General features: G+C 55.4%; 41 protein-coding genes and 1 riboswitch (2 of these 42 running past the window's edge). Of the genes, 16 read left to right on the top strand and 25 right to left on the bottom strand.

Translation table 11 applies throughout. The features are described 5' to 3' along the window. A protein-coding gene (locus tag BUQ90_RS17560; protein WP_074204365.1) for a YadA-like family protein crosses the window boundary here: on the top strand, positions 1–1,900 show its 3' portion. The gene continues 1,778 nt to the left of window position 1, outside the view; only the last 1,900 of its 3,678 coding nucleotides appear in the window; the start codon falls outside the window, past its left edge; the stop codon is at positions 1,898–1,900. Between the two features lie 331 nt (positions 1,901–2,231). Here the strand turns inward: BUQ90_RS17560 and BUQ90_RS07295 are convergent, their stop codons facing one another. Beyond that, the gene (locus tag BUQ90_RS07295; protein ID WP_084192543.1) at positions 2,232–4,994 is read right to left on the bottom strand and encodes a helix-turn-helix transcriptional regulator; all 2,763 of its coding nucleotides are present in this window, start codon (positions 4,992–4,994) and stop codon (positions 2,232–2,234) included. 144 nt (positions 4,995–5,138) lie between these two features. Here BUQ90_RS07295 and BUQ90_RS07290 point away from each other — a divergent pair, with 144 nt between their 5' ends. The 3 genes from BUQ90_RS07290 to BUQ90_RS07280 are packed head-to-tail and all read left to right on the top strand — an operon-like array spanning position 5,139 to position 11,414. Next, complete coding sequence (locus BUQ90_RS07290; RefSeq protein WP_143182752.1) at positions 5,139–6,566, top strand: M23 family metallopeptidase; 1,428 nt, start codon at positions 5,139–5,141, stop codon at positions 6,564–6,566. Positions 6,567–6,578: 12 nt separating this feature from the next. Further along, positions 6,579–9,485 carry a hypothetical protein gene (locus BUQ90_RS07285; RefSeq protein ID WP_074204363.1) on the top strand — a complete coding sequence of 969 codons (2,907 nt, stop codon included), beginning with the start codon at positions 6,579–6,581 and terminating at the stop codon, positions 9,483–9,485. A 9-nt stretch (positions 9,486–9,494) separates the two neighbouring features. Then, complete coding sequence (locus BUQ90_RS07280) at positions 9,495–11,414, top strand: phospholipase D family protein (protein WP_074204362.1); 1,920 nt, start codon at positions 9,495–9,497, stop codon at positions 11,412–11,414. Between the two features lie 218 nt (positions 11,415–11,632). On the opposite strand, the gene BUQ90_RS07275 is transcribed toward BUQ90_RS07280, so the two are convergent. The 5 genes from BUQ90_RS07275 to BUQ90_RS07255 are packed head-to-tail and all read right to left on the bottom strand — an operon-like array spanning position 11,633 to position 18,323. Next, positions 11,633–12,700: a M14 family metallopeptidase gene (locus BUQ90_RS07275; RefSeq protein WP_074204361.1), complete on the bottom strand. Its 1,068-nt coding sequence runs from the start codon at positions 12,698–12,700 to the stop codon at positions 11,633–11,635. A 21-nt stretch (positions 12,701–12,721) separates the two neighbouring features. Further along, entirely contained in the window at positions 12,722–13,972 is a 1,251-nt protein-coding gene (locus BUQ90_RS07270; protein WP_074204360.1) for a DUF3526 domain-containing protein, read from the bottom strand. Beyond that, complete coding sequence (locus BUQ90_RS07265) at positions 13,972–15,408, bottom strand: DUF3526 domain-containing protein (RefSeq protein ID WP_074204359.1); 1,437 nt, start codon at positions 15,406–15,408, stop codon at positions 13,972–13,974. The genes BUQ90_RS07270 and BUQ90_RS07265 overlap by 1 nt, the downstream gene beginning before the upstream one ends. After that, the gene (locus BUQ90_RS07260; RefSeq protein WP_204244750.1) at positions 15,405–16,124 is read right to left on the bottom strand and encodes an ABC transporter ATP-binding protein; all 720 of its coding nucleotides are present in this window, start codon (positions 16,122–16,124) and stop codon (positions 15,405–15,407) included. The genes BUQ90_RS07265 and BUQ90_RS07260 overlap by 4 nt, the downstream gene beginning before the upstream one ends. Positions 16,125–16,142: 18 nt before the next feature. After that, entirely contained in the window at positions 16,143–18,323 is a 2,181-nt protein-coding gene (locus tag BUQ90_RS07255) for a TonB-dependent siderophore receptor (RefSeq protein ID WP_074204357.1), read from the bottom strand. Positions 18,324–19,311: 988 nt separating this feature from the next. Between BUQ90_RS07255 and BUQ90_RS07245 the strand changes: the two genes are divergently transcribed. From BUQ90_RS07245 to BUQ90_RS07235, 3 genes are all read left to right on the top strand, one after another. Beyond that, a complete protein-coding gene (locus BUQ90_RS07245; protein ID WP_074204355.1) occupies positions 19,312–19,506 on the top strand; it encodes a hypothetical protein in 195 nt (64 codons plus the stop codon). 294 nt (positions 19,507–19,800) lie between these two features. Next, on the top strand, positions 19,801–20,229 hold the full coding sequence (locus BUQ90_RS17975) for a M24 family metallopeptidase (RefSeq protein WP_074204354.1): 429 nt from the start codon (positions 19,801–19,803) through the stop codon (positions 20,227–20,229). Between the two features lie 181 nt (positions 20,230–20,410). Beyond that, positions 20,411–20,959, top strand: coding sequence for a cyclic nucleotide-binding domain-containing protein (locus BUQ90_RS07235; protein WP_074204353.1), 549 nt, complete (start codon positions 20,411–20,413; stop codon positions 20,957–20,959). Here the strand turns inward: BUQ90_RS07235 and BUQ90_RS07230 are convergent. The 5 genes from BUQ90_RS07230 to BUQ90_RS07210 form a co-directional block, all read right to left on the bottom strand. Beyond that, complete coding sequence (locus BUQ90_RS07230; protein ID WP_074204352.1) at positions 20,846–21,850, bottom strand: metallophosphoesterase; 1,005 nt, start codon at positions 21,848–21,850, stop codon at positions 20,846–20,848. The two genes, BUQ90_RS07235 and BUQ90_RS07230, sit on opposite strands and share 114 nt — an antisense overlap. Positions 21,851–22,007: 157 nt before the next feature. Continuing rightward, complete coding sequence (locus tag BUQ90_RS07225; RefSeq protein WP_159437049.1) at positions 22,008–22,904, bottom strand: LysR family transcriptional regulator; 897 nt, start codon at positions 22,902–22,904, stop codon at positions 22,008–22,010. A 184-nt stretch (positions 22,905–23,088) separates the two neighbouring features. Then, positions 23,089–26,220: a TonB-dependent receptor gene (locus BUQ90_RS07220; protein ID WP_074204350.1), complete on the bottom strand. Its 3,132-nt coding sequence runs from the start codon at positions 26,218–26,220 to the stop codon at positions 23,089–23,091. A 321-nt stretch (positions 26,221–26,541) separates the two neighbouring features. Further along, positions 26,542–28,308, bottom strand: coding sequence for an amidase (locus BUQ90_RS07215; RefSeq protein ID WP_143182749.1), 1,767 nt, complete (start codon positions 28,306–28,308; stop codon positions 26,542–26,544). Positions 28,309–28,355: 47 nt separating this feature from the next. Then, a complete protein-coding gene (locus BUQ90_RS07210; protein ID WP_143182748.1) occupies positions 28,356–29,579 on the bottom strand; it encodes a DUF3616 domain-containing protein in 1,224 nt (407 codons plus the stop codon). Position 29,580: 1 nt separating this feature from the next. Then, positions 29,581–29,689: riboswitch (SAM-I-IV-variant riboswitch) on the top strand. A gap of 45 nt (positions 29,690–29,734) precedes the next feature. Here BUQ90_RS07210 and tdh point away from each other — a divergent pair. Both tdh and BUQ90_RS07195 read left to right on the top strand, forming a co-directional pair. Beyond that, positions 29,735–30,763 (top strand): L-threonine 3-dehydrogenase, encoded by a 1,029-nt coding sequence (gene tdh, locus BUQ90_RS07200; protein ID WP_074204347.1) that lies wholly within the window; start codon positions 29,735–29,737, stop codon positions 30,761–30,763. A 2-nt stretch (positions 30,764–30,765) separates the two neighbouring features. Continuing rightward, positions 30,766–31,953, top strand: a complete 1,188-nt coding sequence (locus BUQ90_RS07195) for a glycine C-acetyltransferase (protein WP_074204346.1) — start codon at positions 30,766–30,768, stop codon at positions 31,951–31,953. A 121-nt stretch (positions 31,954–32,074) separates the two neighbouring features. Here the strand turns inward: BUQ90_RS07195 and BUQ90_RS07190 are convergent, their stop codons facing one another. The 7 genes from BUQ90_RS07190 to BUQ90_RS07150 all read right to left on the bottom strand — a co-directional run bounded on the left by BUQ90_RS07190 (position 32,075) and on the right by BUQ90_RS07150 (position 41,141). Next, positions 32,075–34,288 (bottom strand): xanthine dehydrogenase family protein molybdopterin-binding subunit, encoded by a 2,214-nt coding sequence (locus BUQ90_RS07190; protein WP_074204345.1) that lies wholly within the window; start codon positions 34,286–34,288, stop codon positions 32,075–32,077. A 1-nt stretch (position 34,289) separates the two neighbouring features. Next, on the bottom strand, positions 34,290–34,775 hold the full coding sequence (locus BUQ90_RS07185) for a (2Fe-2S)-binding protein (protein WP_074204344.1): 486 nt from the start codon (positions 34,773–34,775) through the stop codon (positions 34,290–34,292). A 167-nt stretch (positions 34,776–34,942) separates the two neighbouring features. Continuing rightward, the gene (locus tag BUQ90_RS07180) at positions 34,943–36,409 is read right to left on the bottom strand and encodes a WS/DGAT/MGAT family O-acyltransferase (protein WP_074204343.1); all 1,467 of its coding nucleotides are present in this window, start codon (positions 36,407–36,409) and stop codon (positions 34,943–34,945) included. A gap of 55 nt (positions 36,410–36,464) precedes the next feature. Then, complete coding sequence (locus BUQ90_RS07175; RefSeq protein ID WP_074204342.1) at positions 36,465–37,247, bottom strand: esterase/lipase family protein; 783 nt, start codon at positions 37,245–37,247, stop codon at positions 36,465–36,467. After that, the gene (locus tag BUQ90_RS17780; RefSeq protein ID WP_204244748.1) at positions 37,244–39,619 is read right to left on the bottom strand and encodes an acyl-CoA dehydrogenase family protein; all 2,376 of its coding nucleotides are present in this window, start codon (positions 39,617–39,619) and stop codon (positions 37,244–37,246) included. Before BUQ90_RS17780 ends, BUQ90_RS07175 begins: the two co-directional genes overlap by 4 nt. Further along, positions 39,619–40,356 (bottom strand): enoyl-CoA hydratase/isomerase family protein, encoded by a 738-nt coding sequence (locus BUQ90_RS07155; RefSeq protein ID WP_074204341.1) that lies wholly within the window; start codon positions 40,354–40,356, stop codon positions 39,619–39,621. Before BUQ90_RS07155 ends, BUQ90_RS17780 begins: the two co-directional genes overlap by 1 nt. Before the next feature lie 11 nt (positions 40,357–40,367). Beyond that, on the bottom strand, positions 40,368–41,141 hold the full coding sequence (locus BUQ90_RS07150; RefSeq protein WP_074204340.1) for an SDR family NAD(P)-dependent oxidoreductase: 774 nt from the start codon (positions 41,139–41,141) through the stop codon (positions 40,368–40,370). A gap of 272 nt (positions 41,142–41,413) precedes the next feature. On the opposite strand from BUQ90_RS07150, the gene BUQ90_RS07145 reads away from it, so the two are divergent. Genes BUQ90_RS07145 through BUQ90_RS07135 form a run of 3 tightly spaced genes read left to right on the top strand, consistent with a single transcriptional unit; the run spans position 41,414 to position 45,366 of the window. Then, positions 41,414–42,562: a serine hydrolase domain-containing protein gene (locus BUQ90_RS07145; RefSeq protein WP_074204339.1), complete on the top strand. Its 1,149-nt coding sequence runs from the start codon at positions 41,414–41,416 to the stop codon at positions 42,560–42,562. Beyond that, positions 42,559–44,013 carry an AMP-binding protein gene (locus tag BUQ90_RS07140; protein ID WP_074204338.1) on the top strand — a complete coding sequence of 485 codons (1,455 nt, stop codon included), beginning with the start codon at positions 42,559–42,561 and terminating at the stop codon, positions 44,011–44,013. Before BUQ90_RS07145 ends, BUQ90_RS07140 begins: the two co-directional genes overlap by 4 nt. 9 nt (positions 44,014–44,022) lie before the next feature. Next, a complete protein-coding gene (locus tag BUQ90_RS07135) occupies positions 44,023–45,366 on the top strand; it encodes a TetR/AcrR family transcriptional regulator (protein WP_074204337.1) in 1,344 nt (447 codons plus the stop codon). A gap of 28 nt (positions 45,367–45,394) precedes the next feature. Here the strand turns inward: BUQ90_RS07135 and BUQ90_RS07130 are convergent, their stop codons facing one another. Genes BUQ90_RS07130 through BUQ90_RS07120 form a run of 3 tightly spaced genes read right to left on the bottom strand, consistent with a single transcriptional unit; the run spans position 45,395 to position 48,635 of the window. Beyond that, positions 45,395–46,573 (bottom strand): CaiB/BaiF CoA transferase family protein, encoded by a 1,179-nt coding sequence (locus BUQ90_RS07130; protein ID WP_074204336.1) that lies wholly within the window; start codon positions 46,571–46,573, stop codon positions 45,395–45,397. Further along, the gene (locus BUQ90_RS07125) at positions 46,570–47,841 is read right to left on the bottom strand and encodes an FAS1-like dehydratase domain-containing protein (protein WP_074204335.1); all 1,272 of its coding nucleotides are present in this window, start codon (positions 47,839–47,841) and stop codon (positions 46,570–46,572) included. Before BUQ90_RS07125 ends, BUQ90_RS07130 begins: the two co-directional genes overlap by 4 nt. 53 nt (positions 47,842–47,894) lie before the next feature. Next, positions 47,895–48,635 carry an SDR family oxidoreductase gene (locus tag BUQ90_RS07120; protein WP_074204334.1) on the bottom strand — a complete coding sequence of 247 codons (741 nt, stop codon included), beginning with the start codon at positions 48,633–48,635 and terminating at the stop codon, positions 47,895–47,897. Positions 48,636–48,694: 59 nt separating this feature from the next. Between BUQ90_RS07120 and BUQ90_RS07115 the strand changes: the two genes are divergently transcribed. Further along, entirely contained in the window at positions 48,695–49,513 is an 819-nt protein-coding gene (locus tag BUQ90_RS07115; protein ID WP_074204333.1) for an SMP-30/gluconolactonase/LRE family protein, read from the top strand. 14 nt (positions 49,514–49,527) lie between these two features. Here BUQ90_RS07115 and BUQ90_RS07110 read toward each other — a convergent pair whose 3' ends face one another. Continuing rightward, a complete protein-coding gene (locus tag BUQ90_RS07110; protein ID WP_074204332.1) occupies positions 49,528–50,295 on the bottom strand; it encodes a glucose 1-dehydrogenase in 768 nt (255 codons plus the stop codon). Positions 50,296–50,596: 301 nt separating this feature from the next. Here BUQ90_RS07110 and BUQ90_RS07105 point away from each other — a divergent pair, with 301 nt between their 5' ends. Further along, the gene (locus BUQ90_RS07105) at positions 50,597–52,957 is read left to right on the top strand and encodes a TonB-dependent receptor (RefSeq protein ID WP_074204331.1); all 2,361 of its coding nucleotides are present in this window, start codon (positions 50,597–50,599) and stop codon (positions 52,955–52,957) included. Between the two features lie 127 nt (positions 52,958–53,084). After that, a complete protein-coding gene (locus BUQ90_RS07100) occupies positions 53,085–54,671 on the top strand; it encodes an AMP-binding protein (RefSeq protein WP_074204330.1) in 1,587 nt (528 codons plus the stop codon). A 6-nt stretch (positions 54,672–54,677) separates the two neighbouring features. Here BUQ90_RS07100 and BUQ90_RS07095 read toward each other — a convergent pair whose 3' ends face one another. The 3 genes from BUQ90_RS07095 to BUQ90_RS07085 form a co-directional block, all read right to left on the bottom strand. Further along, positions 54,678–55,511 carry an SDR family NAD(P)-dependent oxidoreductase gene (locus tag BUQ90_RS07095; protein WP_074204329.1) on the bottom strand — a complete coding sequence of 278 codons (834 nt, stop codon included), beginning with the start codon at positions 55,509–55,511 and terminating at the stop codon, positions 54,678–54,680. 11 nt (positions 55,512–55,522) lie between these two features. Then, complete coding sequence (locus BUQ90_RS07090) at positions 55,523–56,356, bottom strand: hypothetical protein (protein ID WP_074204328.1); 834 nt, start codon at positions 56,354–56,356, stop codon at positions 55,523–55,525. Positions 56,357–56,472: 116 nt separating this feature from the next. Continuing rightward, entirely contained in the window at positions 56,473–57,087 is a 615-nt protein-coding gene (locus BUQ90_RS07085; RefSeq protein WP_074204327.1) for a TetR/AcrR family transcriptional regulator, read from the bottom strand. 163 nt (positions 57,088–57,250) lie between these two features. Between BUQ90_RS07085 and BUQ90_RS07080 the strand changes: the two genes are divergently transcribed. Next, positions 57,251–57,671 carry the 5' portion of an MFS transporter gene (locus tag BUQ90_RS07080; RefSeq protein WP_074204326.1) on the top strand. 947 nt of this gene lie beyond the right edge of the window, so only the first 421 of its 1,368 coding nucleotides appear in the window; its start codon is at positions 57,251–57,253; its stop codon lies off the right edge, out of view.

Below are 57,671 nucleotides of genomic sequence, written 5' to 3'. Positions count from 1 at the left end.
CGATCCTGCCGACACACTCGAATGCGGTGACGGGGCTTTGGCCTCGGCGGTCGGCAGCACAGCCATTGGTGACGATAGCCAAGCAAGCGGTGCAGAGGCGACTGCGGTCGGCAAAAGTGCACTGGCTTCGGGTGAAAGCGCCAGCGCCTTTGGCTCGGGCGCAGTGGCCATCGGGGACGACAGTAACGCTATGGGTGTCCAAAGTACGGCCAGTGGTTTCCGGGCGACAGCCAATGGCTTTCGCAGCACTGCCACTGGTGAGCGGAGTACAGCTATCGGTGCCCGTAGCCAGGCATCGGGCGACTTCAGCACGACTACAGGAAGCGATAGTGAGGCCAGCGGAGACGGCAGTACCGCGACCGGTTTTGACAGTGAAGCCAGTGGACTTTTTAGCACAGCAATGGGTTCTCAAAGCACAGCGTCGGGCAGACAGACTATTGCTGTCGGTACCTCCAGTAACGCTGAAGCCAATGGAGCGATTGCGATTGGCGGCGACGGGGGCGACCCGGATTCTGATGGCGCTCTGGCGTCAGGTGAAAACGCCATTGCGTTAGGCAGTGATGCACAGGCAACAGCAACAAATTCGGTAGCGCTTGGCGCAGCTTCTGTGGCCGACCGTGACAACACGGTTTCGGTTGGGAGTACCGGCGCTGAACGGCAAATCACTAACGTTGCGGCGGGAACCGAAAATACCGATGCCGCCAATGTCGGACAGGTTAATGCTGTGGCGAATGCGGCGACCAATGCGCAGGCCACGGCCGATCAGGCGCGCACCGAAGCCGCGGCAGCGCAGACCCGTGCGGATGAAGCGTTTGCCAGTGCGGCCACCGCCCAGACGACTGCCGACACCGCTCGTTCAGAAGCCAGGGCTGCACAGCTAGCGGCAGATCAGGCCGGTGCAGGTGTGGTCGAGGCGCAGGCCAAGGCGGACGAGGCTTTTGAAACGGCCGTCGAAGCACAGGCAGACGCGAACACCGCGCGGAACGAAGCGATGCAGGCGCAGACCGATGCCAATCGCGCGCTGGCGCAGGCCGAAGCCAACAGCCAAGAACTGGCCTATTTTGACACCAACAGCAGCGGCCCCGGCGCCAGCGCCACTGGCACGGACGCGCTTGCGATCGGCACGGGCAGCGAGGCGATGGGAGACGAATCCGTCGCAGTCGGTTCTGGCGCACGGGCGATAAATGGCAAGGCCGTTTCCATCGGTGCGGGCAATGTCGCGTCGGGCAATGGCGCTGTGGCCATCGGTGATCCGAATTTTGCAACTGGTACGGGTGCAGTAGCGCTGGGGGCAGACAACAGCGCCACAGGAACCGGCGCGGTGGCCATTGGCAATCTCAATGTGGCCAACGGTAATGGAGCCATCGCCCTCGGTAACGACGCTTCGGCGGTCGGCAATGGCGCTGTTGCCATCGGTCCCGGCGCTGTTGCCGACCGCAACAACCTGATCGCGCTGGGCGGAGGCAATGCAACGGTACGCATTTCCGGCATCACCTCTTCGGCCAGTCGCGCCGCACAGGACGGTGCGCTCAACATCGTGACCACCGATGCGATGGGCAATCTGGCTGCGATGGAAATTGATGTTACCGGACTGACCACTCTCGGCGAGCGCACCGGTATTCTGGAAAACCGCACTACGCTGCTGGAAAACAGCGTGACCCGCATGAGCAAACAGACGAATGGCGGCATCGCCGCTGCCATGGCCATGTCGGGCAGCATCATTGTGCCGGACACCACTTGGTCCATGTCGTTCAACCTCGCCACCTACAATGGCGAACAGGGCTTCTCCAGCGCCCTTGTGGGTCGCCTGAGCGAGCGGGTCTATATCAGCACCAGCATAGCAGGTTCCACTGCACGCGGCACAACCGGTGGTCGCGTCGGGGTGGCATTCGGATTTTAAGCTTCGATTGAACGCAACTTGACGGGATCGATCATGACACGAAAAAGCGCATGTACGGCACGTTCGACCGTAGTAGATCAATCCGAAACTGCAGAGCGCCTGTCGACGAATGCGATGCACTCTTCGGGAAAAAATGGTGACAGGAACCAAACCACAATATTGCCAGCCATTATCGCTGCGTTATATTTGGCCTTGTCGGCTATCATGTTCTTCTGCAGTCGGAACAGCTGAGTGCGCGATTGTATGAAGGGGGTAATGATCTTTGAGATATAGCAAACCCGGCGTCCGCTTTTGCGCCCAAAGCGGACATTGGGACTGCAGGTTCTTGTGTTCAGGCATTGCGGTCCAAACGATTGGTCTGCCCCTGCTCCCTGCCAAGAAGCCAGGGTTCATTCTGTGACCGCACGATGGCTTCCATTCTGTTGCCAACGTTCATTTTCGCCAAAACGGCTGAAACATGGTGTTCAATTGTTCTCTTGGAACGAGACAGTTTCTCGGCAATTTCAATGTTGGTGGCTCCAGCGGCAATCAGAGCAAATACTTCCTGCTCTTTCTTCGTGAATCCAAGGACATGTTCTCGCGCGGAACCATAGGGCCCTCGTTGTCCTCTGGGCATTTTTCCTGCAACATTGAACTTGCGTGCCAGTGCTCTCGCCTTTTCTATGGTTCGCCCTGCTTCCATCGGGAGCAAAATTTTCAATGCGGCCGCCAGGCTCTTTTCGCCGTCTCCGCCGTTTACCTGCATCAGCGTCAGCGCGGCCGAGTAAGGCGCATTTAGTGCTGCCCATGCATCAGCGGCGCCGGATATGTCATCTGCGAGCTCAAGAGCAAAAGGGTCTGGCAGGTTCAGGAAAAACTCCCGCGGAACATCATGTCCAAAACGAAGCGCCCAGACCGCAAACTCTCCCCTGTTCCACTTGTGAAAACTTTGCGGGGCAATCTTTCCCAGGGCGTCCAGCTGGATGATCGCTTCATCCTTGCGTTCAGTCAGCCAGGCGTTTTCGACAAGCGCCAGTCGCGCCGGAATGACGTATTGAACTTCATCAGTACTGATCGCATTTTCCAGCACTTCTGAAAGCAGGGCATCGGCGGACTGACATCCGAACCGCATCCGGACCCTGGCAAGAACCGTGAGAGCAGGGAGGCGCATCAGCAGCGTCAGGCGCTTCAGACCAAGGACGCCCTTGGCCACGGCTTCGGCATTGTGCAGACGTCCCTGCTCAAGTCTGAGCCGGGCGAGAATGCCAACAAGATAATGTATCCACGCATCCAGATCATGCTCGGAGTCAAAGGCGATGCCCCTGGAGATATATTCCTCCGCGAGCGTGAATTTTCGAAAATCCACTGCATGTTCGGACAGATTGGTGTAAACGCGGGCAGCATGTTCGTGAAACTGATGGTCATGCGCCAGTGACAGACTTTCCAGCAGGGCATCAACACCATCTGGCTGATCCTGAAACACCATGGCAAAACCCACATTGTTGAGAGCGTGTATTCGAGCTTCGATATTGTCGAATTCCTCTGCCAGCGTCAGAGCACGGCGGCCCCAGCTGATGGCTTGTTCCATCCGGCTGTTCAGCATGTGGAGCTGCGATCTGAGGCTGTAGGCCATAGCCCGTTCGGCAGAAGGAGCTGCGGTTTCCAGAACCCGTACGGCTTCATCCGCAAAATGACTGGCCCGGGCAGATTCGCCCCGATACCAGTGCAGGCGTGATAACCAGCGCAAATTTTCGCCAACCTTTTCAGGTCGATCCAGAGCGCGCCACAGGGATATTGCATGTCGCCGCGCTTCGAGCACCTCGTTATCGATTCTGAGTGCCAACCCTGCTTCATAAGCCCAGTTCTGATATAGCTGGGCTGCCAGCGGGGGGTCAGCCTCATCGACAAATTTCAGGGCTGTTGCATAATGTGCTGCGGCTTCCCGATGGGATCCCACCGAGGCTGCCTGTCTTGCCGCTTTCGGCGCATATTCAAGAACAACCGATCCTGCCAGTGCTCCGGCAGCATGATGGACAATCCAGTCGAGTGCAGGTTCCGGCGTCAGTTGCAGCAGCGTTTCAAGCGTTTTGGCGTGAATGAGCTTCTGTTGACTGGCAGACAATCTCGACAGTGTTGCAAGCCGTGCCAGTTCATGACGAAACCGGATTTTTTGCTCCTTGTCCTGCGACAGTAGCTTTTTCCTGACGCACGCAGCCACAATGTCCCCGGAAGCATCATCAAACATCTTGTGCAGAAATCTTGTGCCGACTGCACCCGGAACAATACTGAGTGTTTCCAGAAAAACTCGTTCGGACGAAGGTAACCGATTGAGGCGTGCGTTTACGGCTTCTCTCACGGATGCCGGTATATCCTGCCTTGTATTGCCTTCATTCGCGAGAAGTTCGGTAACAAAAAAAGGGTTGCCGCCCGTGACTTCGAAAATGTGACTCAGATCTGCACCGTGGCCTTCGCCAAGTGCCTCCACGCCTTTTTGCGACAAAGGAGACAGCATGATGCGATTGACCCGGCTTTGCGGCAGTTCCCCCAGAACCTGATTCAGGGGATGTTCGGCATCCACTTCGTCGTCCCGGTAGGAAATCAGCAGGACCGCTCGCAACTGGGCGATGCGGCGCCCCAGAAATTTGAGGAAATCAAGCGTGGCATGATCAGCCCAGTGAACATCTTCAACGACGACCAGAACAGCTTTCTTTCGGTGCGCTATTTCGTCAATTATCGACTCGAATATTTTGTGCGGTGCCGCGCTGCTGTCCAGCAGGGCCGAAAGTCCCGATTCAAAAGCAGGACGCATGTCATGGAGAGGGCCAAGCGGTCTGGGCGTGAACAGTGCATCACAGCCACCCCAGAATATGTCACATCTTTCGCTTGCCAGGTCACGCAAGGCTTCCAGTACGGATGTCTTTCCCAAACCGGCGCTGCCGGAAATAATGACGATCCCGCCTTGCCCGTTTTCCGCTGCGTCAATAGCCGCAACAAGGTTGCCAAGTACAATATCCCGCTCGACCAGCACTACGCTGATCCGGCCGCGAAATTGCCATGTACGATCTTGGACACTGTCATAATCACCCGGATTATCTGGCAGCCCCCTTGTCGTCATTCTCACATTTTGGCTGCGGTCTGCAAACGAAAACTGGGGGACGTGATCCAAAAATTGGGTGTGTGCACGGACGATTGCCTGGTCGTGCAGTGATATTCTCGAGTCGAAAATTCCGAGGGAAACATCATGGCCTTGAACAGACAGATGAGACGATATTCAGTCGGGAATGCGGTCGCTCGCACAGCTTCAAAATTGCTGATCCTGCTGGCTGGTATATCGTTTGCCGGTTCGGCTGGTGCGCAGCAGCGATATGATTTCCCATTCAAATTCCCCGAACTCAAGGTTCGGGTATCAATAGCAATCGCCGGATCCAGTGACCGGGTCTACTACTGGTATCATGACGGTACGCTGAGTATCGGCACGAGCACAAACCCCGCAGCATATGAATCCTCCAGACCGTCAGGACAACCCAAAGGCAAGTTTCTTGCCGCTGCGGCGATCGCAGGAAGCAACGACCATGTCTATTACTGGTATGAAGACGGCACTGTCAGCCAGGGTACATCCACCAATCCGACAAGATATGGCGGCTACCAGCCCTATAGCTTGCCCTCTTCCAAAAAGCTGGCCGGGGTAGCCATCGCAAAGTCCGATGACAAAACCTATTACTGGTACACGGACGGAACGAGGAGCGTGGGATCGACCACGGATCCACTGAGGCACAGCAACGGCTATTTGTCACCTGCGACGGGTATTCGGGCACGGACATTGCTGGGTGTGGGCATCGCGGGCAATGATCATGTCTACTACTGGTATGACGATGGAACTGTAAGTTCCGGAACAACCGGCGACCTGTCGAGATATGTGTTCTACAGGAAGTACAGATGGGAAGACAGACTCGGCACTCTCGCAATTTTGTGGGGACGGGCCAGCCATGGTGGCGGGGTGCAACAATACGGGTTTGATTTCGGCACCAACCGTTTCCAGTCGGAATATCGGGTTGCCGAAATCTTCAACGGACGGACTTTCCTGCGACCCGGTGAAGCGATCGATGGCGGTCGGGAAAACCGCGACTGGATGATTTACGGCCAGAAAATTTACGCGATGGCCGATGGCGAAGTTATCGCGTGCTGGAGAAACGCTCCCGAGAACCCGGTAGGCAGTCTTCATCAAAACGTGACGCAAAACCGGATATATGGTGGCGGCAACGGATTCTGGATCAGGCATGATGACGGTTCCAGAGCTGAATATGCCCACATGATACCGGGAACGGTTCCGAGCAGCCTCTGTCCGCACAATGATGCCCTGTTGCCCGAGGCCGTCGGGCCGCGCGTCGAAACCAGCTGGCCCTATATCAGGGTTCCAAACGCACAAAGACAACGGGTGCGCACCGGGGACTATCTGGGACGCGCTGGCAATTCCGGCACCAGTTCAAATCCTCATTTGCACATTCACCTCGAAAGCGGCGGCACCAACCCCACAAGCGTCGCTGCAAAAAGACCAAAACCCATAACATTCAAGAGTTTGAAATATCTGGACCTGAATGACGCTGATCCAAGTTGGAACAACATTGCGACGCTCATCACTTTGCCAGCTGGACCGATATTGATCCGCCCTTATCCGGGCTCCAACTGAGGATTATTTGCCATGCATTCCGAAGAACTTTTCCGCTTTGTGGCCGTCCGGGCTCCCCGCGCCCGGCGACAACCAATTGACAGCCTGACGCTTGTCGAAATCTCTCCGTTCGTCCGCACATTGCTCGACAATTTGCGAAACGACCAGCCGCGCTCCCTGGCGCTGGCCACCGTTGACGGGTTCCTCGAACGCGAGCCGGTACGTCAACGCAGCGAAAATGACCCGATTATCGCAAGTCTGATCGAATTTCACGACACGGTGCTTCGCGAACGACCCGGCGACAGCGAAATGGCGCGTGAACTTGCCGGTCGAATTTTCGGTGCAGGTCGGTCCGCGTTGACCGGCCAGTCTGAATTTGGGGAAGCCGTCACTTTTGCCCGCGACGCTATCCTCGCCCTGAAGGCAAATTCTGAAGGCCGGCCTGGCTTGCTGGCCCGCTATACCAAGGCCATGCAGGCGGCAGCGCTTATCCAGGCGCTGGATGCTGATCGTGACAATATGGACTTTGCGGAGATGCGTGCCGTGCTTCTGGCCCCCATCCTGTTGCCGGGAGAATTCGAGGCGTTGCAGGAACGCGAAGCGGAATTCGAAGTCGAAGCCGAACCCTCAACGCCTCAAAGGGGGACAGAAACCAGCGAGCTGGCGACTCTCGAACGCGCAGTGGCCGAGCTGTCGGCTGCAACCGGGGGACTGGAGCGAGGGGAAACGGATGATGACCGATCTGTCAGCATCAACCTGTCCCGTGCAGCGAGCAGCAGACTGTCCTTGCCGGTACGTACTCTGCTTGATGACGAAGATATCGATGTGGAGAGAGACAATTTTGTCTCCGTGCTCGATTCTGTTGTCAGTCGGCGCAATGCCCTGGCGACCACTCTGGCGGCAGAAGTTGACGAGGCCGATGATGACGAAGCCTTCCCGGTCGTTCTGGCAAATGCGGTTCTGCCCGCAACCGGGGGAGCACCTGCGCTGCCTATGGATCCAACATTTGCTGATCCCTCGACAATGCCGCCGACGACTATAGGTCCCTTGAAGCCGACGGGCGTCGGATCCCTGCTCAAGGTACGCCAGCAGATCAAGCGCTATGAGGCCGTTGGCATCAGCCATGTGCAAAATGTCATGCGATCCGAGTCGCGCAACCGCTCGACAAGCCGCCTGCGCCGGACCGAAGAGACTTTCCTGATCGAGGAAGAAACCACATCAGAAGAAGAACGCAGCCTTCAGACAACGGATCGCTTCGACATGAAATCCGAGATGGAAAACACTCTTTCCAGTTCTCGCGAGTTTTCTGTCGGGGCCAAGGTCTCGGCAGGCTATGGCCCATTCGTCCAGGTCGAGGCCTCGACCGAATTTGGCACCAGTTCGTCCTCGGAGCAGGTAGAGCGATCCGCTTCGTCCTTCGCGCGGGAGTTGACCGAGCAGACGGCCAGCCGGGTCAAGCAAAGGCGCCGCACGCAGCGCAGCACGACGACGCTGGAGCAATTTCAGGAAGACAACAGCTACGGCTTCGACAATACTGACGGAGATTCCCACGCTATCGGGGTCTACCAGTGGCTTGATCAGGTCTATGACATGCAGGTCTACGACTATGGTGTCCGGATGATGTTTGACTTCACCTTGCTGGAACCGGCAGCGATGTATCTGAAGGCGGTGGAATCGCAGGTGGCCAAACCGCGAGGACTGAAAGCGCCAAAGCGATTTACGCTGAAGCCGGATGAGATTACCGAAAGCAACTACACCAAATATGTTGCTCGTTATCGTGCTGAAGGGGTGCAGCCTCCACCGCCGCTGCTGCGCACGCTGGCGCATTCTTTTTCGCACACGTCGCCAGACGGCACGCCAACCCAGCATTCGGCGGATGCGATGCTGGTCGTACCCGAAAACTATCGGGCCTTTCAGGCAAAGGCGGCAATCATGATCAATGAATTGTCCGGAGCTGCGCTTCCGCCGAATTTCGGTGACGGAGAAGGCAGTTTTCAGCCGCCCGACGAAAACCGTGTCGATATCCTGATAGCCAAAAACCGGTTGTTCAAGGTCCAGAGCGAAGACGACACGATTGAAGATCAGGTTGATGCTTTCAGCCATGCCGAAGGTGATCTGCCCATGTCGCTGAATGCCGTGAACATCGTGTCCTTCGCGGCCACGGTAACGATTGACTGCATCCGCACCAACCGCGCTCTGGAGAAATGGCAGCTTGCTACCCACGAGGCCCTGACCCGTGCCTACCAGGCGCGCCGCGCGGAATATGAAGAGCAGCTGGCCATCCTGGCTGCCACCCAGGGCGTGCAGCCCGATAGCCGCAATCCCACGTTCAACCGGATCATCGAGAGCAACGAGATTCGCCGTATTTCGCTCATGATGCTGACCGGACAGCGTTTCAAGTCAACTTCCGTTCCCCTGTCGCCGCAGGCGGCCGAATTTGACTTCGGACGGATGCTGCGATCTGGCCGCTACGCGCAATTCTGGGAAACCGCGATCGACTGGGACAATATCGATTATCAGTTTCTCCCTTATTACTGGGCACGGCAATCTACATGGGGCCGGCTGTTGACTGAAAATGCGGATCCGGTCCATGCCGAGTTTATCCGGGCCGGGGCCGCGCGGATTCGCATTTCGGTGACGCCGGGCTTCGAGGCGGCAATACTGCATTTTCTGGAAACCGGAGACATATGGTCAGGGGGTGAGTTGCCCGAGGTGACGACCGCCAGCTACCTCGCATTTCTGGATGAAATCGCTGAACGGCGGGGAGACGAAGAAACGCCGGCGACGGATCAGCCCCTGGGTGGCGGTCCGCCAACCGAAGTGCCATGGGGCGAACCCTGGGAAGTCCGGCTGCCCACTACGCTCATACGCCTGCGACCAGATGACACACTGCCCGAATGGGAGCAGTTGGAAAACGGTACCTGGCAGCCTGCAAACTGAGGAACGACCGTGGCCAGTCCGCTTCCAGGATTTCAACCTGCGGCAGCGCGCGGTGGTCCGCTGACGGAACGCCCGCCTCCGCGATCAGGCAATGACGTCACGCCATTGATCGACGGGACAGCAAAGCTCAAGGCACTCGAACAGGCTCTGCTGGATGCACAATCGACGATCGAGATCGGCTACTGGCAGTTCGACCCGGCAATGGATTCGATAACCAAATTCGCACTCGACCCGATCCTGCATCCAGACATCCCTGGCTCGAATATCGTCACCGAACGACCACTGGCGATGCTGATTGTCGATGCTCTGGCTCGCGGTGTTGAAGTCAGGGTAATAATGAGCGACTTCGAACCGCTGTTCGATCTGGAAGCGCATTTCGATGCATGGGACTCATATTTGCAGTTGCTCAAAACCGTTGCAAAATTCGTGACGCGCAGCCCGGCCATCGACCCTGTTTTGTTCCAGATGATTTGTGCCCGACACCCGGCAACGCTTAACCCGGGAGCGCTTGCTCCCCTGACCAAGACAAAAGCCGCGGCGGATGCCCTGGAAAAAGATCTGGCCGAATTCCAGTTGAACGCCGTGATCGACAAACTGAACGATTTGCTCACAAGCATGAACCAGCGCGATGTACTGGAAAAATTTGCTATCATGCCGGGGCTCTGGGACAAGATCGAATTTGATGCGGGCGCAAGGACTTTCAAGGCCATTGCCTCACCACCATTTCCGTTGTCAGTCGCCTCTCACCATATCAAGCTGTGTGTGGTGGATGGTCAGCGCGCCCTGATGGGCGGAATGAACCTGAACGGCCATCTTCTGGTGAGTAATCCCACGCACAAGCTTACACCGCCCGATTTCCAGCAAACACATGATTTGCATGTCGAGGTCGCTGGACCAATTGCACATGACTACAGGCGATTTTTCGCTGGACTCTGGAATGCAAGCATCGATGATTTCAATGCTTTTCTGGATGGTCAAAACCTGATCTCACCCGGATCCCCAATGTCCCGCAGCACAATCAAACCCATGACGGTTCCGACTTCCTATTCGGGCCCGCGTTCCGGTTCGCTGACCGGGCAGGCTGTCCGCACCGTCACCGGCCCAATCCCGGTACCTCAGGCAAGCAGCTCCCGCCCTCCTTTGCCAAATGATCTGGCTCTCGATACCCGGGATGCCTATCGCGATCTGATCGACAATGCCAAACAGTATATTTACATCGAAAACCAGTATTTCCGCTGGGCGCCGTTGGCAGGGCGAATCAAACGTGCCATGCACCGCAACAAGGCGCTGGAGGTGATCGTCGTCCTGCCACACCGGACAGAAGAAGTCGGCGATCCGGTGACGCTGCATGGCAATGCCATTCAATTTGATGAGCTGACCAAGCTGGCAAATGCGTTTCCGACGCGCTTCGGCCTGTTCACGTTCACGTCGCCCACACCGCCGCGCCCTCGCGCGGATACCTATCAGCGGTCCGTTCCTGTCTATATCCACTCAAAGGCGATTCTTGTTGATGATGAAGTGGCGCTAGTCAGTTCTGCCAATCTCAACGGGCGCAGCATGATGGTCGATACGGAAATCGGCCTGATCTGGGCCGGGCGGTCCTCAGTCACGAAGTTTCGCAAGACTCTCTGGAAACATGCGCTGGGCACTGGCACTGATCAGGGCAAGGCAGGTGAGTTTCTGGCACGCTGGCGCTGGCGCGCGCTTCGAAATGCGTTCTTGAGCCCGGACAAACGCACCGGTCTGGTCGTGGAGATGAAAGTATCCGATCTGGCCAGGGGCCTGCGCATCGATAGTCCGCTAAATCCATTGCCGAGCACTAAGGTGCTGGCACCGGCACTTTACGTGTATTCAGCAACGCTTGGTACAGATCATGCCGGCAGACCCCCATTGAAGCCAATCGCGGTTAGTCGTCCGAACATCAGCTAGAGTCGCTCTTTCGCTCCTGCATCGGACGTGTGAACGGAGGCTTTCGTTTGACCCTGCAGTGCTGCCACCGAAGTCTTTTTTCCACTTCAGCCATCCGCACAAAACAGGGGGCTTCTTGCCCCCAACATAATGTCCGCTTTCGGGATGAAGCGGACATGACTGCTTTGGGGGCAAAAAATGGACGTTAAAACCACGTCAAAAACAACGAAAACAGCCGATCAAAACCTGTCTGTTGGTATTCCGATAGTTACAACTCCCCAACCTTCCCGGACCGGTGGCCCCTGGATACCGTAGAGTGCATAGCCATCAATTGGTGAGTAAATCCGCTCAACTTCCTTGCCCGCATAGTCGCGGATTGTTCCGATCAGGTCGCCTTTGAAAAGGTACCGGCGTTCAGGATCGACGGGATAGAACAGGCCAGAATGCGAAGCGCGGGCGGCGGTTGTTCCTTCGAACAGGCGCAGCACGGGCGGTACATTATGTTGCGGTTTGTCCCAGATGCCGAGGATGCCCATGGCATTTTCAACGCCGGTTACGATCCCCGCAATGAACTTCTCATCGCGCCTGCCATTCTGGCCGAATTCCACCAGCACCGTCGGGATGCCGCTGGCCACGCCCTGTCGGTTCAGCGATCGGCCTGTGTCCACCTGCTGCTGCGTGTTCATCGAATAGCGGACAAGGTTGGGAAAGCCGAATCCTTCGCCCACCTTCCGTGCAAGCTCAAAATCGGTCGCGAGCGGTCCACCATAAACGCCAACAAAAGGTTCGAGAAATTCTGCGCCATCGCCGCAGTGAAGGTCGAGCAGAAAATCGGCCCGCGCAACCACTTCGCGCGACAGAATATCCGCTATCCGCTCGGTTGACGTACCGGTCGGGCTACCCGGGAAGCTGCGATTGAGGTTTTTCCCGTCAACCGGATTGAGATGGGGCGATTTGCCTTCATAAGATGGAATATTGGCAATGCGCACAAGAATGAGAGTTCCGGTAAGGTCTGCTGGATCAATCCGATCCGCCAAGCGGTCCGCCGCGATGATGGGGGGGAACTCAAAGCCGTGCACACCAGAGACTGCGGCCAGTACAGGACCTGCCGCATGACCGTGCAGAACGGTGACGGGTATAAACGTTCCAGGTTCATCGCCAAGTGCGGGAACGGTCAGGCGAAAGTCGGCGCGCGTACCGGGCGCTATCGTCTGATCGCCAATGGCGAATGGCTGCGATTCTGCAGCAAGTGCCGGAACCGCAATCAGGGTGAACAGGGCCAGGAGAAATGAGCGAAACAAATGCATGAATATCCTATTGGTCTGCTGTTATGATGGTGGTTTATAGACGGGCAGGCTGCTTAACAAATTCGCATCATACGGTTTTTCAGGAAACATCAGCGGATAGTGAAATGCGCGTAGCTGTGCGTGGAATTCACGAACGGCATCTTCATAAGCAACCATTGATGCGGCATCGGTATTGGCAAGCTTTTCAAAAGCGCGCTCGACAAATGATGTCGGAGACAACAATGAAACGAGGCCAGCCTGTCTGTCGCGTGACAATCGTCCTTCGCGATATTGCTTTACGAGGGGTGCGGCTTTCTGGTCACCCACGTGCTGGAATGCATAATACCATTTCCAGGCCCATGGGCCGTCAATTACCGCATAGTCCGCCAATTCCGGATGTTCCTCAACAAAGGGGATCATCGTGTCTTCCTTGGGGAGGTCCCAGGCATCATTGACCGTTTCGCGCTGCAGCAGCAATATCTCGCCGCCATCGGGAACCGGATTACTCGCCTCAATGGCTGCCTTGGACAGCGCGGGCACAACGATTGCGAGAGCCAGCCAGATGCCGATTAACGTTGTTAGCAAGATGGAAGGCGCCGCGTCGATGCGGCTCACCAGTTCGACAATGAGCCACCAGATCAGCAGTGAACCGATAACAATGGCTGTCGCTTGCAACAGGGTACCCGCTGAAGAACTCTCGATCAGCGCCGCAATCCAGAGCGGAGTAAGCAGCAAAAGCGCCAGCAGGCCAACGCGAACCAACGCTCTGGGCAACCACAATTGCGTTGGCGACCCAACGGTCGCTACCAGCAGATCATGCCGCCGCGCGGTCCGTTCGGAGGCACGTAAATCATAGAGCAGCAGGATCAGGAGTAACGGAGCGACAGATGCTGCGAGGAAGGCAAAGTCGAACCGGCCAACCAGACCAAAATCCGCGTTCCGGGTGTCGGATTCGTGAATTTGACCTTCGAGCGCGAGCATACGTACCCGGTGCTTCCAGGGGCTGCTGTCCCTCTGCCCCATGGCCGCGAATGCAAAGTCAGATGGCGGTGCATAGGTAAGATGAAACGCATAATAGGCGGCGCTTCCCCATTCTTCCTGACCTTGCAATGCGTTGGCTCGATCAGCCGCATCTTCCTTGATCAACGTAGCAATGGTCTCTCGTTGTTCCCGGACTTCAGTCACTCCGAAAGATACAGCCACAACCGAAAGAGCAAAGGCCAGCGTCAGCCAGAATATTGCGCCTCGGTCTTTAGCGAGGAAACTGGTTTCGCGAACAATATTCCTCAACATCACAGACGTACCCTTCGTGCCGAAATGAACACAAATGCGACAGCGAGCAATAACCAGAAGGTCAGAGTGCCCATCGACATCATCGCCCGGCTGGTTCGCTCACCAGCGCTGTCAGGTACAAAGCGAAATTCGTCGAGCACCTGCCAGGCTTCTGCATTCACTCGCGCCCGGCGTGAGGCCTCCGGACCAGCGTTGCGGTTCATATCAATCGCATAGTCGAGTTCTTCAGCATGAACTTCGTTGAGCGATTGAACAAAGTCAAAACGCAGTGTTTCACTCTCGCGCAAGAAACGGTGGTGCGTTGCCAGATCGGTTCCTGACAAGGTCCGCGAGGCGGAACTGATTGCAATTGTTGGGGAGGCAAGCCCGAAGAAGTCGAATATCCGCGATTGTGCCGCCTCAAGATTCATACGTTTCTCTGCATAGCCGTTTAGCAACTCGGTCAGTTCTGCTTCCGAATAGGAAGCCACAACGCCGCGCCAGTTTATTGGCAATTCCTCGATTGTTTCCACTTCATACTGTTCCAGAACTTCCGCTTGCAGGCGCTGAAAGGCCGGATCGGCCGCATTGTGGCCATCACCCAATTTGCGTTGCTCAGCCAGCATGACGAGATCACTCTCGATCTTTCCGGGCGCATCGACCATGGCGCTGCTGGCGTTGATAGCGAAGCGCGGCACGACCAGGGCTGCGAATAGCCAGGCAAAGATCAACACACCCAGCGATACCGCTCGCTGTTTCAGGATGATGGAAGCGGCCAGCACAATCGCACCCCAAACGCACAGGTAAACGAAATAGCCGCCCACCAGCGAAAATGCCGCGAGGCCGCTTTCTCCCAAGCTTGTTGAATAAACTGCGACCGCGACCAGCGGGATCATGAAAATGGTGATAACAGTGAGCAGGGCCAATGCCTTGCCAGCGGCCAGCTTCGTTCCCGATTGACCTTGGGCCAGCATAACCGCCAATGTCCCGCTTTCGCGTTCGCGCAGGAACAGGGCATGGCCGAGAACAATGAGGAGTAAAGGCAAGAGCAACTGATACAGGCTGGCGGGTGTGAGCGCCGCAAATCCGCCCAAATCAGCAGCCGCTTTGGTATCGGCGAACATGGCCGTATTTTGCCGGTGGCCTTCCAGAAAAATCGACTGGCCTGTGACCGCATCCACACCCGGTTCAAACATCGCCAGCGGTGGTGGTGGGCGAAAGGCATAATGGCCATAGTGAACCATCCGGTGCGGGTGTCTGTCTGGTTGTGCAAAGAATGTCTTTTCGGCTGCAATTTGCTGCTCCAGTCGCTCCGATTGCTCGGCAGCGATCCGGTTGATTGTCAAAAGGGTCGTGGCGGCGAGGAGAGTTGCAACAATCAGGGCAGCGGCTACCACCACTTTTGAGCGCATCCACAGACGCCATTCCTCGCGGGCGATCCGGGTAACCGGGCTCATGCCGCTTCTCGCTCGGCAAAGGCAGCATGAACGGTTTCCGTGTCTATACGCTGCCCATTTTCCGCTGAGAAGCTTCCGACCAATTTGCCGCGACGGAGCAGGCCGACCCGATCTGCAACCTGGCATGCTCCATAAACATCATGCGTCACCATCAGGATGGTTTGCCCGCCCTGCGCCAAGGCTTTGACCAGATCGTGAAATTCATCGATCGCAACCGGATCAAGGCCGGAAGTCGGCTCGTCGAGCAGCAAGATCGGCGTCTCGCGCAAAAGAGCCAGCGCAATCGCCGTCTTTTGTCGCATTCCTTTTGAATAGGATTGGAGGCGTCGGGAGCGGGCTTCAATTGGAAGCGCCACCCGGTCGAACGCAGCATTCAGTTCATCTACACCCGCCGATCGTCCTGCCAGATCAAGAAAATAGTCGAGATTTTCATAGGCGGTCATATGCCCGTAAAGTGATGTCGCTTCTGGCAAATAGGCTATAGCATTTCGCGCAGCGGTGACATCGCTGGCGACGCTTTGGCCGTTGACCAGTACCTCGCCGCCGGATGGTTCCAGAAACCCCAGAAATGTAAGCAGGGTGCTCGATTTCCCGGCACCATTGCCGCCGAGCAAGGCAAAAATTTCGCCCTGCGCAACGGTGAATGAAACTTTGTCGAGCACGGCATTACCTTCGCGCTTCAACGAAAGAGATCGAGTTTCGAGAGGAGAATTCATTTTTGCAGTCATCCTTTCCTAGAAACGAAACCGTCCGGAAACACGCACGGTCCTTGGAGCGCCAGGCTGAACCCAGACATTGGCAAAGGAGTCCGTGTAATATGTCTCGTCGAACAAATTTTCGACATCGACCCGGATCGCAAAGTTTTCGATTGGCTCGATCTGACCAAAAAGGCGGAATGTGGTGTAATCCGGGAGATCGAAATTACCGCCCACTTCGCCGTTTCGTTCTCCAACGTGAAGCATGCCTCCGCCAATCTGAGCCGGAAGGTCTCCGACTGCAAAGCTTTGGGATATTTGCAGACTCAGCTGATGATCTGGCGAGTTGATCAGCGGCTCGCCCGGGTTGAATGTCGTGAAGGTGGCGGAATCCGTTCCGCTATTGGTGTATTCCGCATCGGTATAGGCGTAAGAAAACCAGATGCGCAGACCGCTGTCGAAGCTGGCGTTGGCATCCAGTTCCAGTCCGCGGCTGCGCGCCTCGCCGGCGGGGATCAATTCACCCGCTGCTTCCGGGCGGGGATCAAAGATGAGAATGTTGCTTTGATCGACATCGAAGTACGTCGCGGATGCCGACCCCTGTACACCGGGAAATACCGTGCCAAGATCAAGCTTGATACCGGCCTCGAAGGAAGTCGACTTGTTCGGGTCGAACGAGTTTCCTTCAAAATCGGCGCCCGAGAGCTGGCGAATGCCTTCCCCGTAAGAAGCGTATAGGCTGATCCCGTCGGTTGCACGATAGACAATGCCTGCCTGCGGCGAGAACGCATCGTTGGAGGATTCGCTGACAGCCGCAGGATCGCTGCGACGGTTAATGAGCTCCTGGTCGAAATCGTCGAAGCGGCCGCCCAGACGAATCTGCAGCCTGTCTGTCAGATCAATCTGGTCCTGAATATAGAAACCAAAACCACTGGTGGTTTCGAGACGATCGATCTGGGCCGCTGCGTCCGGTCGCGGAAAAACTCCATATTGCGGATTATCCAAAAAGATCAGCAAATAGGTTTGCGGATCGAGCGCGCTGCTCGGCGCACCTCCGATACCGGCCTGGCGAAACCGATTGGCAACCTGGTCGTTGTCAAACTCGTCATAATCCACACCCGCAATCAAGCGGTGGCGGATACCCCCGGTGTTGAACTCGCCAGTCAATTCAGCGCGCAGCGCCAGATATTCTGCTTCATAATCTCTGAACCGGAAAAAGCGTGAAATGGCTTGGCCATCGACAAGATACGGCTGGCGACCACCAAAATTATTCTCATACGCATCCCCGACGAGCGATGTTTCCCGATATCCGGCACCGACAAGAATGCCCCAATTGTCATTGAAATTATGCTGAAACTCCAGTTGATGACCCAGAACCTCGGTGTCGATCAACGCATCGGGCTCACCTGTAAACAGCCTGCGCGGCGAAAAACCGAATTGATCGGAAAAAATCACACCGCGATCCTGCGGCAGTTCCTGCGACGTGTATTCCAGTTCATAGGTGAGGATCGAATTCTCCCCTATGTCGAAACGCACTGACGGATAGAGTCCATGCTTTTGCGTTTCCTTGGGTCCGCGAAAACTCCCGGCATCTTCATAAAATCCTGCGATTCTGATGCCGATTTTATCGCCGAGGGTGGTCTGCAAATCCACGTCGCCGCGATAGAAATCGAAAGAACCGCCCTGAAATTGCACATAGCCCGATGTCTCAAGCTGTGGGCGCTTTGTGATCAGGTTAATAGTGCCGCCAGGCTCGCCGCGCCCATAAACCGCAGAACGTGGACCTTTGAGAACTTCAATAGCTTCAATCCCCGAAATATCACGCGGTCCGCCGAATCCCCGACCCGCATTGAAGCCGTTGACGAGGAAATTGCTTGGCAGGTTGATATCGCCAGAAAAACCGCGAATAGAGAAGCTGTTCCACAGTCCGCCAAAATTATTCTGTCGCGCGACCGAAGCCGACAGATCCAAAGCGGCATTCAAATCCAGTGCATTGGTATCGCGCAATATTTCCGAGTCGAGCACCTGATCAGATTGGGGGATTTCCAGTTCGTCAAAATTTCCGCGATAGGCAGGGCGGACGCCGGTGACGATGATTGCAGACGAATCCTCCGCACTGACATCATCCGTGTTTTGGGTTTGTGCGAAGGCTGCGTTCGCGATGCAAAATGGTGCGCTGCTCAGCAGCAAGCGCGCGACGTTCAAAGTGTTTTTTTTCATTATATCCCTGCAAAACTGAAGATTGTGCGCCGGATGAGGACCGGCGATGCCAATTTGTCTTTGGAAATTTCAGCGCAGATAGCCCTTCGGCAAAATGCCTTGGTCATCCCGCAAATTGACTTCAGGAATTTGGAGGCGCGCGAGCCTTTATCTCGACCGTTGCTGCAAAATATTGCCAGTTCTTGGCTTCCGAATGCAGGAAGCCTGAAAATTCAACAGTCGCTATGTCCAGGGAATCAGGAACATCAAGATCGTCATTCGAGGATGCCTGCGCGCACATGACGCATTCGGTCGCAGAAGTTGCATCATGATCATGATGCTCATGGCCGGCCGTAATCAACTGGCCGAGCATGAAAACGCACAATAGCACAGGCAGCAAAAAAACCGCCGGAAGTTTGCGCCGATAGACCCTCAAGGATAATCCCATGGCTATGTAACTATGTTACATTTTTTGAAATGACAATAGCGGATGTCATCAGTCATCGCTGTATAGGTCTGCTTCCAAAATGGCGCAGGGTATAGCTTTATGCAGAAGCGTCCGCTTTCGGGATGTAACGGACACTGCCACCCTTCCCTGCAAAACGGATTTATTCCCAGATTTGATCGGAGATTTCCCTGTTCTGTTCTTTAGGGAATTCGTTATTGAAACTCCCAGAAACACAAGACTTCAGGCGACTAGATTCCACAGATTCAGCCCAAAATTACAGGATTTCCCTGGAAATTCCCGTGGAACAGGGAAAATGGCCAAAGAGACAGGTTCGCTGAAAACTGCAACCGTCACCACGCATTCCCTTGAAATTGAACTATTTCCAAGTCACTTGAAGGCGGCCGCGTGGTGCGCGGTTTTCTGTGTCTTGGATTTGTTGGTTTCATCTTAGCTATGTCCCTGGTCCGGGTAAGGCAGCTATTATGTCCTCACGTGATCGAGCCACGAAAGCCAGGATGAAATCCAAGAGTTCTTTTTGATACGGCCCGGAAATGGGAATAATTGAAATATCCTGATGCCGGAGAGGTTGTTGTCATCGGGGAATTTGAGGCTCAAAACAATTTTGGAGCGGACATGAGCTCGGCATATCGCTGTGTGGTTGATGCCCGGACGAAATCACTTGTGCAGCTGGCGATCAAGCAAGGTGGGGGATGGGATATCATCTATCGCCAGGAGGTTCGGCTGACTGGGCATTGAGCCGATGCTCGCACCGTTTGGCCAATTTGACATAGTCAAACTTTTCGCTCCGGTTGCAATGCCCGCTCAATCCCGAAAGCGAACACTAGCAGTTTTCTGTATTTCAAAGCGGTGGAGCATGAAATCTCAATTACTCTTCGCCAATCCATAGACTTCAATAGCATTGGCATAAGCGCCTCCGTCGCCCTGGAGCGAAGGGATGCAATGTGACGCTGCGTTACATTAGGCTCCATTAAATCGGTGAGAGAGCATTTCTTCGAACAAGTGGCAACAGAGGGCAATGTTCCTAAATTCATGGTTGTAGACGGCGTCATTAACGAGAGCGTTGATGGCGAGTTACGGGATGGGACTTCAGTCCTCATCGATTGCGTTAGTCACTTTGCCGGATATCACGGCGATTTCGGCCGGACAGTATTCATCGGCGAGCCTCCACAGAGAACAAGAAGTGCTGTAACTGCTATCTCCGATACGATTGAAGAATTGGGCCGGCAAATGCGGTCAGGTATGAGATTTTCGGAGATCCCTTCCATTGGTCAGTGCATATTGTCCAAATTGGGCGATTTCGCGGTGCCATTTGGCCCCCATTCCGTTGGACTAGCGCATACAGACCAGCCACAATCTGACATCGATGGCGGGTCTCTGGATATCATTCTCGAGGCCGGGATGATCATCAGCGTGGATTGCCCCCTGATGGTGCGGAAGCGATACATGACACCAGTGTGAGATACATCACCGTGTAGACCAAAAAATAGTGGTCGGGCGAGAGTCATCCGCATGACAATTCCGAACGCTTATCCGGCCGGAGCATCCAGGCAATGAAGTCGACCGGCCTTTAAGTAACCCTTCCTGGCCAATATTGCCGCGACTGACTTTGTTACCGAAATGGAAGGTTTGCCAGAAAACAGTGGGTGATCTGACCGAAGAAGATGTGCTGTTCCTGGCCAGGGCCGGAGAGATCAAGCTGTTCGAAGCCGGAGATATCATCATCGAAGCGGGCGCTGAAGTCCCGGCGCTCTATTTCCTGACCAGTGGCAGCGCCGAGGTTCATTTGGCCAATGGAACCAGCGTGGCATCACCGGGCATTGGCGATGTCGCTGGCGAAATGTCATTCGTTGAGAAACGCCCGCCGGAAGCCAGTGTCGTGGCCACTGAACCCTCCCGCCTGCTCGCTGTTCCGCGTGCTGAGCTGGAGAAAGAGCTAGGGCGCCACCCGGCTTTTGCCGGCCGGTTTTACAAGGCACTGGCGACATTTCTGTCTGACCGGCTGCGAACCACCACAGGAATGGCCGCCAGTGACGGGGTCAGTCATGATGGTCCAGCGATGGATTTCAAAAGCCAGTCACCGTATTTTGACTTCTGCGATGTTAAGCCTTGTCACATCGCTCAGCGTATGAGCGAAAAACTCGCCGTTTTCGATGCGCAAATAAGAGGGTACACCGCCATAGACAGCTGATGCACCAGTGTCGATCTGGATTAATCTGCCACCCCGACTGACCCGGATGCCTTTCTCATTGCGCGTGTGACCAACAATGATATGTGTTGCATCATAGGTCTTCAACACCTGTGCAATCTCGTGGCTGGCGTTGAAGTCCTTTGTATCAGGGCGTCCCCGGACATTGCCTCTGTACCAGAGCGGCCCCAGGGTGTCTCTCAATATGGATTCGCGCGAGCGATCCTGGGTGCGCAGCGCTTCAGATGCGGCGGTATTCATTTCATCCAGGGTGAAGCGGCTATATTCCCTGCTATAGCCACCATGTGCGAACAGGTAGCCACCAATTTTGTAGACCACACGATTCCGGGCAACCCATTTGCCAATATAGCCGGACGGGCTCCAGTGGATGGCATGCTCGAGCTTGCCCGGCGGCATGTTTTCCAGCCATTTCTCCTTGATTTCGTCAGACGTCATGTCCGGTTGCTGGTCACGAAAAGCCGCTTCGATCGCCTCACGTTTCGCCGCAAAATAGTCTGCCCTCAATTTCTCCGAATCTTCGGAGGCGAAGGCTGTAAACTCTCCCGGATGCACATAGCGCAGATCGCGATAAACGTTCATCGCCTCGTGATTGCCGACCATCGGAATCACCTTGCCACCAGATAGCGGCGCCTGTTTTTCCAGCTTTTGCAAACTCTCGATGATCTTCCGCGTGTCCGGACCCCGGTCGGGAATATCGCCGGTCTGAACAAAGATGGTATCGTCACCAGACCAGTTGCCATCGCCGTCAATCAACCCCGCATCGCGCATGAGGGCTTCATATGGGACATAATCTCCATGCATGTCGCCCAGGGCGACGATCTTCGGCAATCGGTCGACCTCTTCCGCGGGCTCCGAAACAGAAGCCGACAGCATTGTGGTGCCCCATACGAAAAGGAGGATGATAGAGATGAAGGAGAACAAACATCTTTGCGGGAGTGGTGAATCTGTTGTTTTGATCATCACGCGTCTTTCCTTCTTGCAATTATCGCATCGACAAGATCTGTTGGCGGCGGTCCGGCATGGGACTCATCTAAATGCGATGGTTTTCCAATTGCTCCCAGATTTTCGCTGCCAGGGGCCTCATTTTGGCACCGAGGCGATACACACGGACATTTAAAGGAATGTTCCACTCCTCGGTCACCAGTCTGACACCTGCATCTTCAGGCCGATCTTTGAAAATTGTATCCGGCAACCACGAAATACCGATCCCTTCGCTGGTCGCGCTCAGGAGGCTTTCTGCCAGAGACGAACGATACATGGTACTCAGTCTTTTGCGAAACGGTGCCCGGGCCAGCAGTTGGGAAATCACGCGCGTCATATAAGTGGTTGAAGCATATTCGAGATAGTCAATGGCTTCTGTTCCCCGGGACAGATCTATCGGCTCGGTTGTCAGACCCTGATAGGGCCGGATCCAGTGCTGATCGATGTCGATATGGGGATAATATCTGGAGTCCAGGTTGATCGAAACTGAATCATGCGCATAGCAAATGAAGAAATCGTAGCTCCGGTTCTGAAGGCCGGAAATATGTTCTTCAATCGAAGGAACTTCCGCGATCACGTGCAAAGAAAATTTGCCAATGCTCCCATATAGCGAACTCAGAAGTTCCGGAAGATAATTCAAGGTCAGCGTATGCAAGCACCCAATTGTTATACTGGATTTGTCAATGCGTGAAAATCTGCTGATGGTCGCCCGACCCTCGTAAGACCGCTCAACCAGATCTTTGGCGATATTGAGGTATTCCTCACCCGCCGGAGTCAACTGAACAGGATTTTGTGAACGGTCCAGCAGTGAGGTTCCGACCCAGGATTCCAGTGCCTGAATCCGGCGACTGATTGCGGATTGCGTAATATACCGGTCAGAAGCGGCACGGGCAAAATGCTGTCTGTTCGCAACCGCAATGAAATCTTCCAGCCATTTCAGTTCCACAAATGCCTTCCAATCATCTTTCGTTGCATCAACCAATCAACGGTCTTGCCGCCTGACCGCCAGAGCAAGCATGAAAGCCCGATTGAGCTGCCGACACAAGCGACAAATAGTGATTATGCCCCATCGCTTGTGATGACCGAACAAAGTCGTTCATGTACTTGCCTGGCGGAAGGCCCAGAGCGTGTTAGAAACGCGCCCTGACACCGAAACGGAATGACCTGCCATTGAAGCTGGCACCGTCGGTGAGTATACCCGCCCGGCCATAGGTTTCATTGACAGTGAAACGACTTCCTCCATCCAGAATATCGCTAACTTCAAATGTGAGGGACATTCTGTCAAGCGGACCAAGATCGCGGAAAGTATATTCGAAATCAAAGTCGAGGAAACCTCTGCCCTGCTGGTATTGAGAAAGCCCGAACGGCCGCAGAGACTCAAACTGAGTACCCGAATACCGATAACTCAGGGTCGCCTCGACGTTCCTGTCTTCATAAAACAGAGCGGCGTTGCCGACGATGCTTGGAGAGTTAAAGAAGTCGAAGTCTTCGATAAACTCGTCACCGGCCTGCGCCTCTCCGAGCAGAACCAGTATATTGTCATCTGGCAATGTCCCCAAATTGATAGGTGCACTGGTTTCCTGCAAGGTCAGATTGCCGATAAAGCCCATATTGGACAGGAAGCCGGGCAGATAGGTGAAGGTATGCAAGATACCGAATTCTATCCCGTAAACCTCTGCCGTGTCGCCATTTATCGGTGTAATCAGATTAACATCGGCGACTCCGCTGCCAAGCAGCGCCTCCAGGCCTCCGAACTGATCAATCCTGGCCTGGCCGGCAGGGCCAAACTGAACGCCGTCCAAAATCTGTTGGGTAGCATCACCAGCGCCGTCCAATATGCCTATGCCAATGTCGTCACCGAAGAAATTCACCGCACCGCTGCTGAAGATGAAGTCATCGATGCGCTTGTAGAACCCGGCGACTGAAATCGCATTTTGCCGATCGAAATAATATTCGAACGAAAGATCAAAATTGTAGGAATAGGCATTCCGCAGATTGGGATTGCCTGCCTCAAAAGTTGCATCGAAGGCAGCCACATCTGCAAGGGTCGCAGCAGCCGGATCGACGCCATCGTTCAATTCGATTTCAATTTCTGTATCCAAACCAGCTGCCAACAGCTCGAAGTTGGGACGTGAAATCGAGGTTGTGAATGCACCTCTCAACCGCGCCCGGTCATTGAAATTATACGTCGCGACGATACGCGGCAGCACTTCGAAATTGCTGGTGCGGCTAGGTGCAAGCGGCACATCCGCGATCAGGAAATCTTCGGTCGCCCCATCCAGCAAGTCTTCGTCATCTGCGGTTGCGCCGCCGCCATTTGGATCGGGATTGAAAAGGAGATCGGCTCCCGTGCTCGTATTTGTCGCAAAGTTACCCCGATATTCTTCCAGTCGCACACCACCGACAATCGTGAATTTGTCATCAAAATTCAGCTTCGCCTGAATGTAGCCCGTATAATAGTCTTCGTCGGCTCGTATGACCTGAATCTCATTGGCAGGCAGGAGTGTCGAACTGGGGTCAAAGCCAGCCCGCAAGGCATTTCTGATGGCCAGCAAACCGTCGCGATTGGCGAGTGGTATGCCGTTAAAGCCGACACTGGCAAAAGGGTTTCCGATCGGAGAGAAACTCCGAACGTCTCCGGTAAACACACCAAAGTCACCTATTGTGCCATCTTCACCGGCATCCGTAATGCCGTTAAGATCCTCCTCATCAAAGGCAATATCCACATCCAGATTTCTTGTTTCTGATCGTTCGTAAACAACACCGGCCTTCAGATATTCAAGCACGCTGCCATCAAAGAAGCGGGTTACGTCAAGCCGGCCAGAATAGACCTTGTTGATTGTCTCATCCACGAATTCATCATCGAAATCATCTACCGCATAGCAAGGATCACCATCTTCATCCACGCAGTTGAGCGGATCAAGCACGGTTGCAAAAACAGCAGGATTCTGCGGATTGGCAGTAGGAAAAGTCCCAAATCCAATAGCGTTAAATGGAGCGAAGGTTACATCCAGATCGTCATCACCGTTAATATCGGTCAGGTCTTGCTTGAAATCGAGTCCAAGATCTGCTGAATCTTCAGCTGCTCTTGAATAGCCAACGATATAGTTGAACTGCCAATCGTCGGTTTTTGTTTCGCCCCTCAGGAAATAGGATTGTTGCGTCTCTATTGTGTCATCCAAAATCGCATCAATTTCAATTTCCGGGTCATCAAAGGTGAGAACTCCATTGACGAAATCATCGTCATCAGAGTCAAAATTGAGGCGACTGTCTGTTTCCTGGCGATTTCTGCGATTGTAGCTACCGCCGAAGGTCAGCTTGGTCGTATCTGACAGTTCCCAATCGATTGTTCCCGAAATGTTGAAGGTTTGATCGCGAACATCAAGGAAGCGATTACCTACTTCCTCCAAACCGAAATTCTCAATGCCAATGAAGTCTTCTGGCACCAGTGCAATTTGGTCTTCGTCGTCAATGACTATCGGACCGTTAGGGCCGTCAAAAGTCAGGGGGTTAAGCAAATTTAGACCGCCAGTCGGGTCGAACCGGAAAGTGCTGATAAACCGGCGGCGGAAAGAGGCGGAAACATTGATACCCAGATTGTCCGTCAAATGCTTGGTGAAGCCACCACTAAGGCGGAACCCCGTATCGGCAGCAAAAGTATCCTCGCGAAGCTGGGCTCTCAAAGAAAAGCTCTCGCTCCGTTCCAGAGCCCCGCGTGTACGAATGTCAACCACGCCGCCAATGCCTTCCGAAGCATCTTCCGGCAGCGGGGCCTTGGTCACATAGATGGAGGACACGCCGTCACCGGTTGCCACGTCCAGCGGAGTGCGTCGGAATGTATTGGAAGATCCTACGCGGATACCATTGTTCAAAACGGTGTTGAATTCCGCATCCAGACCGCGAATGGAGATGAATTCGCCATCGCCTGAATCTTCGTCTCTGATAAACGAAATGCCCGGTATGCGTGACAAGGCTTCACCCAGATTGTTATCGGGGAATCTGTCGGCATCGTCTGCGGAAAGCACATCAACGATTTGATCAGCGCTCCTTTTTGCATCAATGGAGTTCGCAATTGAAGCCCTGGTGCCCTCAACGACGATAATCGTTTCACCGGTTGCTGGATCAATCTCCGAACCTGCCTGAGATGGATTTTCACTCTGTGTAGAGGTTTGATCTTGCGCATGTAGCGGAGCGCAAAGGGCGCTGAGCGAAATGGTTGTCAGCCAGGTTGAACGTCTCAAGAATTTCTGTAAATTGGTCATCTGACCCCCCTCTATGTTCTCGTCGCATGGCGTCCCAATCACCATTGGCAAAGCGTGAGAGAATGTAGGACCAAGAAAATCAAAATTTCAAATGACCTATTAGCATCAGCACATGATGAAAACGCATGTGCATGATAATAAGCAGTATTTGTGACTGGAACCTTGGTTTTCAGTCAATGCCCTGTTGTTTAAAAACAACGTTTCCAGGAACCGATGGCGGATTTTTCGGGCTCCCAAAAAATGACCGAACTTGTTTTCATCGGAAAAGAAGTGATTCTTCAGACCGCAATCAGGTGATGAATCCAGGTTTCCTCCATCAAATCATCGGAGCGCTTTAGTCCGCATTGCTTCTCCGATGGCCGGCACTTCAAACACGTCTTGAAGATAACCGGGTGTGACAATTTTTCCGCTCGCCTGTTCATAGGCGTATCCGGCGGCCAGCACATCGGAGTCGCGCCCGTGGCTGCTCATCAAATCGAGGCCAATTGGCAGGCCATGCAAACTTCCCATGGGAACCGTCATGTTCGGATATCCGGCAATCGCAGCGATGTAGCCCGCGCCTATGCCTCCGTGCGATTGGTCACCATAAATGGCATCAATAATATATGCCGGTCCACGGGAAGGTGCGACCAAGATTTCGACATCATGATCCTTCAGCATCTTGTCGATGCCGTCCTGGCGAGTCGCTTTTTGCACCAGATGCAAGGCTGATAGGTAGTCCGGGTCGGTGACGTCTGGCCGCGCCTGCGCCGCCAAAAATCGCGCCTGATTGAACAGGACGAGAGCTTCTTCCGGCGTTTCCCGATTAAAGGCTATAAGTTGCTCAAGGCTGCGAACGGTCACCTTGTCGGGGTCGGTAGATCTCAAATAGCGATTTATCGTATGTTTGAATTCCACTTGCGTTACCATTCTGGACGCGCGGGAAAATCCCTCGGGGCGGTCGAAGCTTTCTATGTCCATCAGTATTGCCCCCTCGGCCTCCAGCACCTTGAGCGCTTCATCAAACAGCTTCGCGACACCCGCATTGCGGCCAATGGCAAACCGCATAACACCTATTCGTTTCCCCTTCAGGAAATTTCTGTCCAGGGCGCTGACAAAATTCGGCCTGCCTTTGTCGGTGACCATTGCGGTCAGCATCAAGGCAGCATCGCGTACCGATCGTGTCATCGGACCAGCCGTATCCTGACTGGTTGAAATGGGCACGATGCCGTTTTGGGAAACAAGGCCAACGCTCGGCTTGAATCCAACCACGCCATTTGCTGATGCCGGGCAAATGATCGAACCGTTGGTTTCTGTCCCAACAGTCGCAGCTGCCAATGCGGCGGCAGTCGCCGCACCAGATCCTGATGATGAACCACAGGCTGAACGACTTAGTATATGAGGATTTCGCACGATACCGCCAATCGCACTCCAGCCGGAAACGGAATTGGCCGATCGAAAATTTGCCCACTGGCTGAGATTTGTTTTCCCCAGAATGATCGCTCCTGCCGAACGCAGTCCTGCGGCAACCGGCGCATCACGTTCCGAGACATTGTCTTTCAACGCAAATGATCCGGCGGTGGTAGCAACAGGATCAAGCGTTTCAATATTGTCTTTCAGAAGCACCGGTACACCATGGAGAATGCCGATATTGTTTCCACGTGCAATGGCCTCGTCTGCCTTGCGGGCATCGGCGATGGCATTGGGGTTCAATGCAAGAACCGCATTGATGGAAGAACCGGAGCGATCAATTTCGGCGATCCGGCGGAGATAGGATCTCACCATTTGTTCGGAACTCACGGTTCCGTTGGCGATAGCGACCGCGATTTCTGACAGCGGACGTACGGCCAGTTTATCTGCAAGGCTTTGATTTGCTCCAGACGATTCAGTGCGTGCTTCCGTTGCAGAGTCCATCGATGGCGAGCTCCGCGCGTGGGTCTGATCAATGAAAATCAAAAACAGTGCGACTGAGATAACAATCGACAATTGAATCCTGGTCATCATGCGCCCTTGATAGATTACTGGACGAAAATTCATAGTAGCATCGAGAATGGACGTAGTGGCATGTCGGGAGGATCCGCCTGTCTCTCCCCGGAAATCCGGTTCCATTGAATATCCTGCATCGGAAGTCCGGCAGGTGACCAGTTCATGTCAGCCTATTCGGAAATTCTCACTTCGATTGTTCTGAATGTGCGCTTTTCAGGCTCTGGCAAATCCTCGCATTTGGCGCCACCAACTTTTCTGGTGCCATCATCGCTCACAATATGCAATCTTCCGGCTTCCCCGGGAACCCGGACAATTGCTTCGGGCGACAAGGAACCAAAGTCCAATTTGATCGGCTTAATGGACTCCATCTGAATGTCCCATTGCAGCAACTGAAATGCACCAGGGTTCCCGCTAACCGGTCCGCTTACGATAATGAAGGAGCCGGGTTTTTCGCCTTGGTCCATGGCCCTGATTCCGATGTCATCCCCCAGGTTGAGAAAACGGGTGCGCGAAAAACGCGGCGTTTTACCGGATATGACGTCATCCGGATTCTGCAACTCGATTATCGCTGCATATCCCATCGGGACGGGGCTCCGCAGCCCGATCAGCAGTCCTCCGGTTGGCGAAGTCGCAAGTCCTTCGATATTCAGTCCCCCCAATTTGGGAGGGCGCGTCTTTCCGCCGCTGAGTATTTTCCAGGCATCCAGATTTGTCTCGCTGACCAGGTCATCAATTAAACCTGCGTAGGGATTGCCAACGGGGCGAATACTGAGACCATTCGAATCTGGCACAATATCAGTCGCAAAGATTCGCCGCCGCTCTGGCCTGGCCTTTCCATTCTTGTTGGTGCCATGTGAGGAAATCCAGTAAATGCGATTGCCGACACGCGTCGCCCCCTCGATATCGGACTCGCGTCCGCTGTTGTCGGTATCTATGAACGCTCCCAGGTCCAGTGACGATATCGGGTCCCTGTTTCGCTGCGTGTAGACCCTCAGGATGTTGTCTTCATCATTTGCGACGACAAAATGATCGTCGCTGATGAACGCTACTGCCGATGCATTACACATGCCGGAATATACAAACATGCTCTGATCCCCGACCGTAGCACTTGAACTCAAAGCAATTGCGGCAGCGATCAGTAATCGCATATTATCTCTCCCAGCGATTTGATGACAAGTGTGAGCCAGTTTCGCATCGAGAGTCCAGATGCTCTTTGTAATAATCTGCTTTCGAGAATTGGCTCTCCTGTGTTCACCGACAAAAACTCTACCGGGGTTTATGGATCGAAATCCAGGCTGGACAGGAGACTCTCGGAATCGGGAAGCGAGTTCAAGCCGCCCAATTTTTTGTTGGAAATTTTCTTGCTGTGGACTAAGGGAGCTTTGGAAGCGCAAGCTTCTGCATCAAGAGATGGGCCTTTTTTTCGGCCCGCGCCAACCTGCCAGACCGGCAAGGTGGTGGTCCATGAGGACGATGCGGCCAATCGGCAAACCGGTCTTCTTGCGGTTATTTTGGTCCTTTCGTTCTCAAACAACGAGTAGGATGGATAATGAAAGCCCTTGTTAAAGCACATGCCAAACCCGGAATTTGGCTGCAGGATGTTCCGGAACCGGAAACAGGCATTAATGATGTCCTGATCAGGATAAGGCGGACCGCAATTTGCGGAACCGACATGCACATCTACAAGTGGGATGAATGGGCACAGAACACCATCCCTGTCCCGATGGTCGTGGGGCATGAATTTGTCGGAGAAATCGTTGAACTGGGCAGCAATGTCAGTGGCTTTGAAACTGGACAGACGGTTTCAGGCGAGGGGCATGTTGTGTGCGGACGCTGTCGCAACTGCATGGCCGGGCGACGGCACATGTGTGCGCACAGCGAAGGCGTCGGAGTAAACCGTGCCGGCGCTTTTGCCGAGTATATCTCGATTCCGGCCGCCAATGTCTGGTTGCACAGTTGCGATATTGACCTGGACGTTGCCTCGCTGTTTGATCCGTTTGGGAACGCGGTGCATACCGCTTTGCAATTTGATGTCCTCGGGGAAGATGTTCTGATCGTCGGCGCCGGACCCATCGGCATCATGGCTGCTGCAGTTTGCCGGCACGCCGGTGCGCGGCATGTTGTGGTATCAGACCTGAACGAAGATCGCTTGAAACTGGCGCGCAAACTGGGTGCAACGCATGTGGTCAATGTCGGGAAAAACAACATTGAGGACGCGCAGACAGCACTGGGGATGCAGGAAGGTTTTGATGTGGGTCTGGAAATGTCGGGAAGCGAGCAGGGTTTTGCATCGCTGATCGACAACATGTGTCATGGCGGCAAGGTGGCCATATTGGGCCTGCCCGAAAAAAGCCCTTCAATCGACTGGAACAAGGTGATTTTCAACATGCTGACGCTCAAGGGCGTCTACGGTCGCGAGATTTTCGAGACATGGTACAAAATGTCGGTGTTTATCGAGTCCGGCCTCGATCTTGCCCCGATCATCACGCACAAGCTCAGCTATCTGGACTATGAAAAAGGGTTCCAGGCAATGCAGTCGGGTGAAGCCGCCAAAGTTGTCCTGAACTGGGAGAAATGAAGATGTACGAACAATTCCAGGACCATCTTAATCGGGAGCTGCAAGGCATCAAGGCAGAAGGCCTGTATAAGCAGGAACGCCTGATAAATTCGCCGCAAGATGCGCATGTCCGAATTGAACAGGGGGATGTCCTCAATCTTTGCGCCAACAATTATCTCGGCCTGGCCCAAGATCAGGCCGTCAATTCTGCAGCCAGACAGGGTCTCGAAGACTGGGGATATGGCATGGCTTCGGTTCGGTTTATCTGCGGAACACAAAGCCAGCACAAGGAGCTGGAAGATCGATTGTCTGCCTTCCTTGGAATGGAAGACACAATACTCTACCCGTCCTGCTTTGATGCCAATGGCGGACTTTTCGAAACCTTGCTGGGAGCCGAAGACGCCGTCATTTCCGACGAGCTGATTCATGCCAGTATCATTGACGGAATCCGGTTGAGCAAAGCGCAGCGCTATCGATACAGAAACAACGACATGGGAGATCTCGAGGCGCAGCTGCAACAGGCCAGTTCGGACGGAGCCCGGTTCAAACTGATCACCACCGACGGGGTGTTTTCGATGGACGGCACCATCGCCCAGCTCGACAAGATCTGCGATCTTGCGGAGCAATATGACGCGCTTGTCCATTTTGATGACTGCCATGCCACCGGCTTTGTGGGGCCAAACGGTCGCGGAACTCATGAATATCGCGACTGTGCTAACCGGGTTCACATTACCACCGGCACGCTGGGAAAAGCGCTCGGTGGAGCCAGTGGCGGTTACACCAGCGCGAAACAGGAAATTGTCGAATTGCTGCGGCAACGATCACGGCCGTACCTGTTTTCCAATACGGTGGCACCGATGGTTGTCAGCGGAGCAATTGCCGCTCTCGATGCCGTCGAGCAAAGACCAGAGCTTGTTCAAAAGCTGAATGAGAATAGCCAGTATTTCCGGGACCAGATGACGCGATTGGGGTTTGATCTGCTCCCCGGCGAGCACGCGATCATTCCGGTGATGTTATACGATGCAAATCTTGCACAGCGTTTTGCCGAGGAGATGCTGGCAGAAGGAATTTACGTTGTCGCCTTTTCCTATCCGGTGGTACCCAGGGACAAAGCCCGCATACGTACGCAAATGTCAGCGGCCTTGTCCCGCGAAGATATTGACCGCACCCTGTCAGCATTCGCGGCGGTCAAGAAACGGCTGGGACTGTGAACATATCTGTACCTGGTATCCAAACGCCTGATGGCCGCTTTTGCGCTCCAGGCGGCTTTTGGATATATTCCCCTCAAGTCACTGCAAGGCCAGACCAGCCGCCGATTGGAATTCGAGGTGGCTAGCCAAAAGAGTGCTTTGACAAGGGCAGTTCCCTGACCCGCTTGCCGCTTGCAGCGAAGATGGCATTGGTTACCGCCGGGGCAAGCGGGGGCAGGCCTGGTTCACCGGCACCGCCGAGACCTTCGCTGTCGCCATTGATGAATGCCACCTCAATCTCCGGAGATTCATTGATTCGGAGCATTTGATAATCGTGGAAGTTACTCTGCTCGACCGCCCCGTTCCTGACTGAAATCTCCCCGTATAGGACCGCTGTCAGACCGTAGATGATCGCGCTTTCCATTTGCGCCGCTGCGCTGTCAGGGTTCATGGCGTAGCCGATGTCCGCGCAACACCAGACCTTTGTGACCTTTGGCGTTCCGCTGGCTATTTCCACTTCAGCCACCTGGGCGACAATTGATCCAAAAGAGGGTGCGATGGCGATACCGAGGCCGGTCCCTTCCGGACGTTCTCCCTTCCAGTTCGACATCTCGGCAACCTTGTCCAGAACCGCAAGGAACCGGGGTTGATCTTTCAACAGCTCCCGGCGCTGTTCTAACGGGTCTTTTCCAGCTTCCAATGCTACTTCATCGAGGAAGCTCTCAATGAACCAGCTGTTGTGACTGTGATCAACCGAACGCCAAGGCCCGAACCGCAAGTGCATCGGGACATCAACCTTGCGGATCAAGTGATTCGGTATGGCATAATAAGGCACCTGCGCCGCCTCGGGCGGGTCGAACAAATGGGTGTGCACATTGTTCCAGCTCACCAGCCGGCCATTTTCATCCAGGCCTGCTTCAAACCGGCTGGTCGACGACGGGCGATACCAGTCATGCTGGGTATCCTCTTCCCGCGACCAGATGAGCTTGACCGGATTTCCTGTCGCCTTCGAGATTCGGACAGCCATTTCCACGGCATCTGTCTCTGACCGGCGACCAAATCCGCCACCGAGATAGGTGTTCTGAAAATTCACTTTTTCAACCGGGATGTCGAGCAATTCTGCCGCAAATTTGCGAACTTTGGTCGGCACCTGACTGCCCTGCCAGATATCACACTGGCCATCATGCACCCAGGCTGTGCAGTTTTGTGGTTCCATTGTCGCATGGGCCAGGAAGGGAGCTTTATACTCTGCCGTGAGCTTTTTCGCGGCGCCGGCATAGCCTTCTTTCACATCACCCGCGCTGGTTTCTTCATCACCGCCGTCGCTACCTGCTTCATCCAGCGCAGCGGCGTAACGTTTGAAGATTCCTTCCTGATCCAGGGCATCCGATTCGGTCTTGCTATAGTCGATCTTGATGGTGTTGAGGGCCTGTTGTGCCTGCCAATACCCGTCGGCAACCACCGCGACAAAATCTTCCATGTTGAGGATTTGCTGGACGCCTGGCATCGCTTTTGCAGCTGTGGCATCCATACCCGTTATCTTCGCTCCAACGACAGGTGGAGCTTTGACCGCAGCATAGGTCAGTGTCTGATCCGGCACCTTTGCATCAATGCCAAAAACCGCAGTTCCATCAACTTTGCCTGGAATGTCGGTGCGAGGCACGGGTTTGCCCATCAACTTGAAGTCTTCCAGTTTCTTCAACTTCGGCCTGACGGGGAGATCCTGCTCGGTCGCAAGTTCTGCGAATTCGCCGAAAGAGCCGCTCTTGCCACTGCCCGCATGGGCAAGCATGCTATTCTCGGCAGTAATTTCACCTGCAGGAACACCCCATTTTTCAGCGGCCGCTGCGACCAGCATTTCCTTGGCCGCAGCACCAGCCGTGCGCATTCCGCGCTGACCCGTCCCGCGGACGGAAAAACTGCCACCGGTAATCGTACCGAACATCGAACCAATGAGCGACAGGAAAGCGCCGTCTACGGTGGGCTCCAATATCTCGGGCACTTTCAGATCGGGTGCCATAAATTCACGGCCAATTTCCTTGGAGGCATAGTGGCCTTCGGCAGGGGCTTCGACCACGCGAACCTTTTCCCAGTCTGCATCCATCTCGTCAGCCAGCATCTGCGCGAGTGTGGAATGCACGCCCTGCCCCATTTCGGCATGCGGAACGACGGCGGTGACGATATTGTCTTTGTCCACTTTCACGAAACTGTTGATCAGATTTTCACCATCACCGCCAGCTACGATCGAACGAATCCTGTCATCCGGCTTGCCCGTGCGAATGGCAACACCAACGACCAGTGCGCCGCCAGCGACAACTCCGGCACCAATGAATGCGCGTCTTGTCCATTTACCCATGTTACGCCTCCACCGCTTCGTGTTCGCTGGTTTCAATGCCGGCAGCCATCTTGATAGCTTTCCTGATCCGGCCATACATGCCGCAGCGGCAGACATTCCCCGCCATTGCTGCATTAATCTGTTCGTCGCTGGGATTCGGGTTTTTCTCCAGCAGTGCGACCGCGGACATGATCTGGCCGGACTGGCAATATCCGCACTGGGGAACCTGCGCCTCGATCCAGGCCTGCTGCACCCTGTGCAATTTGCCATCTTCGCCTTTCAGACCGTCTATCGTGCTGACTGATTTGCCTTCCGCCTGGGAAACAGGTGTGGAACAGCTGCGAATGGGCTTGCCTTCCAGATGCACGGTACAGGCTCCGCATTGCGCAATGCCGCAACCGAATTTGGTACCATTCAGTCCCAGTTGCTCTCGCACCACCCACAATATCGGTGTCGCTGGATCGACTGCCACTTCGACCGGTTTGCCGTTAATTTCAAATTTGGTCATGTGCCTTCCCCAGACTATCAATTTTTTGAACAGAACGTATATGTTCTACTTAATAACATGATTTTCTCCAAGACGAAACAGTGATCTGTCGCCATTGAATTGGTCAATCGATACCCCTGATTTCCCCAGCTCAGGGCCGACAATAGCCTGTCCGGTTTGCGGCAACCTTATCGCTTCGCCCTGACACTCTTGCCCTTTGCCCTGGATTTTCTGTTCCTGCGTTTCGCGACATCCAGCAGATCATTGAAACTTTGCGAAATATTCCCCGCATAGAAAGCAGGGTCCGGCATCATGTCCCGATCAGCCAGGAATGTGACGATCATATCGCCATTATAGCTGGTGATCGCGTGGAACAGTCCGATGCCGTCCATCACCAGACCCGTGCCGTAAGTGAGATCGAGTCGCGCGCCGGCGAAATACATTTGCACCTGCGGACCCGGGACATTGGTGACGATGGTATTGATTTGCGGGTTGAAAGTTTCACTCAGTCCCAGGCGCATCGCCACCTTGGCTCCGGCAGCGGTCAGTCCGGCGGGCATTGCCTTGCTGAGATCGACCAGCGTCCGCGCACCTATCGCTTCGGTCATCGCCTTGGAGCGATCAGTTTCCTCGGAAACATAGGTCAGACGTTCACCAGCATCCGCGATATGTGATCCGATACCGACAGTCATCATCGATACCTGATTTCCGGCGCTGTGTTTTTCCTCCTCCGTGCGGACAGAAACCGGAGCACCCACTTTCAGGCTGATGTCGGGCAATTCATTCTTGTCTTCCAGATAGTAACGCATTGACCCGCCAATGATAGCGAGCGCCACATCATTGACCGTCGTGCCCGGAAAGACCGTCCGGATGGTCTTGATGTCGGCGAGGGAAAACGTACAGGCATCAAGCACCCGGTGCGGACCGACCCGCTTGTTGAAACGTGTTTTCGGGCAACCCTCCGAATGATCTTCCAGCTTCTTGAAATTGCGCTGGAAATCGAGCAGCCGCCTGGGCACGGGTAACAGCTTGCCGAGTGTTTGAACCCCGCGAATGGGATTGATGACATTGTTGATCTGTGCCCGCAGCAACAGGTCCAGAGCATTCGGGTCAGGCTCGGGCGCCCAGTTCATGTCAAACTTGCGGGGCTTCATGTCCGGATCGGTATCATGAAGCGCGAGCGAGAATTCCAGCCCCGATTTCCCGTCAATGGCCGCATGGTGCAGTTTGTGGAGCATCGCAAAGCTGCCTTTCTCGCACCCCTCGACATTGTCCAGTCCTTCAATCACCGTGATTTCCCAGAGCGGCCGGTCCATGTCCAGTGGCCGGGAGTATATGCGAGCCGCCTGAATGCACAACTGGCGCCAGTCACCCGGATGCGGCAGCGCGATATGCCGGACATGATATTCAAGATCGAAATCGTCATCCTCAACCCAATAGGGATGATCCAGATCAAGCGGCACACGCACCAGTTTTTGCCGAAATATCCGTGCACCATCGAGGCGGCTTTCAATATAGCGCAGGATGTCCTTGAACCCGACCTTGCCGCCCGGGGCCGTGGAGGGGTGATAGATCAGCAACTGACCGATATGCATCGGGGACTTGCTGGTTTCGGTATAGGCGAACATCGCATCCATTGTGCTGAGTTGCTGCATGCTGCTTTCTCCTCTGTCTCACCGGCTGAAGCTGGCAGCCGACCGGAATTTGGCTCTAGTCCTTTGTCCCTTTTCGGCTGCTGAACGGTATACCTTTCATCGGATTCGCCGATCGATACGCTCGCCATTCGCTCGAATTTTGGGCAAGGCGGTCTGCAATGACGAACCAGACCGATGCATTGGATAACATGCCAGTATGGCTGCCCATAACCGCGATATTCTCGGTCTGATTGTGCCCGTCTTTCTGGATCGACCGGCGCCAGTGCACGATGCCGTCTGAAAAGGAAAAGAGGGTAGTGGTGGGCACGGGAGGCGCCTCGAAAATATCCGCGTGACTTTCCCAGTGCCGGGAACTGCCCGGATTCAGGGACTCGAACACTCGAGAAACGGGAGACAAGCCATTTGCGGGATCGGGGGCTATCGGGGTTCCGGCGGTGATGACCTGCTTGACGTGGCTCGGGAGAATTTTTGCCATTTCGCGCGCATAAATGCCGCCGAGACTATGCCCGATCAGACTGACCGCAGCGCCGGCTTTTTCGGATTCTTCAACGATCTGATCCTTGAGCCGGAGCAATGTGTCACCCCCGGGACCGGTATTGGTTCCCTGTTTCCACCCGGATGTCTCATATCCATTGGATCGCAACCAGTTTCTGAAACGGGCGGTATAGGAATCATTGCCCAGAAATCCGGGGATCAAAAGAACATGGCCTGGTTCTTCAGGTGGCCGACCACGGACAAAAGGTTCCGCGAAGTTCAGAAACGCCGCCTCCTGCTGGGCCCGCGCAATCTCGGCAGCGGCATGAAACCAGTACGGTTGCTTGAACATGGTGTTGATCATGACGCGGCCGCCGTTGCGATATCGCGAAAAGCAATGTCCTTGTCGGCACGCAGATCAGGAGGCATGCCAAGCACGCGTTCGGCGATGATGTTGCGCAAGATCTGGTCCGATCCGCCTTCGATACGGGTCGCCGGCGCACGCAGCCACATGCCCTGAAAGCGGCCAGCATAGGAATGCTCATCTGCACCGGCCAGAACACCGGCTTCTTCCTGTATATCCATGGCGAAGCCAGCGATCTCCTGCATCATCCGCCCGGCCGCCAGCTTGACAATGGAGTTTTCCGGACCGGGCAAAATACCTTTTGCAAATTGGGCCATCGATCCCAGCATGAAATTATGCAGACCCGTTGCCCGTGTCTCGAAACCGGCAAGGTTTGCAACAATATGAGGATTCTGGAGCGCGGGGCCCGAATCCGTTTCGAGCGATTTGCAATAGTCCAGCAATTCTTCGAAACCGGTGGGCATTTCGAGACCGATGGCCAGCCGCTCGTGCGACAGCATGGTCAGCGCCACCTTCCAGCCTTCGCCAACGTCACCCAGTCTCCTGTCATCGGAAATCTTGAGATCCGTAAAATAGACTTCCGCGAAACCGCTCTGTTCGTTCATTTGCCTGATCGGCAGGGTCTCGATGCCATCAGCATGCATGTCGACAAGAAAAGCCGTTAGCCCCTTGTGCTTGGCGACATCAAAATCCGATCGGGCGATCAGGATCCCCCAGTCCGCATCCGTGCCATAGCTGGTCCAGATTTTCTGACCGTTGATCGTCCAGACATCCCCGTCCCTTTCGGCCCGGGTTCGAAGCCCAGCGAGATCCGAACCTGCTGCCGGTTCCGAAAAAAGCTGGCACCCGACCAGTTCGCCAGACGCAATTTTTGGCAGCATTTCGGCCTTCCGGTCCTCGCTGGCATAGTCCATCAGGGTTGGTGCCCCCATGGTCTGACCATTGTGGAACAGATTGCCCAGCTTCGCGAAAGCGCCCTCTTCCTGATGCCAGATGATCCGTTGCGCGGGCGAAGCGGCACGGCCGCCAAATTCCTTGGGCCAATGGAGGCAGGCCCAGCCAGCTTCGAACTTCTTCTTTTGCCAGCCCTTGGCTGCGGCGATCTTGTCTTCACCAAGATCAAGCGCGCCAACGGAAGACTGTTCAATCCGCTCTTTCAAATGCCAGGGAGCGTTGTCCTTGAGCCAGTCTCGGGCAGCCATCCGAAAGGCCTGGTCATCTTTGGACTCATCATGCGCCGGTCCGGAACTGTGCGTTTCCGGCAACCCGATATTCGTCACCAGGAGATTTTCCCAATGGCTTTTCGGAGCGAGAGACGATCCCAGTTGCCGGGCCCGGCGGTAGAAAAGATGCGGATCACTGTCCCACATGAAGCCTGTGCCGCCGTGCACCTGGATATTGTCCTGGCTACAGAGCCCGAAGGCTTTGGCAGCGCTCAATTGCGCGCGGGCCGCAGCAGGTTTGATGTCACCATTGCTGCTGTCCAGCGCCCAGGTGGCATAGCGGCAATTGGCCTTGCCAATCGCCAGCTCCGCATACATGTCCGCAAGCAATTGCTTCACAGCCTGAAAGGACCCGATCGGTCGCCCGAATGCCATTCTCTCACTGGCATATTCGCACGCCAGCTCCAGCGCCCGTTCCGCTCCCCCAATTTGCTCGCAAGCATTGAAAATCGCTGCGTGTTCTATCGCATCTTCGACTATCGATGCGCCGCTGCCCCGCTGCCCCACCAGCTCGGCGGGAACATCCGCAAACCGGATCCGGGCCACTCGCCGCGTCGGGTCAATGGACGCCATGTCTTCGGCAGACACGCCCTTCTGTCTGGCATTCACCAGATAAAGCGATTCCCCGGCTTCATCTCTGGCCAAAACCAGCAGCCTGTCGGCAAGGGAACCGTCGGCCACAAGATCCTTGGAGCCGGAAAGCTTGCCTCCATCGCATGTGGCTTGAATGCTTTTGCCACGTCCATTTGTATCCAGCTCAAGATGCGCGAGCGATCCAATCAGTTTTCCCTGGCAAAGCGGGCTCAGCAAAGCCGCTCTTTGTTCAACCGAACCATGATCCTTGATGATCTCGGCAAACAGATAAAGACTGGAGACCGAAGGAACGGGAGCGAGGACACGGCCCAGTTCCTCCGCGATGATACAGAGTTCAACATAACCGAACCCGCTGCCGCCTTCTTCCTCCGAAATCGCCGCACCGAGGCAACCCATTTCTGCCAGCCCGCTCCAGAGTTCGGTGGCATAGGATTTCCGCCCCTCCAGAACGTCGCGCACCTGTTCGATGTTGCACTCTGCAGCCAAATATTTGCGAACCATTTCCTGGAGCATCAACTGCTCCTCGGAATATTCAAACTGGAGGAAGCTGCTCATTATTTCTTCGTGAACCTTGCCATGCGTTCATAGGCGTCCGGCCCCCCGCCCTCGGTGTTATAACTCTCATATGCCAGCCCCGCCTGCATCGACATGCCGTCCGTTTCGAGGAGAAGCTTTTTATTTGCCCGGTGACTGAACCAGCTATTCTCCAGTATTTGTGCGGTCAGCGCCTGGATCTGATCTTCAAACTGCGCATCCGGAACACACATGTTTGCCAGGCCGATTTCCGCGGCTTCCGGCCCTTCGATCGTGCGGCAAGTAAACATCATCTCTTTCGCTTTGGGGAGGCCGACACGGCGGGGTAATCTCTGGGAAATGCCCCAGACCGGGGTCAGCGCCCAGCGCGCATGCGTGTCGGCGAACTTGGCATTTTCCGATGCGACAATGATATCGCCGACAAGTGCCAGTTCCAGACCGCCTGTATAGCAATGACCGTGAACCGCCGTAATCACTGGCTGCGGGAGATCGGCCAGCTTCTGGATGACCAGCGATTGCAGATTGGGCTCGGGCGGCTCTTCGCCTTCGTAAATGTCCGCCAGATCATGACCGGCGGAAAAACACTTGCCGCCGCCACGCAGCACCACAACGCCAATCCCGGGATCGGATCTGATCGCCTCGACATGCGCATCCAGTTGCTGGAACAGGGCGATGGTCAGTGCATTCAGCTTTTCCGGCCGATTCAGGGTCAGCGTCGCGCAACCGTCCCGGTCTTCCCTGATGACTAGCTCACTCATTTTTACTCTCCTCAGCGTCCGCCCTGACCATCATCCACTTTGACAATCGTACCCGTCACGGCATCCGATGATGGTGAGACAAGAAACAGCAACGCGCTGTCCAGCTGGTGCGGGCGACAAATACGTTTGCGCGGGAATTGCTCGACAACCGCATCGCTCATCCGCTCCAGCATTCCGGATGTCATTTCGGATTCAAACAGGCCCGGGGCGATGGCGTTGACGTTGATGTGGAACTTGGACCACTCGACGGCGAGCGTTTCGGTCATTCTGACAATGGCGCTCTTGGTCATGGCATAGAGCGATGCCGCATTGTTTTCGTGATATTCGAATGCGGTCATCGATGCGATATTGACCATCTTGCCCGCTGTTCCGGCGGCAATCATGCGCCGCGCAACCTCTGTGGAAAGCGCGAAGGCTCCGCGAAAATTTGTGTCGATGACCTGGTTGATTTTTCCGAGGGACATGGCGGTCGCATATTGTGCGTCCGGGACGCCGGCATTGTTCACCAGAATGGTGATCGGACCCAGCTCTGCTTCAATTGCATCAACGGCTTCGGGGAAGCTGGACGGACTGGACACATCCAGCGGTACCGGTTCCGCCGTTCCGCCCAGATCTGCAATGGAGGCAGCGAGCTCTTCCAGTCGCGCTGTCCGGCGGCCGGACAACGCAACCTTTGCGCCGCTTTGCGCCAAAACTTCGGCGAAACGCCAACCGAGGCCCGACGTGGCACCGGTGACAAGCGCGACCTGACCTGACAGATCGGTGGAAAACTCCGGCTTCATCATATTGACATCACTGGGAAAATTTCCTCCCGCTCCCCATAAATGGCTCACCTGTTTCCCGATAATCCGCCCGAATATTTCGGACGTAATTCCCGGAATCGGCTTCTTTGCGGCCCGATCCTAGAGCGGATTGCATGACTGTCAATATTTATTCGACATTAAGGTATGTTTATCGATATTACTGTTGATTGAATCAATTTGCCGCGTTACCAAGAAGTCCAGTGACGCATGCGGACACAGAAATTCCCGGCGCGCAAACAGCGATGGAGAGACAGATGGCCACCGAAATTCACGGATTTGCAAAGCCTGGCTTTGAGAGTGTGAAAGATGCATTCGCGCATAATTTTGAACGGGATGACGCCTATCGGGAACTGGGTTCCTCGCTCGCAGTCTATGTCAAGGGCGAGCTGGTCGTCGATCTGCACGCCGGCTGGCGCGATGCAGAGCGCACCATACCGTGGACCAAGGACACGCTGGTCAATATCTGGTCCGCCACCAAGGGAGTCGCGGCTCTGGAAGTCGCCACTCTCGTCGATCAGGGCAAGCTGGATTATGATGCGCTGGTCTCTGACTACTGGCCGGAATATGGCTGCAACGGCAAGGAAAAGACCACCGTCTCGCAGCTCATGTCCCACCAGGCTGGTCTGCCCGGCATTGAAGAACCAACGACACTGGAGGAATTTTATGACTGGGATACAGTTATCGGACGCCTCGAGAAGCAGGCCCCGATGTGGGAACCGGGCACCAAGAATTCTTATCATGCGATGACCTACGGGTTTCTTGCCGGCGAACTTATCCGCCGCGCAACGGGCTTGCTTCCCGGTGATTATCTGGCCGAGAGCCTGGCGGGCCCGATGAATGCCGATGTCTATATTGGCCTGCCGGAAAGCGAGGAACATCGTGTTTCTTCGCTGATTCCGTCCCCGCTTCAACCACCCCTGCAATCTGATCCGGCCGCTGCGCCACCCGAAGCGGTCATTGCCGTCACCAACCCCGATATGGAACCGACCTTGCCCAACCAGCGCGCCTGGCGAGCCGCGCAAATTCCGGCCGGGAACGGGCATGCAACGGCGATGGGTTTGGCGCGCCTGTATGGCGCTGCGGCCAATGGCGGCACACTGGACTGCGTTACCCTGATGCAACCTGAAACGGTCGAGGCCATGTGCGAACTGCAGACAGACCGTGTGGACATATTGCTGGGCCAGCCCGCCATGTGGCGGCAAGGCATGTCTGGCAACATCATGAACATGTACGGCCCACATGACACAACCGTTGGTCATTCCGGCTGGGGCGGATCCTTCGGCTGCCTGGATATCGGCCATGGCGTCGGGATCGGCTATGTCCTGAACCAGATGGGTGACAGCACGGTAGGCGATCCTCGCGATGCCTTGCTCTGCGAGAAGATTTTCGAGTGCGTGCAATGACCGATCAGCTGTCTCTTGCGAGATTGCTGGCCCACCACCGCTCCAACAAGCCGGATGCGCTGGCGCTTTCCGACCACAATGAAAGCGTAACCTGGGAAGAACTCGACCGGAGGACAAACCGGGCCGCCAGAGCGCTGATCGCTCGCGGCGTGCAACTGGATGACATGGTCACCATCGCGCTGCCCAACGGCCTGGATTTCATCGAAAGCTGTTTCGCCTGCTGGAAAGCAGGAGCCACACCGCAACCGGTGTCCTCGCGCCTCCCTCGACCGGAAATCGAGGAAATCATCGCGCTGGCCGGATCAAAAATTGTCATCGCCAATGACGATATCGAAATTGAACCGGAGACGGTTTCCTATGTTGAACTTCGGGACAGTCAGGACGACGACAGTGCACTGCCTGAACTTGTGACATCCTGCTGGAAAGCGCCGACATCCGGGGGGTCAACAGGACGGCCAAAGCTGATATTGGCCACCGCACCCGCCTGGTGCGAATTCGAAACTGCCGCCGGATGGCGCATCACGGCGGACGATGTCGCCATCATGCCGGGCCCGCTCTATCATAACGCCCCGTTTGTCACAGCGATAGCGGCCGTCACGGCTGGTGCGCACATGGTGATCATGCCCCGCTTCGATGCCGAGGCGGTGCTGGCCAATGTCGCCAGACACAAGGCCAGCTGGATCTATCTGGTCCCGACAATGATGGGCCGGATCTGGCGACTGGAAGACGAGATCAAGGCGCAATATGACGTGTCGTCACTGAAGACCGTCTGGCACCTCGCCGCGCCCTGCCCTGCCTGGCTCAAGGAAGCCTGGATCAACTGGCTGGGTGGCGATGTCATCTGGGAACTCTACGCCGCAACCGAAGGCATGGCGGGCACGGTGATCACCGGCACCGAATGGCTAGCGCATCGTGGCTCGGTAGGACGCGTGTTTGCTGGCGAAATCAAGATTCTTGACGATGATGGCAAGGAAGCACCGCCTGGGACGATCGGGGAAGTCTACATGCGCCCCGACCCGGAAAGAGGCGAGACCTATCGCTATGTCGGAGCGGAAGTGGAATCCAGGGACGGCTGGCAGACACTTGGCGACATGGGGCATTTTGATGAAGACGGATTTCTTTACCTTGCCGATCGCCGTTCGGACATGATCCTTGTTGGCGGATCCAATGTCTATCCTGCAGAAATTGAAGGAGTCCTTGAGGAGCATTCCGAAGTCAAATCCTGTGCCGTAATCGGACTGCCGAACGATGACCTCGGAGCAACCATTCACGCGATCATTGAACCCGGAAAGGCACTTGCGGAACAAGACTTGAAAGAATTTGTCGCAACACGGCTGGTGGCTTACAAGAGACCGCGCAGCTATGAGTTTGTCGACCATGCTTTACGCGATACGGCTGGCAAGGTAAGGCGGTCAAAGCTGCGCGAAGAGCGGCTCAAAAAAGAAAGCTAGGGCAATGGCGTGAATGTATTTGACCAGTCGTCGAGCAAGTCGGGCAATCCCGTTCCGGTCGGCAAGAACGACCCGCAGTCAATCGATTCCGCAGAGGCAAAACCCAAAAAACGTGGCCGTCCCAGCAAGCGGGCCGCCAAGAAAGAAGAACTGATCAATGGAGCAACCGCCCTGTTCAACGCGCGGGGCATCTCGGCCACCAGTATTGCCGTCATTGCCGATGTTCTCGATCTCGCCCGCGCGACAATCTACTATTATGTGAACAACCGCAGCGAACTGGTTTTCCAGTGCTATTCCCGCACCTGCGATGTAGCAGCCGAAGATCTGGCCACCGCCAGCGAAGCAGAATCCGGGCTGGATCGCGTCCTCGAATATGTCCGGCTGTCGCTCGCACCCGATCGGGCGCCAGTAGCTGTTCTGAGCGAGATAGACTCGCTCGAGCCGGACAAGGCGAAGATCATTCATGCAGCAAATGACCGCAATATCAAGAGTTTGAAGCATTTTATTGAGCAGGGATTTGATGATGGCAGCATTCGTCACTGCAACAGCGAGATTGTCGTGCACGCAATAGTCGGAATGCTTGCATGGTCTCAATTGCTTCCCAACTGGTCGAACGAGCAGCACGGTGCCGAGCTACGGCGACGTACATCGGACGCGATGATCAATCTGCTTGATCAGGGCATTTCAACAGACCGGTCATTCAACTTCCGTTGTCACTTCTCGGTCGACATGTTTCAGCCGAAACTGGACAATATTTTCGACAGAAAGGAATCTTCGAGCTTCAAGATAACCCAATTGCTCGCAACCGCCTCTCGTCTATTCAACCGGAACGGGATAGAGGCGACATCGCTTGATGAGATCGCGGCGGTCATGGGTCTGACCAAAGGCGCCGTCTATCACTATCTGGAAGACAAGAATGATCTGGTTTCGAGTTGTTATGAACGCTCATTTGAACTGTATGACAAGTTTATCGAATTGTCTGAGCAAAGCGGGGACAATGGCCTGGAAGCCGGCATGATCAACGCACATCTCAATATTCAGGCGCAAACCGGTGATCTGGCACCGTTGATGCCACAGCCCGGTTTCGAGGCGTTGCCCAAAGACGTGCTCGACCGATTGCACCGGCGCGCGAACGAGCAGAACAAAACCGTCGCCAGGCTGCTCGACCGGGGTGTGGAGCAAGGCCATATGAAGCCCTACGAAACACGGCTTCTCACCCATATTTGCGGTGGAGCTTTCGGCTGGATTCCCAAATGGCTGCCCACCGACACGGCCATTCAGCCGATGCAAATGGCCGATTCCATGTGTGACCTCATTCTGTTCGGATTGAATGCCGGCAAGTCTCCCGCCTGACAGCTGAAGAATGCGGAGCGCGTCCGTACTATTCGCGCGTTTGGTCCAACTCGTTGCGCAGCGCATCACTATGTTCGCCGATGCCGGGTGCAGATCCCCGTGCCTGAACAGGATTGTCATTGAAGGACACGGGATTCGCAACACCGCGAATATTGTCTTCACCATGACCACCCGGTATGTCGATAAAGGCACCAGCGGCGACGGCCTGAGGGTCAGCAACCACCTCATCGACGGTCTGCACCGGCGCCCACCAGACGTCATGTGCATCAAATCGTCGGCCCAATTCCTCGCGATCATATTTCACCGTCTCGGCATCTATCGCGGCCACCAGTGCTATCTTGTTTCGATAACGCTCTTTAGCCGACGAGAACTCCGCGCTTTTTCCCCAGTCTTCCCGGTCCAGCGCCTTGAGCAGGTTTGGCCAATGCCTGGTCGATTCCACCGCCAGCATCCAGATCCACTTGCCATCCCGAGTCTTGTAACAATTGACCAGCGGCGCCTCGGCTTCCTCCCGCGTTGTCCGCGGCATCAGTTTGCCAAAGAACATCTGCATCGAAAAATCGGCACTTAGGCCATAGATACCGGTGCGCAGCAGCGAGGTATCCACGACAGCCCCCTCGCCTGATCGTTCGCGCCGGAACAGAGCGGCCATCAAACCGGATACCAGCGAAACGGCCGTCATGTGATCGCCAAAACCAGGCGGTATGTTGGGCGGAGGAGTATCCGGCGTGACGATGCGCGTCGGTACACCGGCCCGCGACCAGAAGCCGCCGACATCATATCCGGCCCGGTTCACATCCGGACCTTCCGATCCATATCCCGTGATCCGGCCGAATATGAGATGTGGATGCCGCGACCGGACACTGGCGCCGTCCAGGCCATATTTTTCGAGTGCCGTCGGTCGCATGTTGGATATGAAAATATCAGCTGTTTCCAAAAGTTTATGGAATGTTTCCAGTTCCGCTTCGGAACGCAGGTCCAGCACCAGGCTCCGCTTGCCCCGGTTATCCTGCTCGAATGGCGGAACTCGTCCGTCCTTCAGTCCCAGGGCGCGAAATACGCCGCGCTGAGGATCCCCGGCCGGGGGTTCCACCTTGATCACATCGGCGCCCCAGTCCGCCAGCATCGCGCCCGCGGCCGGACCGGCAACCCAGACGCCAAGTTCGACCACCCGGATGCCATCGAGCATGGTTGCCGGCCCTGTCATTCGGCACTGAGCTCATGATGGCGGGCCAGCATTTCCTCGGCACGTTCCGACAGTTCCGACGGAACAGCGGCATAACCGGCCTCCCCATTTTCCCGGCTCGGCAAGGCCACAACAAATTCGCCAAATGCGGTATCCTCATCGCGCTGGCTGGTGCACTTGACCTTGATGTCCACGAGGGCCTGATCCCCTTCCATGCGTTTGTCGGTGATCTCCCCGGTGACGGTTTGCAGATCTCCGAGATAGTTGAACTTGCGCACGGTATCCTCCTGATGGAGGATCACGGCATCATCTCCCATCCAGTCGGAAACGGCATGGTGCATCCAGCATTCGCGCATCACGCCATAATCATAAGCGGCTGGCACCCCGATGGCCTGCGCCCAGTCATTGTCCCAGTGGACCCGATAGGCACTGTCCGGGACACCGGCCTGGTTGGGCACATAGGCCTGCGGCCCTTTCACCCGGTCCAGAGAGGCAACACGCGAGGCTGCCAGCCGGCCAAATTGCGGGTTCCAGGCATAGCCGCCGGCGTGGAACACCATGACTTCGGTTGCGGTCAAAGGCCCCTTTTGTATCGGATCAATGGCATCCCCTACCTGGACATCTTCCCAATATCGCGGTTCCCCGCCGCGACGCTGTTCGGCCGCGTAAGCTGCGTCGATTTCGGCGATCTGCTCTTTGGTCCAGCTGGCCGGCTCGATGGTGTATTTTTTCTTCTTTTTCGCGGCCTTGCGCTCGGCATTGATGTAGATGGTCCGGTAAACAGCCACCACTTCGCCGCGCTGGTTGAATTTCACATCTCGCCGGGTCCGGACGAGCGTACGTCCGGCAAATTCGGATTCCTTGACCTCCAGACCCTCGTCCCCGACATAGCTGTAGATCGCATCTCCGGGCCGGATGCGGTTGTACCAGGTCCAGTTGGAGCCGCTGACAAATGTATGAAGCCCTTTGAACAGACCCTTTGTCTTCGCCCGGATATCTTGCGGGATTCGGTCGCCCTTCAGGGGTTTGTTGATAACCGCCGCCATGATCGCCGGGGCGACCTGCCCTTCCCAGCGCGTCCCGGCAGCATAATCTGCGTCGCAATGCAGCGGGTTATTGTCTCCGTAGGACGTCGCGAAATTGCGGATCGAGTCGGTCTCTGCCTGGGTATGATATTCGGGGAAAATATGTGCCTGGTTGTGGCCAAGCAGCAGGCGCGCCGCTTCGATATCCTCGTCTTTCAGGACACCGCTGGTACTTTCGGCGTAGATATCTTTCTGTGCAGCCATGGCATGTCTCCTGATTCTATATCGGACAAGTAAGTCCTATATAGACCCTGCCGTCAAGTCTTTCGCCGGTTGCGAATGTCCAACACCTCGCCATTCGCCTCCCCGTTCGATATCAGGCCGAGAACAGCATCGGCAATTTCCGCTGGCTGAATCAGTTCGAAATGTTCGGCGAAACCGTGGACTTCATCCCGCCACTTTCCGGTCCGGGAGTCATTGAGTATTGGCGTGTCCACTACTCCGGGACAAACGACATTGAAACGGATCCCGGTTTCCGGTGCCCGCAGCGCACTGGCCCGGGCAAACATGATCGCCGCCGCTTTCGAAGCGGAATAGATGACATCAGACGGCAACGGGTTCAGGCCTGCACCCGATGCGTTCACGATGACCTGGCCTCCCCCTTGCGACAAATGCGGCCAGGCGATCTGAACGGAAGCGGCGACCGCCCGGAAATTGAGATCGACTGACCGGTCAATCGCGTCCGGATCTTCCACCTCAAACGGCCCCGCCCCGGTCATCACGCCGGCATTGGCGAAGAGAATATCGAGTCCGCCATGATGGTGGGAGAATTCCTCTACCGCTGATTGCAAAGCCTCCCGTTCGCGCAGGTCCAGCGCGAATGGAATCACGGACAGATCTTCATTCATATGCTCCGCCTGCAACCGGTCCAGACCATCGGCATCGATATCGATCAATCCGACCGCCCCGGCAAACCGGGCACCCAGCTGCTGCAACACAGCCTCCGCTATGCCGCCGGCACCGCCAGTGATCATGATCCGCAATTGGGGTTTGGACATTTTTCCTCTTTCTCAAACAAGACATCGACGTCCGACATAAACTGGTGCAGAGTCAAGTGATGAATGAAATCGAGACGGAACTGATTTTCGACGATCTGGTCTTTCCCGAATGCCTGCGCTGGCGTCAGGGGAGGCTCTGGTTTGTTGACATGTATGCCGGCAAGCTGATGTCCATCGTGCCGGGGCAAACGTCAGTTTTGCATCGGGAACAAGACACCATATTCGGTGGCATCGGCTGGCTGCCAGATGACCGGTTGATCCTTTGTGACAAGACACAACGCGAAATCATCGGCCCCGACGGAACGCATCATGCCGACCTGTCACAATTTCATGACGCCCCGATCAACGACCTGATCAGCCTGCCCGACGGCACCGCCTTTGTCGGGGAATATGGCTTCAACCCTGCTGCCGGAGAGAAATTTGCCAGGTCGAATCTGTACCGCGTCCGCCCGGACGGGCAATGTGATATCGCTGCGGATGGTCTGGCTTTTCCCAATGGCATGGTGCTCAGCGCAGACCGCAGGATCCTGTTCGTTGCCGAATCCTATGCCCGGCAAATCACCCGCCTTGAAGTTCACGAAGACGGCACCTTGTCAGGCCGCAAGACGCTGGTGCGGTTCCCTGAAGGCGGACCGGACGGCATCTCGATCGATTCATCCGGAAACATCTGGGCCAGTCTTGTCGGTCCCAAATCTGTTGTCCGGGTGACGCCTGAAGGCCAGATTGATCGCAACCTGAGTTTCAGCGACCAGCCCTATGATGTGGAAGTCGGCGAGAATGACAGCGAGCTGTTTGTGGCCACATCCGGCGCGGATTTCGCGGACCTAGTTGCCCCACCCTTGCCGCGTCTGGGAAAGATCCTTCGTGTTCGGATTTGACCCCGGATGGCCGGCTAAATCGTCAGGCCGCCATCAATGACCAGTGATGCTCCCGTCATGTAACTGGATGCATCAGAGGCGAGAAACACGGCCGCCCCTGCCATTTCCTCGGGCATGGCGTGACGCCCCATCGGAATGGCCGCCTTCATCGCCGCCGGCAATTCATCGCTGTCCCTGAACAGATCACGCAGGGCATCGGTTTTGGTCACACCCGGAAGGATCGCATTCACGCGGATGCCCGACGGTGCCAGCTCCTTCGCCAGCGAGCGGGTCATGGTTTCGATTGCACCCTTGGTAATGGAATATATGGCCTGCCCGACAACAGGCTGATTGGCATTTATCGAGCTGGTATTGATAATCACACCACTGCCCGCTTCCTTCATGATCCTGGCTGCGGTGGTGGATGCAAACAGCGTCCCGCGAACATTCACATCTACGGTCTTCTGGTAAGCTTCCTCTTCAAGGTCAACAACCGGGCCGAACCAGGGATTGACCGCGGCATTGTTGACCAGGATATCCAGCCGGCCGTGCTGGTCAGCACTATCGGTTATGAGCCGACGAAGGCTGTCCACTTCACCCGCATGGCTTGCGAAGGGCGTCGCCTTTCCACCACGTTCCACAATCTCTGCAGCCAGTGCTTCACAGGCATCATGTTTCCGGCTGGAAATCACGACATGTGCCCCGTGTTCGGCAAGCGCAAGACTGATCGATCGCCCGATGCCCCGGCTTCCCCCGGTGACAATTGCGACACGATCGGTCAGGTCAAAACGGGAAATGGACATAGGCGACTCACGATAGTTGAAGACATAATCCGGTTAATCCAGCCAATGGGCACATACAATACACTTGTATTCGATATAAAGGTCATTCGTGCACCGAAAATCTTGAGTTCAGCTCTGCGACTGAATCTATTATCCCTTTTTGTCATAGATTTAGCTGCTGCACAAGCAGACATGTTGCAATAAGACATCACACAAATATGGGAACATACCTGTGTGTTGAATAAAACTTGACGCTGTGAATGGGTCTCTATAAAGAACAAGATAGTTCGGTATAAAACCGAAGTGATTTTGGGAGAGAAAAATGCGCAGGAAGCAAGCAGTTCGATTTTGTTCATCCATATCCACCGTGGCCTTGATGCTCGCGGCCCAGCCTGTATTGGCGCAGGTGGCAGAGGGGGATGCTGCAGATGCCGATGATTCAAATATCATCGTTGTGACGGCAACAAAACGCGAGCAAACGCTGCAGGAAGTGCCTGTTGCGGTGACTGTGACCGATGCGCTCACCATTGAGCGCGCGGGGATCACGGATCTGACGTCCCTGCAATCAGTCGTCCCCTCTCTGCAAGTGCGGACCCGGCAGAATGCGGTCGCAACCAACTTCTTCATTCGCGGTTTTGGCAACGGCGCCAATGCGGATGGTATCGAGCCTTCCGTCGGTGTATTCATCGATGGCGTTTACCGTTCGCGGTCGGGCGCTGCGATTTCCGACCTTCCCAATATTCAGCGCGTTGAAGTCCTCCGGGGACCGCAATCGACCCTGTTCGGCAAGAATGCTTCTGCCGGTGTGGTCAGCGTTGTGACAAAAGAACCTGAATATCAGTTCGGCGGCAGCGCGGAAATCAGTTACGGCAATTTTGACCTGATTCGCGGTAAGGCCTATGTCAATGTCCCGATTGCTGATGACCTGGCGGCGCTGGCCATTTCCGGCAGCTTCAACCAGCGTGACGGCTACATCCGGAACCTGTTCAACGATACCGATCTCAACAATGTCGATCGCTGGGCGATCCAGGGCGATCTGCTGATCGAACCCGCCGACAACGTAAAACTTCGGCTGAAAGCGGACTATGACGAAATTGACGAGGTCTGCTGCATGGGTCTCAACATTGAACCCGGCGTTGGCGGGCTTCTCATTCCGGCAATTGGCGGATCCATCGTTCCGGCCGATCCGTTCAGCTATACGGCATTTGCCGATGTCCAGCCCGGACAGGAAATCTCGAACCTCGGTATTTCGCTCAAGGCAGATGTAGATTTCGACACCTTTGCCCTGACGTCAATCACATCCTATCGGCGCAATGAAAGCTTCACGAGTGTGGATACCGATTTCTCCTCGGCCGCTGTTTTCGGTGTGTCGCCATCGGATCGGGAATACAAGACATTCACCCAGGAACTGCGCCTGACATCGAACACGGATGGTTTTCTCGACTGGATGATCGGCGGCTTCTACTTCCACGAAACCATCGACATCGAATCCCAGGTGATTTTCGGACCGGATGGACGCGCGTTCTTCGATACGCTTCTGGCTGGGGTTTCCCCGACGATTTTGTCAGATGTGGAAACCGCCCTGGCGCTCCCGGTCGGAACCTTTTTCGCCAACGGAACCGGCAGTTTCGAGTCATTTGATCAGAGCAATGACTCGTTCTCGATATTCGGTCAGCTGGACTTCAACATCACCGACGAGCTGACAGTGACGGCCGGTGCAAACTATACCTATGACAAAAAACGCGTGGAACTGATGAGCCGTCTCCCGCTGGATCCGTTCTCCAACACGGACCTGTCACCGCTTTTTGCCCAGCCACAGCCTCTGCCTGCCTTTGCCGGGTTCCTGCAAGGCCTGCAGGCGGCGTTCCTGCCGGGACTGATCGCGATTCCGAATGCGAACGAAACCGGACGGTCGTCGGACGACAAGATCACCTGGACGGCACGGGTAGCCTATGAAATCACGCCGGAATTCAATGTCTATGCGAGTGTGGCTACCGGCTTCAAAGCCACGTCCTGGAGCCTGAGCCGCGACACCAGACCCGGCACACGGTTTGCAACACCCGAAGACGTGATCGTTTATGAAGTCGGAGCCAAGGCCGATCTGGGATCGCTTGTGGTTAATTTTGCCGCCTTTGATCAGACGATCGAGGATTTCCAGAGCACGGTCTTTACCGGTACTGGCTTTGCCTTCCTGAACGCCGACGAACAGTCGGTCAAAGGCTTCGAACTGGATGCCACGATCCGGCCAGCTGATCCGTTCGTCTTCACCTTTGCCTATACATATCTGGATCCGCTGTTCGACAGTTTCCCGAATTTCGCGGCGGGCGTCGACCTGTCAGGGACGCGGCCAGCCGGTATTCCGAGCCATACAATTTCCGCCTCGGCCACATATAATCACGAATTTGCCAACGGCTGGAAAGGCTTCCTGCGGACGGACTACCAGCATGAGAGCAGGGTGCGCGTGGAGAATAATACCGGCGCCATCTCCCGGACTGTCAACGAGGTCAATGTTGCGGCGGGCCTTGAGTTTGGCAATGGCTTGTCGGTCAATTTCTGGGGCCGCAACATCTTTGACGACGAGTATATTACCGGAGCTTTCCCGGTTGCCGTCCAGGATGGTACGATTGCCGGCTATCCCAATCAGCCGGCAACCTATGGCGGCACAATTCGCTTCGAGTTCTGAAATCGACTCTCCCGTTGATTTCATTGCCGCCCCTCTCGTTAGACGGAGGGGCGGCTTTTTCTTACCCGGGGCACGACAGTCCTGATATCATGACCTGTCGGAAACCCGGTTACACTGGAGCAGGACAATGGCTTTGAATTTTGGTGACATGCTGGATGCCGTGGCGCGGCATCGCGGCGACAGCCTGGCAATATCTGGCGACGATGGCGACCTGACCTGGGCGGAATTTGATGCCCGCTCGAATGCCCTCGCCCGGGGACTGCAGGAAATGGGCCTGAAACCCGGCGACAAGGTCTGTTTCATGCTCTTCAACGGAGCGCCTTATCTCGAACTTCTCGCCGCCTGTTTCAAAGGCCGCTTTGTCCATGCCAACGTCAACTACCGCTACCTGTCAAAGGAACTCGAATATATTCTGGATGATTCGGATGCCGCCGCACTGGTCTATGATGACCAGTTGCGGGAGCGTGTCGAAGGGCTGAGTGACGCGTGCCGTTCACGTGTCAAACTGATCACCACTGCAGCAGATGGGGATGATCTCGGCGCGGCCAATCTGGAAGGGCTGATCTGGGCACATGACAGCTCGACGCTCGACATTACCCGGTCACCCGAGGATCAGCTTTTTATCTATACGGGAGGAACCACCGGCAAGCCCAAGGGCGTGATGTGGGCTCATGCGGATATTGGCGGGGCATTGCTCAGCCCGCTTTTTGGCAAGGAAGACCGGTCCGGCTCGGTGGATGACATCGTTGCGAAGCTGGACGAACCGAAAGGCTATCTCCGGCCCCTGGTCGCTTCCCCGCTCATGCACGGAACCGCCTTTACGGCAGTTTTAACCACTTTCGCCAATGGCGGACACGTGATTCTGACCGACAATAGCGGGTCATTTGACGCCCCGAGACACTGGCAACTGGTCGAGAAGCACAAGGCCGATGCCCTCGGTATTGTCGGCGATACTTTCGCCAAGCCGCTCCTCGCTGCACTGGAACAGAAATCCTATGATACCAGTTCGCTGAAAATCATCGGATCTTCCGGCGTGATGTGGAGCATGGCGACCAAGCAGGAGATGCTGAAGCATATTCCGGGGGCTACGCTCGTCGATTCCCTAGGGTCTTCTGAAGCCATGGCGCTGGGCTCTTCGGCAATGACGGCTGATGGCGAGGTCAAGACCGCAAAGTTCCAGATCAATGAAAAGTGCCGCGTCTTCAAGGAAGATGGCACGGAAGTGAAACCGGGTAGCGGGGAAACCGGTTTGCTTGCCCGCGGTGGACTGCTGCCGCTGGGCTATTACGGCGATCCGGTGAAATCGGCGGAAACATTTCGGGAATTTGGCGGTCAGAGATATTGTGTTCCCGGTGACATCTGCTCGGTGGAACTGGACGGATCGATCACCCTGCACGGACGCGGGAGTGCCTGTATCAATTCCGGCGGCGAGAAAATCTTTCCGGAAGAAGTGGAGGAAGCGCTCAAGCTCCATGACAATATTGCAGACGCACTGGTCTTCGGTGTTCCCGATCCGCAATGGGGTAGCGCCGTCACAGCCGTTGTCCGACTCGCTGACAAAGACGGGTTTGACGAACAGGCTGTCCGCACATTTCTGCGCGAGCATCTGTCGCCCTACAAGATACCGAAGAAAGTCATGCCCACGGATGAAGTAATCCGCATGCCCAATGGCAAGCCGGACTATGTCACGGCGAAAATGCTGGTCGCGGGCTGACTTCGACTAGTCGAGCTCCGCCTTCGCGCTCTGGGCCGCCCGGAGCTTCTCGATCAGCGTGCGGATGTCATATTCCTCATCCCCGTCATATCGGGGGGCATAGCCTTCATATGCGGACGTTATTTCCGCATGTCGGTGATCCACTCGTTCAATATTGTAGGAATGGGACACAAGGAAGAACCGGTCATCCTTCATCTGACGGACGATGATGGAGGCAAACTTGTCGGCCGGCATCGCCATCGGCATCAGCTCCTTGCTCACCAGTTCGGATTGCACGAAGCCGGGACAGATAATCCCGATTTTGATATACTCCGGAACTTCATCACGCAGCGCATCAGTCAGTCCCAGCACCGCGTGTTTGGAGGCGACATAGGCGGCGCTGCCGGGCGCCGCAACAAACAGGGAATTTTCCGAACCGGTATTGTATATCCCGGCTGGTGTGCCCTGTTCGGCCAGCCGGCGCGCAAAGACCGAGCATCCATGCCAGACGCCGAAGAAGTTGACGTCGAACAGCGACCGGACATCATCCATCGCTTCCTTGTGCATGCGGCTTCTGGGATGTGCGACCCCCGCATTATTAACGATACCGCCAACCGGACGCCCCTGATCCCAGGCAAAGTCGGCCAAGGCCTCGACTTGTGCGAGATCGGTCACATCACAGACGAAATGGTCTGCCCTGATCCCTTCACCGGAGAGTTTTTCCACCGCTTCCTGCAATCGATGCTCACGCGGTTCGGCAATGATGACAGCCGCACCCTCGTTGCCCAGTGCCCTTGCCAGTGCAAACCCGATTCCGGTTGCTCCGCCGGTTATCACCATGGCCTTGCCATCAAATTCCATCGCCGGGCTCCTTATTCAATCACTTTGAAAGGCTGAAGAAATTCCACATCGATATGTTCGATCACCGGAAAACGGGCTGCCGGTACATCCCGAATGCGCCATGTATGTCTGGTCTGCGCTGTCATATTCTTGCCATCATGCGTGAGGCCATTCCAGTCGAGCACGAACTCCGCGCGGTGCACACCAGGGCCCAGTCTTTCACATTTCAGGCCGACAAGATCATGCCGAGATGCGCCGACCGAAGACGCTGACCCGGTGACCCAGTCCACCAGTTCGTCATAAGAGCGCACGGCGCCGTGGCCATATTCCATGACGAAATCTTCGCTGATGATCTCCTGGAACGGCTCTGGCGTCCGTTCGGGATCCTCCACCAGAACATGCCAGCGATGGCTGACACTCAGCAACCGGCTGGCCATCGGCTCAATCGGTTCAATGACCGGCTTTTCGCCTCCTGGTTCGGAATAGGAAATGGTGTGCAACAGGGGTTCCAGACAATCCGTCCAGTCAAAGGTAAATGTGATTTGCTGGAAGGCACGGGTACCCGTGGTGCTCCGGCCGACGGCGCGCATGCCGAAATCTCCGCCAAGGTCGCCAACCACTGCCACATCCGGTGAGATTATCGCCGAAATACCGGTCGATCGTGCCAGCTGAATCATCTCGGCCGGACCCTCCGCGACAGTATCCTCACCGATGATCAGCTTGCTCTGTTCTCCCAGCAGGTCGGCGATCCGCTCAGACGGAGCATCCTCCGCCAGGCAAAAGGCAATCCACCGATGCAGCTGGGTCAGAGCAGCCTGCTCCCGGAAACTGTTGCGGATGACGGACTTGTCTGTCTCTGTTTTCACAGGCCTACTTTCGATGATTTATCTATAACGAACATCATTATATCGTTTAATAATAGCTGTCCAGCCTGAACCGAACGCCAAAGGCGTCGCAGGAACGTCAATCCGATACTTTCTGGTTAGCTTTTGATCTGGCTGAGCACGCTGTCAGCTAGCCATTCGGCAAGGCCGTCTTCGTTGAGCTTTTCGCCGGTCATCAAGAGCCGGTGATAGAAAAACCCGCTCAGAGTATCGATCGCCCATTCGATATTGGTATCCTTGCGGATCTCCCCTCGGTCGATGGCGCGATTGAATAATTCACGCATATTTTCTTTTCGTGCGTTGACAAAGTTCGACAACAATCCCTCAAAAGCGGGATCCGTCTTCGATGCTTCGATGATTGACGGAAGCATCGTGCCCCAAATGCTCCGCTCCAGAATTTTCGGGAATCGTTTGTAAGTGGCGATCAGATCTTCGCGGACCGAACCCAGATTGGCTGTTGGCGGATTCGGTCCCAAAGCCCGGTCAAAGGCTTCAATCGCCAGCTCGGCTTTATTGTTCCAGTGCCGGTAAATGGTCGATCGGGCGACACTGCTACGTTCAATCACGCGGTCGATACTCAGTTCGCGATAGCCAATTTCCTTCAGCAGATCCGCTGTGGCGTCAAGCACCTGCTCCTTGGTCCGGTTGATCTGGCCCAGTTTGGGCGCGCGTTTCGGCTCTGTGCCATCTGTCTTTGCGGTCACTGTAGCCATGTACAAACTTCCATCATCTGTCGCCTCATCGAGATCAGCTATAGCAGCCGGGAACGAAAATGCGAGTTTGCGATCGGCCTCCTTATATACAAGACATCTATGTATCGAATAATATTGCTATTTATAATCATAAAAGCTAATCAGTGCGGAGGAGAGCACAGGTTTGGCCGAACAAAAACTCAATCCCCGAAACATGTTTGGCTATGGCGCCGGGCATTTTGCCCTGGGCCTGACTTATACCAGCCTGAACCTGTATCTGCTCTATTATTACACCGATGTGCTGCTGATCGATCCGGCAGTCGCGGGCCTGATTTTCATGCTGCCACTTATCTGGGACAGCATCACCGATCCGCTGATGGGCATGATCGCGACCCGCACCAGATCGCGATTTGGCTCCTTCCGTCCCTATCTGCTGTTTGGCACACCATTTCTCGCGCTGAGCTTTGTGGCAATGTTTGCCGCCCCCTTGCTGTTTCCAACCGCAATTGTCGCGGCCAGCTTCGCGTTCCATTTGCTCTTTCGAACACTCTATACGGTGGTCGCCATCCCCTATTCCTCCTTGATGGCGGTGATGACGATTGACA

The organism is Parasphingorhabdus marina DSM 22363 (assembly GCF_900128895.1).
GTDB classification, from domain to species: domain Bacteria; phylum Pseudomonadota; class Alphaproteobacteria; order Sphingomonadales; family Sphingomonadaceae; genus Parasphingorhabdus; species Parasphingorhabdus marina.
The sequence above is the reverse complement of the archived record's forward strand: the minus strand, read 5'-3'. Positions and strand labels throughout refer to the sequence as shown.

Excerpts from the sequence above, each read along its gene's own strand:
- BUQ90_RS07295 (WP_084192543.1), bottom strand. The coding sequence starts at position 4,994 with ATGACGACAAGGGGGCTGCCAGATAATCCGGGTGATTATGACAGTGTC.
- BUQ90_RS07290 (WP_143182752.1), top strand. The coding sequence starts at position 5,139 with ATGAGACGATATTCAGTCGGGAATGCGGTCGCTCGCACAGCTTCAAAA.
- BUQ90_RS07285 (WP_074204363.1), top strand. The coding sequence starts at position 6,579 with ATGCATTCCGAAGAACTTTTCCGCTTTGTGGCCGTCCGGGCTCCCCGC.
- BUQ90_RS07275 (WP_074204361.1), bottom strand. The coding sequence starts at position 12,700 with ATGCATTTGTTTCGCTCATTTCTCCTGGCCCTGTTCACCCTGATTGCG.
- BUQ90_RS07270 (WP_074204360.1), bottom strand. The coding sequence starts at position 13,972 with ATGTTGAGGAATATTGTTCGCGAAACCAGTTTCCTCGCTAAAGACCGA.
- BUQ90_RS07265 (WP_074204359.1), bottom strand. The coding sequence starts at position 15,408 with ATGAGCCCGGTTACCCGGATCGCCCGCGAGGAATGGCGTCTGTGGATG.
- BUQ90_RS07260 (WP_204244750.1), bottom strand. The coding sequence starts at position 16,124 with ATGAATTCTCCTCTCGAAACTCGATCTCTTTCGTTGAAGCGCGAAGGT.
- BUQ90_RS07255 (WP_074204357.1), bottom strand. The coding sequence starts at position 18,323 with ATGAAAAAAAACACTTTGAACGTCGCGCGCTTGCTGCTGAGCAGCGCA.
- BUQ90_RS17975 (WP_074204354.1), top strand. The coding sequence starts at position 19,801 with ATGGTTGTAGACGGCGTCATTAACGAGAGCGTTGATGGCGAGTTACGG.
- BUQ90_RS07230 (WP_074204352.1), bottom strand. The coding sequence starts at position 21,850 with ATGCTGTCGGCTTCTGTTTCGGAGCCCGCGGAAGAGGTCGACCGATTG.
- BUQ90_RS07220 (WP_074204350.1), bottom strand. The coding sequence starts at position 26,220 with ATGACCAATTTACAGAAATTCTTGAGACGTTCAACCTGGCTGACAACC.
- BUQ90_RS07215 (WP_143182749.1), bottom strand. The coding sequence starts at position 28,308 with ATGGAACCGGATTTCCGGGGAGAGACAGGCGGATCCTCCCGACATGCC.
- tdh (WP_074204347.1), top strand. The coding sequence starts at position 29,735 with ATGAAAGCCCTTGTTAAAGCACATGCCAAACCCGGAATTTGGCTGCAG.
- BUQ90_RS07195 (WP_074204346.1), top strand. The coding sequence starts at position 30,766 with ATGTACGAACAATTCCAGGACCATCTTAATCGGGAGCTGCAAGGCATC.
- BUQ90_RS07190 (WP_074204345.1), bottom strand. The coding sequence starts at position 34,288 with ATGGGTAAATGGACAAGACGCGCATTCATTGGTGCCGGAGTTGTCGCT.
- BUQ90_RS07185 (WP_074204344.1), bottom strand. The coding sequence starts at position 34,775 with ATGACCAAATTTGAAATTAACGGCAAACCGGTCGAAGTGGCAGTCGAT.
- BUQ90_RS07180 (WP_074204343.1), bottom strand. The coding sequence starts at position 36,409 with ATGCAGCAACTCAGCACAATGGATGCGATGTTCGCCTATACCGAAACC.
- BUQ90_RS07175 (WP_074204342.1), bottom strand. The coding sequence starts at position 37,247 with ATGATCAACACCATGTTCAAGCAACCGTACTGGTTTCATGCCGCTGCC.
- BUQ90_RS17780 (WP_204244748.1), bottom strand. The coding sequence starts at position 39,619 with ATGAGCAGCTTCCTCCAGTTTGAATATTCCGAGGAGCAGTTGATGCTC.
- BUQ90_RS07155 (WP_074204341.1), bottom strand. The coding sequence starts at position 40,356 with ATGAGTGAGCTAGTCATCAGGGAAGACCGGGACGGTTGCGCGACGCTG.
- BUQ90_RS07150 (WP_074204340.1), bottom strand. The coding sequence starts at position 41,141 with ATGATGAAGCCGGAGTTTTCCACCGATCTGTCAGGTCAGGTCGCGCTT.
- BUQ90_RS07145 (WP_074204339.1), top strand. The coding sequence starts at position 41,414 with ATGGCCACCGAAATTCACGGATTTGCAAAGCCTGGCTTTGAGAGTGTG.
- BUQ90_RS07140 (WP_074204338.1), top strand. The coding sequence starts at position 42,559 with ATGACCGATCAGCTGTCTCTTGCGAGATTGCTGGCCCACCACCGCTCC.
- BUQ90_RS07130 (WP_074204336.1), bottom strand. The coding sequence starts at position 46,573 with ATGACAGGGCCGGCAACCATGCTCGATGGCATCCGGGTGGTCGAACTT.
- BUQ90_RS07125 (WP_074204335.1), bottom strand. The coding sequence starts at position 47,841 with ATGGCTGCACAGAAAGATATCTACGCCGAAAGTACCAGCGGTGTCCTG.
- BUQ90_RS07120 (WP_074204334.1), bottom strand. The coding sequence starts at position 48,635 with ATGTCCAAACCCCAATTGCGGATCATGATCACTGGCGGTGCCGGCGGC.
- BUQ90_RS07115 (WP_074204333.1), top strand. The coding sequence starts at position 48,695 with ATGAATGAAATCGAGACGGAACTGATTTTCGACGATCTGGTCTTTCCC.
- BUQ90_RS07110 (WP_074204332.1), bottom strand. The coding sequence starts at position 50,295 with ATGTCCATTTCCCGTTTTGACCTGACCGATCGTGTCGCAATTGTCACC.
- BUQ90_RS07105 (WP_074204331.1), top strand. The coding sequence starts at position 50,597 with ATGCGCAGGAAGCAAGCAGTTCGATTTTGTTCATCCATATCCACCGTG.
- BUQ90_RS07100 (WP_074204330.1), top strand. The coding sequence starts at position 53,085 with ATGGCTTTGAATTTTGGTGACATGCTGGATGCCGTGGCGCGGCATCGC.
- BUQ90_RS07095 (WP_074204329.1), bottom strand. The coding sequence starts at position 55,511 with ATGGAATTTGATGGCAAGGCCATGGTGATAACCGGCGGAGCAACCGGA.
- BUQ90_RS07085 (WP_074204327.1), bottom strand. The coding sequence starts at position 57,087 with ATGGCTACAGTGACCGCAAAGACAGATGGCACAGAGCCGAAACGCGCG.